Source organism: Streptomyces sp. NPDC048612 (genome assembly GCF_043199295.1).
In the GTDB taxonomy this organism is placed as follows: domain Bacteria; phylum Actinomycetota; class Actinomycetes; order Streptomycetales; family Streptomycetaceae; genus Streptomyces.
In genome coordinates this window covers 259,303-316,258 of record NZ_JBICVV010000005.1, presented here as the reverse complement: position 1 = coordinate 316,258, position 56,956 = coordinate 259,303, and the positions used below count along the sequence as shown (strand labels likewise).

The 56,956-nt window shown below is 72.9% G+C and carries 47 protein-coding genes (2 of these 47 running past the window's edge); 16 read left to right on the top strand and 31 right to left on the bottom strand.

Annotation, left to right across the window (positions count from 1 at the left end; translation table 11 throughout):
- Positions 1-220, bottom strand: partial view of a PPOX class F420-dependent oxidoreductase gene (locus ACGFN2_RS11555; protein ID WP_362612217.1) — the 5' portion only. The gene continues 173 nt to the left of window position 1, outside the view; the window shows 220 of its 393 coding nt (coding positions 1-220); its start codon is at positions 218-220; its stop codon lies beyond the left edge, outside the window.
- 246 nt (positions 221-466) lie between these two features.
- Between ACGFN2_RS11555 and ACGFN2_RS11550 the strand changes: the two genes are divergently transcribed.
- From ACGFN2_RS11550 to ACGFN2_RS11540, 3 genes are all read left to right on the top strand, one after another.
- A complete protein-coding gene (locus ACGFN2_RS11550; protein ID WP_393359401.1) occupies positions 467-1,018 on the top strand; it encodes a MarR family winged helix-turn-helix transcriptional regulator in 552 nt (183 codons plus the stop codon).
- On the top strand, positions 1,015-3,651 hold the full coding sequence (locus ACGFN2_RS11545) for an MFS transporter (RefSeq protein ID WP_393359399.1): 2,637 nt from the start codon (positions 1,015-1,017) through the stop codon (positions 3,649-3,651). Before ACGFN2_RS11550 ends, ACGFN2_RS11545 begins: the two co-directional genes overlap by 4 nt.
- A gap of 173 nt (positions 3,652-3,824) precedes the next feature.
- Positions 3,825-5,285 carry an SDR family NAD(P)-dependent oxidoreductase gene (locus tag ACGFN2_RS11540; protein WP_393359397.1) on the top strand — a complete coding sequence of 487 codons (1,461 nt, stop codon included), beginning with the start codon at positions 3,825-3,827 and terminating at the stop codon, positions 5,283-5,285.
- Between the two features lie 39 nt (positions 5,286-5,324).
- On the opposite strand, the gene ACGFN2_RS11535 is transcribed toward ACGFN2_RS11540, so the two are convergent.
- The gene (locus ACGFN2_RS11535) at positions 5,325-7,352 is read right to left on the bottom strand and encodes a M3 family metallopeptidase (RefSeq protein ID WP_393359395.1); all 2,028 of its coding nucleotides are present in this window, start codon (positions 7,350-7,352) and stop codon (positions 5,325-5,327) included.
- Positions 7,353-7,514: 162 nt separating this feature from the next.
- On the opposite strand from ACGFN2_RS11535, the gene ACGFN2_RS11530 reads away from it, so the two are divergent.
- A complete protein-coding gene (locus tag ACGFN2_RS11530; protein WP_362612207.1) occupies positions 7,515-7,949 on the top strand; it encodes a CBS domain-containing protein in 435 nt (144 codons plus the stop codon).
- A 328-nt stretch (positions 7,950-8,277) separates the two neighbouring features.
- Here ACGFN2_RS11530 and ACGFN2_RS11525 read toward each other — a convergent pair whose 3' ends face one another.
- Both ACGFN2_RS11525 and ACGFN2_RS11520 read right to left on the bottom strand, forming a co-directional pair.
- On the bottom strand, positions 8,278-8,967 hold the full coding sequence (locus ACGFN2_RS11525; RefSeq protein ID WP_393359392.1) for a transglycosylase family protein: 690 nt from the start codon (positions 8,965-8,967) through the stop codon (positions 8,278-8,280).
- Positions 8,968-9,512: 545 nt separating this feature from the next.
- Positions 9,513-10,058 carry a helix-turn-helix domain-containing protein gene (locus tag ACGFN2_RS11520; RefSeq protein WP_362614711.1) on the bottom strand — a complete coding sequence of 182 codons (546 nt, stop codon included), beginning with the start codon at positions 10,056-10,058 and terminating at the stop codon, positions 9,513-9,515.
- Positions 10,059-10,094: 36 nt separating this feature from the next.
- On the opposite strand from ACGFN2_RS11520, the gene ACGFN2_RS11515 reads away from it, so the two are divergent.
- Both ACGFN2_RS11515 and ACGFN2_RS11510 read left to right on the top strand, forming a co-directional pair.
- Complete coding sequence (locus tag ACGFN2_RS11515; RefSeq protein WP_393359390.1) at positions 10,095-11,357, top strand: alpha/beta hydrolase family protein; 1,263 nt, start codon at positions 10,095-10,097, stop codon at positions 11,355-11,357.
- Positions 11,358-11,788: 431 nt separating this feature from the next.
- Entirely contained in the window at positions 11,789-13,405 is a 1,617-nt protein-coding gene (locus tag ACGFN2_RS11510) for an FAD-dependent monooxygenase (protein ID WP_393359388.1), read from the top strand.
- Positions 13,406-13,423: 18 nt separating this feature from the next.
- Here ACGFN2_RS11510 and ACGFN2_RS11505 read toward each other — a convergent pair whose 3' ends face one another.
- A complete protein-coding gene (locus ACGFN2_RS11505; protein ID WP_393359386.1) occupies positions 13,424-13,912 on the bottom strand; it encodes an EF-hand domain-containing protein in 489 nt (162 codons plus the stop codon).
- A gap of 299 nt (positions 13,913-14,211) precedes the next feature.
- Here ACGFN2_RS11505 and ACGFN2_RS11500 point away from each other — a divergent pair, with 299 nt between their 5' ends.
- Entirely contained in the window at positions 14,212-14,640 is a 429-nt protein-coding gene (locus ACGFN2_RS11500) for a hypothetical protein (protein WP_393359384.1), read from the top strand.
- Positions 14,641-14,764: 124 nt separating this feature from the next.
- On the top strand, positions 14,765-15,496 hold the full coding sequence (locus ACGFN2_RS11495) for a L,D-transpeptidase family protein (protein ID WP_393359382.1): 732 nt from the start codon (positions 14,765-14,767) through the stop codon (positions 15,494-15,496).
- Between the two features lie 50 nt (positions 15,497-15,546).
- Here ACGFN2_RS11495 and ACGFN2_RS11490 read toward each other — a convergent pair whose 3' ends face one another.
- Together ACGFN2_RS11490 and ACGFN2_RS11485 are read right to left on the bottom strand one after the other, a co-directional pair.
- Positions 15,547-15,942, bottom strand: coding sequence for a thiol-disulfide oxidoreductase DCC family protein (locus tag ACGFN2_RS11490; RefSeq protein ID WP_393359380.1), 396 nt, complete (start codon positions 15,940-15,942; stop codon positions 15,547-15,549).
- A gap of 91 nt (positions 15,943-16,033) precedes the next feature.
- The gene (locus tag ACGFN2_RS11485) at positions 16,034-16,537 is read right to left on the bottom strand and encodes a hypothetical protein (RefSeq protein WP_362614728.1); all 504 of its coding nucleotides are present in this window, start codon (positions 16,535-16,537) and stop codon (positions 16,034-16,036) included.
- 123 nt (positions 16,538-16,660) lie between these two features.
- On the opposite strand from ACGFN2_RS11485, the gene ACGFN2_RS11480 reads away from it, so the two are divergent.
- Together ACGFN2_RS11480 and ACGFN2_RS11475 are read left to right on the top strand one after the other, a co-directional pair.
- On the top strand, positions 16,661-16,879 hold the full coding sequence (locus tag ACGFN2_RS11480) for a hypothetical protein (RefSeq protein ID WP_393359378.1): 219 nt from the start codon (positions 16,661-16,663) through the stop codon (positions 16,877-16,879).
- Between the two features lie 62 nt (positions 16,880-16,941).
- Positions 16,942-17,445 (top strand): metallophosphoesterase family protein, encoded by a 504-nt coding sequence (locus ACGFN2_RS11475; RefSeq protein WP_393359376.1) that lies wholly within the window; start codon positions 16,942-16,944, stop codon positions 17,443-17,445.
- A 53-nt stretch (positions 17,446-17,498) separates the two neighbouring features.
- Here the strand turns inward: ACGFN2_RS11475 and ACGFN2_RS11470 are convergent, their stop codons facing one another.
- On the bottom strand, positions 17,499-18,008 hold the full coding sequence (locus ACGFN2_RS11470) for a DUF664 domain-containing protein (protein ID WP_362609068.1): 510 nt from the start codon (positions 18,006-18,008) through the stop codon (positions 17,499-17,501).
- A 315-nt stretch (positions 18,009-18,323) separates the two neighbouring features.
- Between ACGFN2_RS11470 and ACGFN2_RS11465 the strand changes: the two genes are divergently transcribed.
- Entirely contained in the window at positions 18,324-18,896 is a 573-nt protein-coding gene (locus ACGFN2_RS11465; RefSeq protein WP_393359373.1) for a hypothetical protein, read from the top strand.
- An 82-nt stretch (positions 18,897-18,978) separates the two neighbouring features.
- Here the strand turns inward: ACGFN2_RS11465 and ACGFN2_RS11460 are convergent, their stop codons facing one another.
- The 7 genes from ACGFN2_RS11460 to ACGFN2_RS11430 all read right to left on the bottom strand — a co-directional run bounded on the left by ACGFN2_RS11460 (position 18,979) and on the right by ACGFN2_RS11430 (position 32,655).
- Positions 18,979-21,849, bottom strand: a complete 2,871-nt coding sequence (locus tag ACGFN2_RS11460) for a condensation domain-containing protein (RefSeq protein ID WP_393359371.1) — start codon at positions 21,847-21,849, stop codon at positions 18,979-18,981.
- Entirely contained in the window at positions 21,839-23,647 is a 1,809-nt protein-coding gene (locus tag ACGFN2_RS11455; RefSeq protein ID WP_393359369.1) for an amino acid adenylation domain-containing protein, read from the bottom strand. Before ACGFN2_RS11455 ends, ACGFN2_RS11460 begins: the two co-directional genes overlap by 11 nt.
- 58 nt (positions 23,648-23,705) lie before the next feature.
- Entirely contained in the window at positions 23,706-25,637 is a 1,932-nt protein-coding gene (locus ACGFN2_RS11450; RefSeq protein WP_393359368.1) for a non-ribosomal peptide synthetase, read from the bottom strand.
- Positions 25,637-28,819, bottom strand: coding sequence for an amino acid adenylation domain-containing protein (locus tag ACGFN2_RS11445; protein WP_393359366.1), 3,183 nt, complete (start codon positions 28,817-28,819; stop codon positions 25,637-25,639). The genes ACGFN2_RS11450 and ACGFN2_RS11445 overlap by 1 nt, the downstream gene beginning before the upstream one ends.
- Positions 28,820-28,965: 146 nt before the next feature.
- Positions 28,966-30,261, bottom strand: a complete 1,296-nt coding sequence (locus tag ACGFN2_RS11440; RefSeq protein ID WP_393359364.1) for a non-ribosomal peptide synthetase — start codon at positions 30,259-30,261, stop codon at positions 28,966-28,968.
- 105 nt (positions 30,262-30,366) lie between these two features.
- Positions 30,367-31,668, bottom strand: coding sequence for an MFS transporter (locus ACGFN2_RS11435; protein WP_393359362.1), 1,302 nt, complete (start codon positions 31,666-31,668; stop codon positions 30,367-30,369).
- Between the two features lie 411 nt (positions 31,669-32,079).
- Positions 32,080-32,655: a TetR/AcrR family transcriptional regulator gene (locus ACGFN2_RS11430; protein ID WP_393359360.1), complete on the bottom strand. Its 576-nt coding sequence runs from the start codon at positions 32,653-32,655 to the stop codon at positions 32,080-32,082.
- A gap of 93 nt (positions 32,656-32,748) precedes the next feature.
- Between ACGFN2_RS11430 and ACGFN2_RS11425 the strand changes: the two genes are divergently transcribed.
- Positions 32,749-33,903 (top strand): agmatine deiminase family protein, encoded by a 1,155-nt coding sequence (locus tag ACGFN2_RS11425; protein WP_393359358.1) that lies wholly within the window; start codon positions 32,749-32,751, stop codon positions 33,901-33,903.
- A gap of 30 nt (positions 33,904-33,933) precedes the next feature.
- Here ACGFN2_RS11425 and ACGFN2_RS11420 read toward each other — a convergent pair whose 3' ends face one another.
- The 4 genes from ACGFN2_RS11420 to ACGFN2_RS11405 are packed head-to-tail and all read right to left on the bottom strand — an operon-like array spanning position 33,934 to position 39,479.
- Complete coding sequence (locus ACGFN2_RS11420; protein WP_393359356.1) at positions 33,934-34,743, bottom strand: class I SAM-dependent methyltransferase; 810 nt, start codon at positions 34,741-34,743, stop codon at positions 33,934-33,936.
- Positions 34,744-34,765: 22 nt separating this feature from the next.
- The gene (locus ACGFN2_RS11415) at positions 34,766-36,097 is read right to left on the bottom strand and encodes an MFS transporter (protein WP_393359354.1); all 1,332 of its coding nucleotides are present in this window, start codon (positions 36,095-36,097) and stop codon (positions 34,766-34,768) included.
- Complete coding sequence (locus tag ACGFN2_RS11410) at positions 36,094-38,109, bottom strand: PEP/pyruvate-binding domain-containing protein (protein WP_393359352.1); 2,016 nt, start codon at positions 38,107-38,109, stop codon at positions 36,094-36,096. Before ACGFN2_RS11410 ends, ACGFN2_RS11415 begins: the two co-directional genes overlap by 4 nt.
- Positions 38,106-39,479 carry an ATP-grasp domain-containing protein gene (locus ACGFN2_RS11405; protein ID WP_362609046.1) on the bottom strand — a complete coding sequence of 458 codons (1,374 nt, stop codon included), beginning with the start codon at positions 39,477-39,479 and terminating at the stop codon, positions 38,106-38,108. The genes ACGFN2_RS11410 and ACGFN2_RS11405 overlap by 4 nt, the downstream gene beginning before the upstream one ends.
- A gap of 334 nt (positions 39,480-39,813) precedes the next feature.
- On the opposite strand from ACGFN2_RS11405, the gene ACGFN2_RS11400 reads away from it, so the two are divergent.
- Positions 39,814-41,097 (top strand): PAS domain-containing protein, encoded by a 1,284-nt coding sequence (locus ACGFN2_RS11400; RefSeq protein WP_362609044.1) that lies wholly within the window; start codon positions 39,814-39,816, stop codon positions 41,095-41,097.
- 160 nt (positions 41,098-41,257) lie between these two features.
- The gene (locus ACGFN2_RS11395; protein ID WP_362609076.1) at positions 41,258-41,662 is read left to right on the top strand and encodes a hypothetical protein; all 405 of its coding nucleotides are present in this window, start codon (positions 41,258-41,260) and stop codon (positions 41,660-41,662) included.
- Positions 41,663-41,750: 88 nt separating this feature from the next.
- On the opposite strand, the gene ACGFN2_RS11390 is transcribed toward ACGFN2_RS11395, so the two are convergent.
- From ACGFN2_RS11390 to ACGFN2_RS11375, 4 genes are all read right to left on the bottom strand, one after another.
- Positions 41,751-42,122 carry a hypothetical protein gene (locus ACGFN2_RS11390; protein ID WP_362609042.1) on the bottom strand — a complete coding sequence of 124 codons (372 nt, stop codon included), beginning with the start codon at positions 42,120-42,122 and terminating at the stop codon, positions 41,751-41,753.
- Between the two features lie 178 nt (positions 42,123-42,300).
- Positions 42,301-43,173, bottom strand: a complete 873-nt coding sequence (locus tag ACGFN2_RS11385; RefSeq protein WP_362609040.1) for a CoA ester lyase — start codon at positions 43,171-43,173, stop codon at positions 42,301-42,303.
- 5 nt (positions 43,174-43,178) lie between these two features.
- On the bottom strand, positions 43,179-44,240 hold the full coding sequence (locus ACGFN2_RS11380) for an HpcH/HpaI aldolase/citrate lyase family protein (RefSeq protein WP_393359349.1): 1,062 nt from the start codon (positions 44,238-44,240) through the stop codon (positions 43,179-43,181).
- A gap of 203 nt (positions 44,241-44,443) precedes the next feature.
- Complete coding sequence (locus tag ACGFN2_RS11375; protein WP_393359347.1) at positions 44,444-45,742, bottom strand: glycosyl hydrolase family 28-related protein; 1,299 nt, start codon at positions 45,740-45,742, stop codon at positions 44,444-44,446.
- 40 nt (positions 45,743-45,782) lie between these two features.
- On the opposite strand from ACGFN2_RS11375, the gene ACGFN2_RS11370 reads away from it, so the two are divergent.
- Positions 45,783-46,511 carry a CDP-alcohol phosphatidyltransferase family protein gene (locus ACGFN2_RS11370; protein WP_362609034.1) on the top strand — a complete coding sequence of 243 codons (729 nt, stop codon included), beginning with the start codon at positions 45,783-45,785 and terminating at the stop codon, positions 46,509-46,511.
- A gap of 70 nt (positions 46,512-46,581) precedes the next feature.
- Here the strand turns inward: ACGFN2_RS11370 and ACGFN2_RS11365 are convergent, their stop codons facing one another.
- The 5 genes from ACGFN2_RS11365 to ACGFN2_RS11345 form a co-directional block, all read right to left on the bottom strand.
- Positions 46,582-47,010 carry an adenylyltransferase/cytidyltransferase family protein gene (locus ACGFN2_RS11365; RefSeq protein WP_362609032.1) on the bottom strand — a complete coding sequence of 143 codons (429 nt, stop codon included), beginning with the start codon at positions 47,008-47,010 and terminating at the stop codon, positions 46,582-46,584.
- A gap of 22 nt (positions 47,011-47,032) precedes the next feature.
- Positions 47,033-48,544, bottom strand: a complete 1,512-nt coding sequence (locus ACGFN2_RS11360; protein WP_362609030.1) for a fibronectin type III domain-containing protein — start codon at positions 48,542-48,544, stop codon at positions 47,033-47,035.
- Positions 48,545-48,662: 118 nt separating this feature from the next.
- A complete protein-coding gene (locus ACGFN2_RS11355) occupies positions 48,663-50,234 on the bottom strand; it encodes an oligosaccharide flippase family protein (RefSeq protein ID WP_393359344.1) in 1,572 nt (523 codons plus the stop codon).
- On the bottom strand, positions 50,231-51,898 hold the full coding sequence (locus ACGFN2_RS11350; RefSeq protein WP_393359342.1) for a lipopolysaccharide biosynthesis protein: 1,668 nt from the start codon (positions 51,896-51,898) through the stop codon (positions 50,231-50,233). Before ACGFN2_RS11350 ends, ACGFN2_RS11355 begins: the two co-directional genes overlap by 4 nt.
- Positions 51,895-53,400, bottom strand: coding sequence for a hypothetical protein (locus ACGFN2_RS11345; RefSeq protein ID WP_362609024.1), 1,506 nt, complete (start codon positions 53,398-53,400; stop codon positions 51,895-51,897). Before ACGFN2_RS11345 ends, ACGFN2_RS11350 begins: the two co-directional genes overlap by 4 nt.
- Before the next feature lie 186 nt (positions 53,401-53,586).
- On the opposite strand from ACGFN2_RS11345, the gene ACGFN2_RS11340 reads away from it, so the two are divergent.
- Entirely contained in the window at positions 53,587-54,807 is a 1,221-nt protein-coding gene (locus tag ACGFN2_RS11340; protein WP_393359462.1) for a glycosyltransferase, read from the top strand.
- A gap of 38 nt (positions 54,808-54,845) precedes the next feature.
- Here ACGFN2_RS11340 and ACGFN2_RS11335 read toward each other — a convergent pair whose 3' ends face one another.
- The 3 genes in view from ACGFN2_RS11335 to gmd are tightly spaced (each overlapping or abutting the next) and all read right to left on the bottom strand, a layout consistent with a single transcriptional unit that may run on beyond the window.
- The gene (locus ACGFN2_RS11335; RefSeq protein ID WP_393359340.1) at positions 54,846-55,970 is read right to left on the bottom strand and encodes a glycosyltransferase; all 1,125 of its coding nucleotides are present in this window, start codon (positions 55,968-55,970) and stop codon (positions 54,846-54,848) included.
- The gene (locus tag ACGFN2_RS11330; RefSeq protein WP_362609020.1) at positions 55,967-56,503 is read right to left on the bottom strand and encodes a DapH/DapD/GlmU-related protein; all 537 of its coding nucleotides are present in this window, start codon (positions 56,501-56,503) and stop codon (positions 55,967-55,969) included. The genes ACGFN2_RS11335 and ACGFN2_RS11330 overlap by 4 nt, the downstream gene beginning before the upstream one ends.
- A protein-coding gene (gmd, locus tag ACGFN2_RS11325; RefSeq protein WP_362609018.1) for a GDP-mannose 4,6-dehydratase crosses the window boundary here: on the bottom strand, positions 56,500-56,956 show its end. Its footprint extends 557 nt past the window's final position; the window shows 457 of its 1,014 coding nt (coding positions 558-1,014); the start codon falls outside the window, past its right edge — the gene reads right to left on this strand; it ends in the stop codon at positions 56,500-56,502. Before gmd ends, ACGFN2_RS11330 begins: the two co-directional genes overlap by 4 nt.

Genomic DNA, 56,956 nt, shown 5'->3' with positions numbered 1-56,956 from the left:
GCGAGGGGTTGTCCGGGTCGGAGACGGCGACCGCCACGCGGGGGTCGCGCCCGATGTTCCGGGTCTTCACATGGCCCCGGACGCTGTTGATCAGCACATGTGTGCCGTCGGTGTCGACCCAGGTCTGGGTCAGCTGAGGGGAACCGTCGGGCATCGAGGTGGCCAGATAGCAGGTGCTCGGCCGGCGCAACAGCGCGAGTAGTTCAGAGGGAAGGTGCACGACGGTCTCCCGGCCGGTCGGAGGGGCGGGGTCTGTCCGGTTTTCTCCCGCCGCTGGGTGGAGGTGCGCCGCTGACGCGGTGCGCGGCGGAGCATATACGGGGCAAGTCCGCTTCCCCGCGCCCCATACCCTCTCCCGTGCGCCGGTGTTGGGTGGTGCGGAGCGGCGGATTTCAGCCGCTATGCTTGCTGGATACAAGCAAGGTGTTCAACGGGTCGACCACCATCACCGCGAAGGATCACGACGATGAGCAAGGGCACGGTCCATGCCTGCGACCGGGGTGCACCGCAGGTCACCGCCGCGTCGGGGCTGGACGAGGCGGCCGCCGGGCTGGGGACGGAGATCGTCCGCTTCTCGCGGCTGATCGCGGCCTGGAAGCAGCGCGCCAAGACCGACGGCGGCGCCGCCGACCGGGTGCTGCTGGCCCGGCTGGTGGTCGGCGGGGACCAGCGGGCGACCGATCTGGCCGCCGACGCGTTCCTGGATCTGTCGACCGTCAGCCGTCAGGTGCGCTCGCTGGTGGAGCGGGGCCTGGTGACCCGTCGTCCCGATCCGGAGGACCGCCGCGGGTCCTTGCTGGCCGCGACCGAGGCGGGGCGTGCCGCGTTCGCGCAGTACCGCCGTCAGCGCGACGCCGAACTCGCCGCGCTCCTCGAACCGTGGTCGCCGCAGGACCGGGCCGACCTGATCCGGCTGCTGGGCCGCCTCAACGAGGACATGGCAGAACGACAACACACACGGCTGGGTCCCGGGGGACACCAGGGTGCCGCCGTGGAGCAGGGAGACGTACGTACATGAGCACTGCCACCTCCCCGCCCGGGGCGGGAACCGGGGAGATACCCGGACCAGGAGTACTGACTCACCGTCAGATCCTCACCATCCTCAGCGGTCTGATGCTGGGGATGTTCCTTGCCGCGCTCGACCAGACCATCGTCAGTACCTCGATCCGGACCATCGCCGACGATCTGCACGGCCTCAGCGAGCAGGCCTGGGCGACCACCGCCTACCTGATCACCTCCACGATCGCCACTCCGCTGTACGGCAAGCTGTCCGACCTGCACGGCCGCAAGCCCTACTACCTGATCGCGATCACCGTCTTCGTCGTCGGCTCGGTGCTGTGCACCTTCTCCACCTCGATGACCGAACTCGCCGCGTTCCGCGCGGTGCAGGGGCTCGGCGCGGGCGGTCTGATGTCGCTGGCGCTGGCGATCATCGGTGACATCGTCCCGCCCCGGGAACGTGCCCGGTATCAGGGGTACATGCTCGGCACCTTCGCCACGTCCAGCGTCGCCGGTCCGCTGATCGGCGGCGCCCTGGCCGGCCAGGACCAGCTGCTCGGCATCACCGGCTGGCGCTGGGTCTTCCTGGTCAACGTGCCGGTCGGGATCATCGCGCTGTTCGTGGTCGCCAAGGTCCTCAACATCCCGCACACCCGGCGCGACCACCGCATCGACTGGTGGGGCGCGCTCACCATCACCGTCGGTGTCGTCCCGCTGCTGCTCGTCGCCGAGCAGGGCCGGGAGTGGGGCTGGGACTCGTCCCGGTCCGTCGCCTGTTATGTGACCGGTGTCGTCGGCATCATCGCCTGGATTCTCGTCGAGCGGCGGATCGGTGACGACGCGCTGATCCCGATGCGGCTGTTCCGCAACGGCACCTTCAGCAAGACCAGCGTGCTGTCCGTGCTGATCGGTATGGGCATGTTCGGCGGGATGCTGATGATCCCGCAGTACCTCCAGCTGGTGAAGGGCGCCAGCCCCACCAAGTCGGGTCTGGAGATGCTGCCGCTGATGGCGGGGATGTTCATCGCCTCCATCGCGTCGGGCCAGATCACCGCCAAGACCGGTCGCTACAAGATCTTCCCGCTCATCGGCACCGCGCTGATGATCGCGGCGATGCTGCTCTTCCACTTCCGGGTCCAGTGGGACACCCCGCTGTGGGAGACCATGATCTACATGCTGGTCTTCGGCCTCGGCCTGGGCGGCTGTATGCAGACGCTGGTGCTGGCCGTACAGAACGCGGTGCCGCCGCGGGACATGGGCGTGGCGACCGCCTCGTCCACCTTCTTCCGGCAGATGGGCGCCACCGCCGGTACCGCGATCTTCCTGTCGGTGCTGTTCAGCACGGTCGGCGAGAAGATCTCCGGGGCGTTCAAGGACGCGGCGTCCACCGAGCGCTTCCAGGCAGCGCTGCACGACCCCGCGGTGCTGCGCGACCCCGCCAACAAGCCCGTGCTGGACATGCTCAAGCACCCCGGCAGCGCGGACTCCTCGGGCGTGCTCAGCGACTCCTCGTTCATCCAGCACCTCGACCCGCGGCTGGCCGAGCCGTTCAAGCGCGGCTTCGCCGACTCGATGCACACCGTCTTCCTCATGGGTGCGGTCGTCGTCGCCCTGGCCTTCGTGCTGATGTGGTTCATCAAGGAGGTCCCGCTGCGGCAGATCTCCGGTCTCCAGGCCCGCGCCGAGGCCGACGCCGAGGCCGACGCGGCCGCGGCGGCCGGCACGGCGGTGACCGATGCCGACGGGGCTGAAGGGGCCACGACCGGTGCCGAAAGCGCGCCGGACGCGGCGGAGCCGGCCGGGCCCGACGGGGCCGCGGGCGCCGACCCGGTATCCGCCCTCGCCGCGGTGTCCGCGCCCCTCGCGGGCCGCGCCCCGGGGGCGACCGGCCCGGAGATCCGGGGCACCGTGCGGGACGGCGGCGGCCGGCCGGTTCCGCAGGCCGCGGTCACCCTGATCAGCGTCGACGGCCGGCAGCTCGGCCGTACCGCGACCGCGGCCGACGGCGGCTACGCGCTGCCCACGACGGGTGCCGGCACCTATGTGCTGATCGGCTCCGCCGGAGCCCGGCAGCCGCAGGCCGTGACCGTCGTCGTGGGCGGCGAGCCGGTGTCGTTCGATCTGAGCCTCGGCGGCGCGGCCGGTCTCTCCGGCGAGGTCCGTGCGGAGAAGGGCGACGCCCCGGTGCCCGGCGCCCTCGTCGTGGCGACCGATGTCACCGGCGAGGTCGTGGCGTCCGGAGTGGCCGGCCAGGACGGGAGCTTCGCGTTCGCCGAACTGACCCCCGGCAGCTACACCCTCGCCGTCAGCGCCGAGCACCACCGCCCGTCCGCCCTCCAGGTCGAGGTCACCACGGGCCACCGCAACTGGTACGAGGTCCGCCTGACACCCGGTGCCCGCATCCGCGGCACCGTGCGCACGGTGCACGGCACCCCGGTGGACGACGCCCGGGTGACCCTGCTGGACCCGGCGGGCCAGGTGGTCGGCACCGCCACCAGCGGCCAGGACGGTGCGTACGCCTTCACCGACCTCGACAGCGGCGAGTACACCGTGATCGCCAGCGGCTATCCGCCCGTGGCCGCCCCGCTGCACCTGGCGGCCGCCGGGCACGGCGAGTTCGACATCGAGCTGGGCCACGACCCGGTGCGCTGACGCCGGAGAAACCGGCATGAGGGGGCCCGGTGCGCGCGGAGCGCCGGGCCCCCTTCTCAGGCCCGTTCCCCGGGCCCGGGGCCGCCACCGGGTTTGGCGCGGCGGCCCCCCTCTACGTACAGTTCCGCCGAAGCGTGAATAGAACATACGATCCCAGGAAAGCGGCAGCGGCGATGACGGTGACCGAAACAGGCCGGGCCGATGGCACGGGTATCGACTCGGAGCGGATGGCGGTCTGCCTGAGCGTGCTCGAAGAGCTCGACGGGCTGCCGCTGGATCACCCGGACGCGATCGCCATACGGCGCGCCACCGCCGGCATCTACCGCAAGGTGAAGCAGCGGCGCCGGCAGGAACGCCGGGCGGCCAAGACCGCCAACGACCGGGCGGTGACCGCGGCCACGGCCACCGGCGCGCCCGACCGGATCGACGACGAGACCCAGGGCCTGACCCTCGCCAGCTCCGTCACCACGGAACTCGCCGGCATCCTGGAGCGGCCCCGCTCCTGCTACACCTGCAAGTCCCGCTACGTCGAGGTCGACGCCTTCTACCACCAGCTCTGTCCGCCGTGCGCCAAGGAGAACCGGGCCCGCCGGGACGCCCGTACGGATCTCACCGGCCGGCGCGCCCTGCTCACCGGCGGCCGCGCCAAGATCGGCATGTACATCGCGCTCCGGCTGCTGCGCGACGGCGCCCACACCACGATCACCACCCGCTTCCCGAGCGACGCCATCCGCCGTTTCACGGCGATGCCGGACAGCGCGGACTGGCTGCACCGGCTGAAGATCGTCGGGATCGACCTGCGGGACCCGGCCCAGGTCGTCGCGCTCGCCGACGAGGTGAGCGCCGAAGGCCCGCTCGACATCCTGATCAACAACGCCGCCCAGACCGTCCGCCGGTCGCCCGAGGCGTACGGACAGCTGCTCGCCGCCGAGTCCGCCCCGCTGCCCGCCGGGGAGCTGCCCGCCTCGCTCGTCCTCGGTCACTTCGGCAGTGGCGCCCCCGCCGCCCTCCCCGCAGCCTCGGGCACGCCCGGCGCGCTGACCGCGGCCGACCTCACCGCCCTCGCCCTGACCACCGGCTCGGCCACCCCCGCCCGGATCGAGGCGGGCACCGCCATCGACGCCGGCGGACTGGTACCGGATCTGCACGCCACCAACAGCTGGATTCAGAAGGTGGACGAGGTCGACCCGGTCGAGCTGCTGGAGGTCCAGCTCTGCAACATGACCGCCCCGTTCCTGCTGGTGAGCAAGCTGCGTCCGGCGATGGCCGCGGCCCCGGCGCGCCGTAAGTACGTGGTCAACGTCTCGGCGATGGAAGGCCAGTTCAGCCGCGGCTACAAGGGCGCCGGCCACCCGCACACCAACATGGCCAAGGCGGCGCTGAACATGCTCACCCGCACCAGCGCCCAGGAGATGCTGGAGACCGACGGCATCCTCATGACCGCCGTGGACACCGGCTGGATCACCGACGAGCGTCCGCACCCCGACAAGATGCGGCTGGCCGACGAGGGCTTCCACGCCCCGCTCGACCTGGTCGACGGAGCGGCCCGGGTGTACGACCCGATCGTCCGCGGCGAGCTGGGCGAGGACCTCTTCGGCTGCTTCCTGAAGGACTACGCGCCCGCCGCCTGGTGATCCGGCACGGCGCCCGCCGCCGGGCGGGCGCCCCGGGGATCAGCCCGTCAGCCCGTGGCGGTCCAGCAGCGGCCCGATCTCCGGGTCGCGCCCGACCACCGCGCGGAACGCCGCCAGCGGGTCGACGCTGCCGCCCCTGCTGAGCAGTTCCCGGCGGAAGATCTCACCGCTCTCCCGGACCGTGCGCCCGTTCTCCCGGAACCAGCGCACGGTGTCGGCGTCCAGTACCTCGGCCCAGCGGTAGCCGTAATACCCGGCCGCGTAGCCGCCGTTGAAGACATGGGCGAAGTAGCCGGTGCGGTAGCGCGGCGGGATCGCGGCCGGCGCCAGTCCGTAGCGCTCCAGCGCGGCCGCCTCGAACGCCTCCGCCGCGTCCGCGGCCGGTACCTCGCCCTCGGAAAGGGAGTGCCAGGCCCAGTCCAGCACCGCGGCCGCCTGGTGCTCCACCATCCGGAAGCCCGCGCCGAAGGTCTCCGCCTCCCGCAGCCGGGCCGGGAGTTCGTCCGGCAGCGGCTCACCCGTGAGGTGGTGCCGGGCGTAGTGGGCCAGCACCTCGGGCCGGTCCACCCACATCTCGTTCACCTGCGAGGGGAACTCCACGAAGTCGCGGGGCACCTGCGTCCCGGACAGCAGCGGGTAGCGGACATCGGAGAACAGCCCGTGCAGCGCGTGCCCGAACTCGTGGAACAGCGTGGTGACCTCACTCCACGTCAGCAGCACCGGCTCGCCCGCCGGCGGCTTGGCGACGTTCAGGTTGTTGACCACCACGGGACGCTGCCCGAGCAGACGCGACTGCGGGACGAGCGATTCCATCCAGGCGCCGCCCCGCTTGGACGCGCGGGCGTGGAAGTCGCCGATGTACAGGCCGAGCGGACCGCCGTCGGCGTCGTGCACCTCGTAGACCTGCGCGTCCGGGTGGTACGCCATCAGGTCGGGGCGCCGGGTGAAGGTGATGCCGTAGACCAGCTCGGCGGCGTGGAAGACGCCGTCCTGCAGCACGGCCGTCAGCTCCAGATAGGGCCGCAGCGCATCCGCGTCGAGGTCGAACCGCTCCTTGCGCACCCGCTCCGCGTAGTACGGCCAGTCCGCCGCGCTGACCTCCGCCACCCCGGCCGCCTCGGCCAGCGCCGTGCCCTCCCGCTCGGCGTTGGCGACGGCGGGCGCGACCAGCCGGCGCAGGAGTTCCTCGACGGCGTCCGTGGTGCCCGCGGTCCCGTCCGCGACCTCCCAGGCGGCGTGGCTGGGGTAGCCGAGCAGCGCGGCACGCTCGGCGCGCAGCCGGGCCAGACCGACGGCGACCGGGCCGTTGCTGTCGATGCCGCGCCCCAGGGACGCGGTGAGCAGCCGCTCGCGCAGCGCGGCGTCCTCCAGCGCGGCGAGTTCGGTCTGGCAGGTGAAGTTCTTGAGGCTGAGCACGAACTTGCCGGGGTGGCCGAGCGCCTGGGCGTGCTCCGCGGCGGCCGCGATCCGGTCGGCGGGCAGACCGGCGAGCTGCTCGGCACGGTCCAGCACCAGCGCGGCGTCCGCCGTGGCCGCCCGCAGGTTCTGCCCGAACTCCGTGCACCGCGCGGCGATTTCGGCATTCAGTTCACGCAGCCGCCGCTGCTGCTCCGGACCGAGCCGGGCACCGGCCCGTACCCGCACGGTGTGGTGGCGCTCCAGCAGCCGCAGCTGCTCGCCGTCCAGCCCGAGCCGCTCGCGCCGGGCGTGGAGCGCGTCCAGGCGGCCGAACAGGGCGGCGTCGAGCAGCAGCCGGTCGTCATGGGCGGCCAGCTGGGGAGTGATCTCGACCTCCAGCGCCTGGATCTCGTCGTCGGTGTCGGCGGCCACCTTGTTGAAGAACACCCGGCGCACCCGGTCCAGCACCGCACCGCTGCGTTCCAGCGCCTCCACGGTGTTCTCGAAGGTCGCCGGGTCGGGGCAGCCGCCGATCGCCGCCACCTCGGCCAGTTGGTCGGCCATGCCACGGGTGAACGCGGGCCGGAAGTGCTCATTCCGGATCAGCGTGAACGGCGGCAGCGCGTACGGCAGATCACTCGGCTCGAAGAAGGGGTTCGACGTCGTCACGGACCGACACTACGCCCGGAGACGGCGCCGGGTCCGGCGGTCGTACCGGAAGGCGGCCCGGAGCGGCACCGCGCTTCGGTCCGTCCCGGTGAGCGTCGCCGGTCCATCCGTGGTGAGATCGAAGACGAGGCATGCAAACACACTCCTGAGACAGGAGGAATCATGGCCACCAAGTTGCGAGCCCGAGACATCATGTCCGGTGGAGCGCACTGTGTGGGTGCACACGAATCGTTGCGGGACGCGGCGAAGATGATGCGGGACCTGGACGTCGGCTGCCTTCCCATCTGCGGTGACAACAACAGGCTCACGGGACTCATCACCGATCGTGACATCGTCGTCGCCTGTTGTGCCGAGGGCATCGACCCGGCGACGGTGCAGGCCGGTTCCATGGGCGGGACGCTGCACTGGATCGACGCGGACGCGGACGCCAACGAGGTCCTGCAGACCATGGAGCAGCACCACATCAAGCGGCTGCCGGTCATCGACGTCAGGGGCGGCCACCGCCTGGTGGGAATGATCACCGAGGCCAACCTCGCCAAGAACCTCAGCGACGCGCAGATCGCGGAGTTCGCCAGCAAGGTGTACGCGCCCGCCTGACGCGGCCGACAGGGCCGGGCCCCGGCGCCACCTGCGGCCCCGGCGAGACGCGGTACTCCGCCACCCCGCGCATCACCTCAGGCACCACCCGCACCCACTCCGGCGTCGCAGGCAGCGCGGGGTGGCCCGTCCGCGGTTCCGTGGACGGGCCACCCGCTACCCGGCAGGCGACTCACGCCTCCCTGCCGTCACCACCCTTCCGCGCGGTGGTCCGTCCCCTCCGGCGGGCCACCGCGCGGTGCGGATGCGGAGTTTCAGCGGAATTCCGGGATCGCCGTGCTATCCGGGATCGCCGTGCTGTGCGCCTGCCGGGAATTCCGGAAGGCGCTCAGCGGGTGCCGGAGTGCGGCACGGCCAGTCGCGTACCGGGGAAAATCAGATCCGGATTCGCCCCGATCACGCGCTGGTTGAGCCGGTAGAATTCCTGCCAGCCCCAGCCGTGCGCGTAGGCGATTCCGCTCACCGTGTCCCCGGCATTGACGACGACCGTGCCGCCGGTACTCCTATGGCGCGCCAGTTTGTGGCGCTTCTCATGGGACTGCGGATGCCGGACCCGGCCGCGGGACGAGGGGGCGGCCTGCCGCTGCGGCGCGGGGCGGGCCTCGGCGCTCCGCGGAGTGCGGTGCGCGGTGGCCGAGTTGAGGCCCAGCGAGGCCGAGCAGGCCGGCCAGGCGCCCCAGCCCTGACGGGCCAGCACCCGCTCCGCCACCCTGATCTGCTGGGCCCGGGTCGCCCGCGCGGCCCGTGAGGCATAGGCGCCGCCGCCGAACGAGTGCCAGGTGGAGTGCGCGAACTGCAGTCCGCCGGAGAACCCGTTGCCCGTGTCGGTACGCCAGTTCCCGCCGCTCTCGCAGCCGGCCAGGCGGTCCCACGTCCCGCTCCGGGCCTCGGCGGACTGCCCGGTGGCCAGGTTCAGCGCACCGGCCGCCAGCAGGACCGCTGCCGCCGTGACACCCCGCGTCCCATAGCCCCGGAATTCACTCCGGGCCGTCGATTTCGCTACCTGAGGAAATTGCATGCCTTTACTCCCGTCGCTCGCCGCGCAGTTGCCTGGCAGTCATTCAGGAAACCTGGCGCCGTGCGGCGTATCGCGTTCGAATGGAGCTCGAACTGCGTTTTCCGCACGGCGCCATGAATTCGACGGGGAAGAGACAACCACGGCCCGAGTTGTTATCGGCAGAGCGCGCGGTAGCGCCGCCGCGATACGGCCTGCCCCCTTGCCGTCGGCGCCCGGCCGTGCCTGCGCACGGCGCACCTGTTCAGACGGGCCGGGGCGCACCGCTCAGGCCGTAGGCGCATGACCATCAGCGGCCCGGCGATCACCTGGTCGGCCGGGGGGTGTCCGCCGAGCGCAACCGGCGCACGTGATGCACGCGCTGCGCAGGTACGCATGCACCGCGCACGGGTCCCGGCGGTGTCACCGCGCGGCCAAGGGCGAGGGGCAGCAGGGCACCCGGCCGCACGGGTGGGGAGCGGTCTCCGCCAGGGGAGTTGTAGCGGCCCGGCCCACAGGTCGTACGGCGTCCCCGAACCGTCGCAGAGCGCGTCGGCCCCTGGCGTCCCCTACTCCGCTTCCTGCTGCGGGGGTTCCACCGGGAAGTGGATCGGACTCAGCAGGTACTGCGCACGCTCGGGGCTCGGCCGGTTGGACAGTCTCGGCGCGATGGCCGCGCGCAGCTCAGCGATCAGGCCGTCGAGTTCGGCCGGGCTGAGCCAGAGCGCATGCTGCCGGTAGCCCACCTGGTCGGCCACCGGGTCGGCCTCATCGCGGTCGAGATACGCGTTGAACTCGGCCAGGAGAGCGGTCATCGCGGTGGCGAAAGCCTGCCGATGGTCCTCGGGGGTGAGTGTGCGGAGAGTATCGGAGCCGATCACCGACCGGTCCCGGCGCAGCCGGTAGTGCCGCTGCACCCCGCCTCGCACCCTTCGCTCCTCAGCCACTTCCAGGACTCCGCCGGCCGCCAGCAGCTCGATGTGGCGGTAGACGGTGGCCTTGGAGGCCTCGGGAATGCGGGCGCAGAGCTGAGCGGTGGTCAGCAGCCGGTCACCGCCCATCGCATGAACGATCCGCAGCCGGATGGGGTGGGCGAGCAGCTCCAGAGAATCCATGCCCGAACTTTCTCACGACTGCTACCTTTCTCAAATATGAGAACGAATGAGTTGAAGGCGCTGGAGGCGGCGCAGGGCCTGGCCGCGCTGCTGCGGGCGGAGCGTTTCGCCGAGCTGGTGGAGTTGTTCGCGCCGCCGCTGCGCGCTGCGGTCTCCGCGGACGCGTTGCGGCTCGCGTGGGCGGCGGAGTCGGCCGGACGGGGCCACGTCACAGAGATCGGGGAGCCGGTGAGTGCGGCCGGTGAGACCGGACCGGTGCGGGTGCACATCCCCGTGACGTGCGCCGACGGCAACTTCACCGTGGTCACGTCGGTGGGCGGTGACGGCCTGCTGCACGGCCTGCGACTCGATCCGGACGCCGGCGCCGAGTGGCAGCCGCCGCATGACGCGGACCCGGACCGGTTCCTTGAGCGGGACGTCCTGCTCGGCACCGGGCCGCTCGCCGTGCCCGGAACGCTGAGCCTGCCCGAGGGCCCCGGGCCGTGGCCCGCTGTGGTGCTGCTCAGCGGCGGCGGCGCGTTCGACCGGGACGGGAGCTGTGGCCCGAACAAGCCGCTCAAGGACCTCGCTTGGGGGCTCGCCTCCCGGCAGGTGGCCGTGGTGCGTTTCGACAAGATCACCTTCACACGGCCGGACCGTCTGCCCTCGGACTTCACCATGGCCGACGAGTACCTGCCACATGCGCTGGCCGCCGTCCGGCTGCTCCGGCAGCAGCCCGCGGTGGACCCGGACCGCATCCACCTCCTCGGCCACAGCATGGGCGGCAAGGTGGCACCCAGGATCGCCGCCGCCGACCCCTCGATCGCCGGCCTGGTCCTGCTCGCGGCGGACGCGCAGCCGATGCATGAGGCGGCCGTCCGGGTGGCCCGTTATCTCTCCGCGCTCGCCCCCCACCCCGGCGCGGACGAGGCGGTGGCGGCGCTCGCCCGGCAGGCCGCGCTGGTAGCGGGCCCCGAACTCACGCCTGACACCCCGTCGGAGCTGCTGCCGCTCGGGCTCTCCGCCGCCTACTGGCTCGACCTGCGTGGCTACGATCCGGTGGCCACGGCAGCCGGACTGGCCTGCCCGATGCTGATTCTGCAGGGCGGGCGGGACTACCAGGTGACCGTCACCGACGATCTGACGCGCTGGCGGGACGCCCTTGCGGACCGCCCCGAGGTGGCGATCAGCATCCACCCGGACGCCAACCACCTCTTCTTTTCCGGCCGGGGCCGGCCCACCCCGGCTGAGTACGCGTTGCCGGGGCATGTCGACACCGCGGTAGTGGACGAGATCGCCACCTGGCTGGCGCGACGGTAGGCGAAGCATGACCCCTGTGGGGCGGCAGCGAGGTGGCGATCTCACGGATGCCGCGTGGGAAGGACTGAGGCCGCTCCTGCCGGTGCGCGACGGAGACGCGGGCGTTGTCGGGAAAGGGCCTGGCGCGTGGAGGCGGGCGGCCCCCACCCTCGTGCGCGCCCACCGGCACGCGGCCGCCGCCCGTACCGGACGCCACCCCGCCGCCGAGGCACGCCGGACCACAGGAGGACGAGGCGACGGCCAAGCAGGTCGAGAGGCCGTGCCACGGTCTGGCGGTGGTGGCGAACGAGATGAGCGCGTGGCGGTGGTGGCGAACGGGATGAGCGCTTGGGCCCGGCCGGACAGCTCCCCGGCGCAGAGCCACCGACATGACAGCCCGACCCCGCTGTGGTCCCTTGGGAAGGAGGGGGGTTCCGGCCCGGGAGGCTGCCATGGCCGAGGTGGATGTGCTGGTCGTCGGGGCGGGGCCGGTCGGGTTGACGGCGGCGTGTGAGCTGCGGCGGCGTGGGGTGCGGTGCCGTGTCGTCGACCGGCTGTCCGCGCCGCAGCCGTTCGCCAAGGCGGTGGGGGTGCAGCCCCGGACGCTGGAGATCTGGGACCGGATGGGGGTGGCGCGGGAGGCCCTGGCCGCCGCGGCTCCGCTCCGGGGACAGCTGATCTATGTCAACGGTACGGAGCAGGCGCGGATCGAGCTGTCCCTGCCGCCGGATGTGCCCTACCGCTTCGCCGCCCTTCCGCAGTACGCCACCGAACGCATCCTCGCGGAACTGCTCGCGCGCTGGGGCTCCCATGTCGAACGCGGCACGGAGCTGGTGAGCTTCGAGCAGGACGCCGACGAGGTCCGGGTCTGTCTCGCGCTGCCGTCCGGCGCCCAGGAGTGGGTGAGCGCGGGCTTCCTCCTCGGGTGCGACGGCGCCCACAGCGCCGTCCGCAAGGGGCTCGGGCTGCGCTTCGAGGGCGGTTCCTTCCCCGAGGAGTACATGCTGGGCGACGTCGAGGTCGACTGGGAGCTGCCGCCCGGCTACGCGGTCCGGGCCATGCATCAGAGTGACGGACGCACCGACGACCTGCTGGTCTGCATCCCGCTGCCCGGCCGCAACCGCTACCGGATGTCCATGCTCGTCCCGCCCGAACTCTCCCTGTCACCACAGCCGGGAGGGGACGAGGTGGCGCACGGTCTGGAGTCCGGCCCCACCCCCGGCCTCCCGCACATCCAGGCTGTCCTGGACCGGCTCGCACCGCAGCCGACCCAGGCCTCCGCGCTCCGCTGGTCCTCGGTCTTCCGTATCAGCCACCGTTTGGTGGACCGCTACGGGGAGGGCCGGGTGTTCGTCGCGGGAGACGCCGCCCACATCCACCCGCCCACCGGGGCCCAGGGCATGAACACCGGCATCCAGGACGCCTACAACCTGGCGTGGAAGGTGGCCCTGGCGGTGCGGTCGACCGCGAGAGCGGGGCTGCTGAGCAGCTACGACGTCGAGCGCCGTCCCGTGGGTGAGGAAGTGGTGCAGCGGACGGTCCGGCACGCCGGCGGTGGCGTCCAGGCGGACCCCGACGATCCGTCGACGGTGATCCGTCGCGAGGCCCAGCTGCTCGTCGGCTACCGCGGCAGCCCGATCGTCGGGCCGGACGGGCCGCCGCGCCAGGGCCCCGCCGCCGGTGACCGCGCACCGGACTGCGACGGCCTCCGGCACGACCTCACCACCTTCCCGTTCCGCCTTTTCGACCTGCTGCGCGGACAGGAGCACACCCTGCTGCTCTACGCGGACGACGAGGCCCAACTGGCGCCGTACGACGAGGTGGTGGCGTCGGCGCGGCGCGCGGCGCAGGGGCAGCTGGGCGTCTGGCTGATCGCCGCTTGGCGGCTCGGGACGGACGGTCTGCCGCTGCCCGTCGTCCGCGACAGCCTCGGCACGTTCCGGCGGAACTACGGCGCACGCGGCGGCGAGGGGTTCCTCATTCGTCCCGACGGCTATCTGGGGCTGCGTGACGCCCCGGTGAGCGGCCCGCGGCTGGCGGAGCACCTCGCCCTGACCTTCGGCGGATGAGGCCGCGCGGCGCGGGCCCTACGCGCCGCCGGCCACCGGCCAGGCCTCGACCAGCAGCCGCCCGTCTCCGTCCTGGTCCAGGGCGCGGAAGGCCTCCGCCGCCTGGGCGTCCGAGTGCCCCGCCGCGCGGTGGACCACGGTGAAGTCCTCCTGGCTGACCACACCGTCCCCGTCGGAGTCGGCGAGGGCGATGGTCGCGGCGACCGACGGCCCGACGACGTTGCCGAGCGCCCCGGACGCGCTCGCGTGCGCGAACGCCTCGACGAACTGCTTCCGGTCCAGCCGCCCCATGGCGTCGATCCGCGCCAGCGCGGCGAGCTGCTCGAAGGTGTGCCGCATCCCCGCATCCAGCGCCCGCGCCTTGGGAGAGTCCGCCGGCTCGCCCACCGCCTCCGTCAGCAGCCGTGCGCGGTCGGTGAAGTCCTGTGCGGTCAGATAGCCGTCGCCGTCGGTGTCGTACAGGGTGAAGCGGTGCTCGTACTCCGCGCGCAGCGCATCGGTGATCATGCGTCATCCCTTCTGAGCGGGGGTGACTCCTGACGGAGCCCGGGAGACGGACGGCCACGGGCGCCGCGACCGTCCGACACGAGCACATTAAGTGGTGGTGCGACAGCGGAGGGTCATCGGCAGGGGCGTGTTCGTCGCCTCGGTCCGTCGTCCCGTCGTGGCGGAAAAGCTGCGGTGCCGCACGGGGAGATCACCTATGATCGCCGTCAAATTGAACATCTGTCGCAGTCGCCCGCACAGGCGGATATTTCTCCGCCCCCTCCGACCAGGGCGACAGCGCGGGGGGAAGGAAATCTCGCATGAAGTCATCCCGTTCACGGCGTCGTCTCGCCGGCGCCGCGGCCGCCGCGGTCCTGGCCGGTGCCGGAGTCCTGGTCGCCGCCCCGTCGGCGGTCGCCAAGGCCAACCTCCTGGCCATCGACAAGGTCTCGCTGCACGAGCCCGGCCTGCAGGTGAAGGTCACCTACTCCTGCGACGCCGGCCTCACCCACCAGCTGGTCGCCAACGCCTTCAAGGTCAGCGGGCCCCGCCACGACACGTCGAACGCCGCCGGCACCGTCAAGGCGGACAAGCTCGTCTGCGACTACGACGACCACACGGCGCTGGTGAACCTGCGCCCGTCCGCCGTCTCGCACTTCGCCAAGGGCGACAAGATCAAGGTCACCGTCTTCTACTTCGACGACGACGGCTTCAGCTACGCCTACCAGAAGAAGGTCGTGGTGCTGTAGGCGGCCGTCCCGCTTCCCCGGCGGACCGGACGCCGTGCCGTCCGCCGGGGAGCGGATCACGTATCAGATATTTCGGGTCGGTCACGCCTGCAACCGGCGGGTCGGGCAAACAGTCCTACGGGGCATGAAAAGACGACTGAACCTGCGTGTCCTGCGGTCCGGCGCCGGTCGTCGGGCGGGCGCGGCGCTCGCCGTGACGGCGCTGACCGTTCCGCTGACGGTGGCCTTCGGCTCCACGGCCCAGGCCGCCACCGCTTCTTCGTGCACCGCGGCCCGCGGCCCGTACCAGAAGCAGGCCGAGAAGTTCCTCGGGCTGCCGGTGGACGGCCGGCAGTCCACCGCCGACTGCCGGGCGATCCGGGCCTTCCAGACCAGCCACGGCATCACCCCGAACATCGGCTACGCCGGGCCCGTCACCTGGGGCGTGATGCGCGTCGTGGCCCAGCAGCAGGCCGCGGGGCACAACCCCAACAAGGCCGGTAACTGCCCCACGAACAAGGGGCGGATAGCCTGCGTCGACCTGACCCGCCAGCTCAGCTGGATTCAGGACGGCACGAAGCTGGTCTTCGGGCCGGTCCCGGTCCGTACGGGCCGCGACGGATACGAGACCCGTACCGGCGCCAAGAAGGTCTACTGGCGCCATCTGCACCATGTGTCGACGATCTACCACGTGCCCATGCCGTACAGCCAGTTCTTCGACGGCGGGCAGGCGTTCCACTCCATCAGCGGCAGCGTCTGGTCGGCGCCCGGCTCGCACGGCTGCGTCAACATGCGCAGCAACGACGCCAAGAAGTACTGGTCCCTGCTCAAGAACGGCGATGACGTCTACGTCTACGGCCGTAAGCCCGGCACCTGACGCGGCATCGGTCCGGCCGGACACCGCCACGGACCGCCGGCGCGAGCCCGCTACGCCGGCTTCTGGGTGGCGGGCGCGGACGGCAGCGCACAGGCCGCCGTCCCGCCCGGCATCCGGTGCCGGTTGCGCGCGATCAGCCGGTAGACCCCATGGGCGATCCAGCGCACCGGCGGGAGCGTGAGCAACGCGCCCACGACCGGCCACCCGCACGGTGCGCTCAGCAGCAGCTTGGCGACCGCCTGCGCGCCACCGTGCACCGCCCCGGCCGGTGTCACCCACAGCACCTCGTGCTCGGCACGCCGGCGGCTGACGCCCAGCTCCGCGAGGTCGGCGAACTGCCAGGGCGTGGCCGCGCAGCGCGGACGCAGCCACCGCTGCGCGAACCGCACCGAGGACGTGCAGAAGGCGCAGTCGCCGTCATAGACGAGTACGGGTTGCCGCCGCATGGTCCGGTCCCCCTCGCGCCGGTGGAATGCCCTGACATGCGCCAGGTTACCGGGCGGGAAATCCGGGTGCCGTTGGGCTCATCTGTGGGTGTCAGTCGGCCAGCAGGTTGTACAGGGCCATCGGTGTCACATAGCCCGGCCAGCGGCCGTCGGCGAACAGATGGACACCGGCGTCCTGATAGACCTGATCGACGAGTTGGGAGCAGATCATGTGCCGGGTGCTGGCCACATAGCGGCGCAGCCCCGGGAGGGGCAGGTGGAAGCGGTGTGCGGCGATCGCCAGGTAGTCGAGGAAGCTGTAGGGCACCCCGACGTAGGCGGAGGCCGCCGTGCAGAGGGCGGTGCGCTGCCGCTCGGTGAGCCCTTCCGGGCAGACGTACAGCACATCGGTGCCGTCGTACGTGGTGAGCGGCGCGATCCGGGAACCGCCCGGCTGGGCCTCCAGCAGCCGGTCGCCGGGCAGTACGAGAAAGGCGTGCTGGTAGTCGGCGAAGCCGTCTCCGTTGAGCCATTGTCCGAAGCGGATCAGCCGGCCGGTGAGGCCGGATATCCGGGTGAGTCCGATGTCGCCGGGCAGGGGATGCGTGTGCCTCATGAGCAGCTCCCGGGAGCACAAGGGGGGTTCCTGGATTCCTACCCGGTGTCCGGCCCCGCGCACCGCGTCCGGGGGCATGCCGCACCGCGGATTCCGGGCCAACCCGCCTTCTCCGTGGGGCAGATGGTGAGGACGGACAGCAGTGGGGAAGGGGCCTGCGGAAGGGGGGCGGGGTACGGGGCCCGTGCCGGACGGCGGCCCGCGCCCGTCCCGGAGGCAAGGCCCCTCGACGGCCGGCTGCGGGCCGAGGACGTCGCCCGCGCGGTCGTCTTCATGGTCACCCAGCCGCCTCATGTGGCGGTCAACGAGATCGCGGTGCGGCCCACCGCCCAGGAACGCTGACCACCCGGCACCCGGCACCCGGCACCCGGCCGCGTCCGCCGGTACGGCCCGAGGAGAGACCCGTGCGACTCCTGCTCCTGTCCGACACCCATCTGCCCCGGCGCGCCAAGGTGCTGCCGCCCCGGCTGCTCTACGAGGTGCCGCGCGCCGACGTCGTGGTGCACGCCGGCGACTGGGTCGACACCGCCACCCTGGACCTGCTGACGGCCCGCGCCCGGCGGCTGATCGGGGTGTACGGCAACAACGACGGCCCGGAACTGCGGGCGCGGCTGCCCGAGGTGGCGTACGCGGAACTGGCGGGCGTACGGCTCGGCGTGGTGCACGAGACCGGCGGCGCGCGAGGGCGGGAGCGCCGGTGCGCCGAACGGTTCCCCGGCCTCGATGTGCTGGTGTTCGGGCACAGTCACATCCCCTGGGACTCCACGGCCGGCGACCGGCTGCGGCTGCTCAACCCGGGCTCGCCGACCGACCGCCGGCGGCAGCCCTACTGCACCTACATGACGGCGGAGATCACGGCGGGCCGGCTCACGGCGGTGGAACTGCACCGCCTGCCCCGCGGACGGTGAGCGCGCGGCGGCCGGCCGCCCCGCCCGGCCGGCCGCCCCGCCCGGCCGGGTGCTCAACGACCGAGCAGGCCACGCACATAGGCCGCCTGCCCGGCGTGCTGGAGGTCGTCGGCGACGACGCTGACGAGCCGGACGCCCAGGGTGACCGGCGGCGTCCAGGCGCGGTCGACGACGCGCTTCATGTCCTTGTCGTCGACCCCGGCGAGGTACTGCACGGTGTTGTCGTGCACCGCGCCGTGATAGTCCGTCAGCAGCTCGGCGGTCAGCTCCCGTACCGCCGCGACCTGCTTGCCCGTGTGGCCGTATCCGGTGTCGTCGGGGTCGAAGGGGAGCCCGAAGCGGTCGTACCAGCCGTCCGCGGTCCAGATCTGCTCGGTGCCGGCCACCCCGGCGACATGGTCGTCCTGGATGCGGGTGAGGTGCCAGACCAGCCAGCCGACCGAGTTGGCGCCGTCCTCGGGACGGGTGGCGAGCTCCTCCGGGTCGAGCCCGGTGACCGCGTCCTCGACGCTCTCCCGGATACGTCCGAAGGCGTCGACGAGCAGGTCCGTGCTGGCGTTCATGGCGGGCTCCTTTGCGGCGGCGGAGGGCTGCACGCGGAGACTCCGCGGACAACCGGTACCGGTGGACCGATGTGCCGCGCTCCCGCGGCGGTCGGGCACCCCGGAGGGCATCAGCCCCGGCAGCCCGCCCATGGTCGCAAGCGGAACGCGGGAAACGGCGAGGGGCAGGCCGAAAGGCGGCATTTCGGCCTTGTTACGGTGATCCGGCTCAGGAAAGTGAGCCCGTTCGCGTGATCCGGTGTCACCCCCGGTGACAGGGCGGTGCGTTGTCCTGCGTACGTTCTCCCGGATCTCCCCGAACACGAAGGTTCCCGTATGAGCCGCGCCCCGGCCGCCCGCGCCGTCACCGACATACTCCAGCCCCGCAACGTCCTCCTCACCGGAATGCTCGGTATCGGATGGGCGGCCGCGGGGGACTGGACCGGCATCCTGTGGGGTCTGCTGGGGGCGCTGTGCGCCGGGCTCGTCCCGGCCGGCTACATCGAATGGGAACGCCGGCGCGGGACATGGGGCGACCGGCACGTCGTGGACCGCAGGAAGCGGGCGCCGATCTTCCTCGTCATCCTGGCGTCCATCGGCGCCGGGACGCTCGTCATGCTCCTCGGGCGGGCGCCGGCCGGCATCCTGGTCGCGATGCTCGCCCTGTGGGCGATGACGGTCATTCTCCTGACGGTCAACACGGTCTGGAAGATCTCGGTGGACTCCGCGGTCGCCGCCGCGGTCGTCGCGCTGCTGGCGGTGGTGCACTCCCCGTGGTGGCTGGCGGCCGGTGCGCTGACGACCGCGGTGTGCTGGTCGCGGGTCGCGCTGGGGTACCACTCCGTCGCCCAGACCGTGGCCGGCGCCGCCCTCGGTGCCGCGACCGCGGCCGCGTTCCTGGCCGTCTGACCCGCGGGCGGGGGGCGGCGACGGCAGGAGCGCGCCCGGTGGCCGGGAAGCCACCGGGCGCTTCGGTGTCATACCGGGCGGCTCACCGCTCGGACGGTCCCGCCATCGCGGCCAGGACGGAGCGCCAGTCCTCGCCCGGCTGCAGGCGCAGGGAGCGGGACAGCCGGTCGGAGTGGTAGTGCCAGCGGTGGTCCAGGTCCGGATGGACCTCGTCCGTCTCGCGGATCTCGCTGTCGCTGCCGAGCAGTTCGGCCAGCGTGGCGGCGAGGTCCCGCCAGGTGACATGGCCGCTGACGGCGTTGGCGACGCCGTGCACGGGGGAGTCCAGGCAGGACACCACGGACCGGGCCAGGGCCGCGGCATGCACCCAGGCCGCACCGAACCAGGCATGACCGCCGGTGCCCGGCCGGGGCAGCTCGACCGGCCGGCCCTCCCGCGCGGCCTGGTAGAGCAGGCCGGTCGCGCCCCAGCGCAGCTGGTCCCGCAGCCGCTGGTGCGGGCCCCAGACGAGAGGGGAGCGGACGGCGCTCGCCCCGCCCCGGCCCTGGGAACCTGCGGCCCCCAGCAGCAGCGCCTCACAGTCCAGCTTCGCCTGTCCGTACGGGCTCAGCGGCTGGGCCGAGGCGGACTCCTCCGCCACCCACTCACCGGCCGGGTGCCCGTAGGCGTCCACGCTGCTGACGAAGACGAACGGGCCGCGCGACCAGGCACCGACCATCGCCGCCATCGCGGTCACATCGACCTCGGGACGCGTGAAGGTACAGGCCGCGTGGATCACCGCGTCGGCGCCGTCGACGGCCTTGCGCAGCCCGTCCAGGTCGGTGAGGTCGCCCTCGATGACGTCCACCCCGTCTCCGGCGACCAGATGCGCGGACTCGGGGCGGGCCAGGGCCAGCACCGGGCGTCCCTGGGCGGCCAGTTCGCGCAGCACGAACGCGCCGACGCCGCCGGTGCCGCCGGTGACCAGCACCGTGCCCTCACGCGAGCGCCGTGGACCGGACGAGGTGACCGCGGGCGCGGCGGCCCGCTCCGCGGCGCGGGTGTCCAGCAGCGCGGTGACCGCGCGCGGGGTGCGGGCCTGCATGATGTCCAGCCCGGTCAGCGGCAGCTTCAGCGACCCGCGCAGCCGTTCGGCGAGCTGGACGGCGACCAGCGAGTGCCCGCCGAGGAGGAAGAAGTCCTCGTCCGGCCCCGCCGGTCGGCCCAGCAGCGCGCGGAAGCCCTCGGCCACCGCCTCGGCGCAGGCGCCTTCCGGCGCGGGCGCGGACGGCATTCCGGGCAGCCGGGACACGTCGGGCGCGCCGTCGGCCGTCCGCGGCAGCGTGTCCAGCAGGGTCACCACGGCGGGCACCCGTTCCGGTGCCAGCGCGGCCCGCAGCCGGGAGCGGAGTTCGGCCGGTGCGGGGCCGCCGATCTCGCGCAGCACGGCGTACGCCAGCAGGGGCCCGCCGGCCGGCTCCAGCACCGCGGCGTCGGCCACCCCGGGGTGTGACCGCAGCAGCGCCTCGGCCGGATGCAGGTCGGCGGGATGCGCGTCGGCACCGTCCCGCGGCGCCGGCACCGCACCGGGCAACCGGGAGAGCCGCAGGTCCGGTTCGTCCGCGACCGCGGTGAGCAGCGCGGCGTAGTGCGCACCGAGACCGGCCGCCGCCTCCTCGTCCAGCGCGGTCCGGCCGTACTGGACGAGCCCGGCGGGGGCGTCGGTGTCCACCAGACCGAAGGAGAGGTCGAACTTGGCCTCGGCGGGGCCGACCTCGACGTACTCGCCCACCGTGCCCGGCAGCCGCAGCGTGGTGGGTTCCCCCAGCACGTCCGCGGTCACCCGGATCAGGGCCGTGCCGTCCGTGCCGCGGGCACCGGCGCCGAGCCGCTCCAGGATGAGGTCGAAGGGCACCTCGCGGCCCTCCTGGGCGTCGAGCAGCGCCTCCCGCACCCGCTCCACGAGCGTGGTGAACGACGGGTCGCCGCCCGTGTGCACCCGTACCGGGAGGGTGTTGACACACAGTCCGACCAGCCCGCGCATCTCCGCGCCCTGCCGGTGGCTGCCCGCCACCCCGATCACCAGGTCGTCCTGGCCGGTGAAGCGGTGCAGGGCGGCGAAGGCCGCGGCGAGGGCCACGGTGAACAGGGTGGCCCGGCGGCCGCGGCCCAGCGCGCGCAGCGCCGCCGGGACCCGCGGGTCGAGCGGGACGGTGTGCGTACCGGCGGGCCGGGCGCCGCTGTCGGCCGGCGGGTGCGCCGGGCGGGGCAGCCGCAGCGGGGCGACTCCCGCGAGGCGGTCCTCCCAGTGGCGCAGGCCCTGTTCGAGGCGGTCGGCGGCGGCCTGCTCCCGCCGGGCGAAGTCCGCGTACTGCGGCGGAGCCGGCTGCGGACCGGCCGTGGTGCCCTCCGTGGCGGCCGCGTAGAGCGCGGCGAGTTCACCGGCCACGGTCTCCAGCGAGGCGCCGTCCAGGGCGATGTGATGGAACGTCAGCAGCACGGTGTGGTCCTGCGGCCCGTGCCGCAGCACCAGCGCGCGCGGTACGGGACCGGCGGCGAGGTCGAACGGCCGGTGCGCCTCCTCGGCCAGCAGGGCGGCGGCACCGTCGGCGTCCGCCTCGACGACCCGCGGCGTGATCGCTTCCGGGGCCGGCAGCACCTCCTGGTAGGGCTCACCGTCCCGCTGCCCGTACCGGGTGCGCAGGATCTCGTGGCGGCGCACCAGCGAGGTCAGCGCGGCGGCCAGCGCGTCGAGGTCGAGCGGACCGCGCAGCCGGGTGGCGAACGGCACGCTGTACGAGGCGCCGCCCCCGCCCAGCCGGTCCATCAGCCACATCCGGCGCTGGGCGTGGGAGAGCGGCGCGGGACCCTGGTGGACCGCCTCGGGGACGGGTGCGGGGCGGGCGGCGCGGGAGCGCGCCCGGCGCAGCAGCTCCTCCTGGAGTGCCGCGGCGGCGGGGGTGTCAGTGGCCATCGGTGTCCTCCGGGGCGCCGGGGCGCAGATCGCTGTGCAGGGCGAGCAGCGCACGCTCGACCAGCGCGGCATGACCCGCCACGGTGGGGGCGGCGAAGAAGTCGGCGAGGGTCAGCTCGACGCCGAGCTCCTCGCGCAGGTCGTCGGTGACGGCGAGGGCCAGCAGCGAGTGGCCGCCCAGCGCGAGGAAGTCGGCGTCCGCGCGGGTGACCTCGCGGCCCAGCGAACGGCTCCAGATCTCGGCGACCGCCTGCTCCAGCGGACCGAGCGGACCGGCCGGGACGTCGGACCCGTCCGCCGTGATCAGGTCCGTCAGGGCGCGGCGGTCGACCTTGCCGGAGGCGGTCAGCGGCAGCGCGTCCACGCACCGCACCTCGTCGGGCACCAGATGGGCGGGCAGCACGGCGGTGAGATGGTCGCGCAGGGCGTCGGGGCGGGGCACCGGACCGGGCGCGGCCACGACGAACGCGGCGAGCCGGGCGTCCTCGGGGGAGGGGCGGTGCACGGTCACGGCCGCGTCCGCCACCTCGGGCCGCTCCCGCAGGGCGTGCTCGATCTCGGCCGGTTCGATCCGGAAACCGCGGACCTTCACCTGGTCGTCCGTGCGGCCGTGGAACTCCAGGAGCCCGTCCGGGCGCCGGGAGACGAGGTCGCCGGTGCGGTAGAGGCGCCCCAGCTCCGGTTGGTGGACGAAGCGCTCGGCGGTCAGCTCCGGCCGCCCGGTGTAGCCGTGCGCCAGCCGGCTGCCGCCGATCCACAGTTCGCCCGGCACCCCGTCCCGGGCCGGCCGGCCGTCGTCGTCGAGGAGGTGCACGGTCGCACCGGCCACCGGCCGGCCGATGGGCACCTGGCCGTCACAGTCGGCGTCGGTGACACGGTGGGTGGTGGTGAAGGTCGTCGCCTCCGTCGGCCCGTAGCCGTTGACCAGCTCCAGCCAGGGGAAGGCGCGCAGCACCGCGCGGGCGTGGTGCGCGGACAGCGCCTCGCCGCCCACGACCACCGTGCGCAGCGCCGAGAAGATCCGGGAGCGGCGGCCCGCCAGCTGGTGGAAGAGCGCGGTGGTGAAGAAGGCGACGGTGACGCCGTGGCGCTCCACGTGCCGGGCCAGGTCCTCGAACGACGGCCGTTCCGCGGTGCACACCACCACCGCGGCGCCGTTGGCCAGCGCGCCCCACACCTCGAAGGTCGAGGCGTCGAAGGTCATCGGAGAGTGGAAGAGCACCCGGTCGCGGGCGGTGAGGGTGAGGTACGCCGGCGCGGAGACCAGCTCGGCGATCGCGTGGTGCGGTATGGCCACACCCTTGGGACGGCCGGTGGAACCCGAGGTGAACATGATGAACGCGGCGGAGTCCGGGCCCGGTTCGGCCGCCGGGAGCCGGTCGTCGTCCACCAGCGGCTCCGCCGGCAGCGCCAGGGTGGCGCCGCCCAGCTCCGCGGATTCCAGGAGCTTGCTGTCGCCGACGGTCAGCGTCGCACCCGCCTCGGCCGCCAGCGCCTCGGAACGGGCCCGCGGATGGGCCGGATCGAGCGGCACACACACGGCACCCGCCCACCACAGCGCGAGCTGCGCGACGACCGTCCGGGCGCTGCGGGGCATCAGCAGGGCGACGGAGTCACCCGCGCCGACACCGTGCGCCCGCAGATGCGCGGCCAGCGCCCGGGCGGACGAGACGAGCTGCGCATAGGTGAGCGTGCTGTCGCCGTCCGCCACGGCCAGGGCGTGCGGGGTCCGCGCGGCGTGCCGGGCCACGAGGGCCGGCAGACCGGCGGCGGGAGACGGAGTGCCTTCGGTGGGCACGGGGCCTTCCTTCCGGGTGTCGGGGGAGAACGGGGTCGCGGGGGTGCGGGCGGCCATCTCAGGCCCCCGCCGGCTGCCGGGCGGCGCGCTGGTCGACGAGCAGGGCCACGGCGCGCAGATCGGGCTGGCGGAGCAGCTCGGGGGCGCGCAGCCGGACGCCGCTCTCCTTCTCGATGACGGTCAGCAGCCGGGCGGCGAGCACGGATGTGCCGCCGGCCCCGGTGAAGTTGTCGGCCAGGGACATGCCGGGCCGGCCGAGCAGATCGCGGACGGCGCTCAGCACCAGCCGCTCACCGGGCGTGGCACCGTCGGCCGCTCCGCCGTCCGGTGCGGTACCGCCGGCGTCGGACGGGCCGCTGTCGGCCGCCCGCCGGGTCAGCTCGGCGCGGTCCACCTTGCCGTTGGCGTCCAGCGGGAAGGAGTCCACGAACCGCACGTCCGAGGGGACGGCCTGCTCGGGCAGCCAGGTCCGCAGCGCGGGCAGCAGCGCGTCCGCGGTGAGCCCGGAGCCGGCGGCCGTCCGGACGTACGCCACCAGGCGGGCCCGGCCGTCGGCGGTGCGCGGCGCGGTGACGACGGCGCTCAGCACCGCCGGGTCCTGCTCGAACGCGGCCTCCACCTCGGCCGGTTCGATCCGGACCCCGCTGATCTTGACCTGGTCGTCGAGGCGGCCGAGGAACTCCAGCTGCCCGTCGGCCGCCATCCGCACCCGGTCCCCGGTGCGGTAGACCCGCTCGACGCCCGGCAGTCCGAGGCCCTCGGGCGCGGCCGTGAAGCGGCGCGCGGTCAGCTCGGGGTCCAGGTAGCCGAGCGCCAGCCCGCTGCCGCCGATGAGGAGTTCGCCCTCCGTGCCGCGCTCGACGAGGCGGCCGTCCGCGTCGGCGACGAGTACGGTCACGCCCGGTACGGGCCCGCCGATCGGGGGCGCGGAGTCCGTACCGGCCGCCTCGTCCGTGCCGTACATGGCGTAGGCGGTGGCGATCACGGTGGCCTCGGCCGGGCCGTAGGCGTTGTGGACGGTCGCGGTCACCTCCGCGCCGGGGCGGCGGCGCATCCGGTCACCGCCGACCATCAGGTGACGCAGGCTCAGATCCTTCGGCCAGGGACGGTCCAGCAGCGGCTCGACCATCGGGGTCGCGGCCACCGACACCGACACGGCGGCCGTGCGCCACCAGTCGGCGAGCACCACGGAGTCCCAGCGGACCTCGTCCGGCGCGGGCACCAGGGCCGCCCCGGAGGTCAGCCCGGCCCACAGCTCCAGCAGATGGGGGTCGAAGGCGACACCGATCAGCAGCGACTGCCGGTCACCGGGGCCGAGTCCGGTCGTGGTGCGGTACCAGTCGAGCAGCCCGCCGAGCGCGGGCTCACCGACGGCCACCGCCTTGGGACGGCCGGTGGAGCCCGAGGTCAGCACGGCGTAGAACGCCCCCTCGGGCGCGGAGTGCGCGGCGGCAGCCGGCGTGGCGAACGCCGCCACGACCGTGGCGGTGCCATTGGCCCCCTCGGCGGGCAGCGCCAGGTCCGTCCGGTCGGCCGTCCGGTGCCGGGGCGGCAGCAGCGCCGGATCGCCGATCAGACAGCGGACGTGCAGATCCTCGGTGACGGCCTCGGTGCGGCGCTCACCGGGGCGCGGCCCCAGCGGCAGATACACGGCGCCGATCCTGGCCAGCGCGACGGCCGTCACCACGAGGGCGGCCGACCGGTCCAGGCAGACCCCGACCAGGTCCCCGGGCCCCACCCGGTCGCGCAGCGCCCGCGCGGTCTCCGCCGCGGCGGCGTCGATCTGCCCGTACGTCCAGCGGTGCTCCCCGTCGACCACCGCGGGCGCCTCCGGGGCGCGGCGGACCCACTCCTCGAAACGGGCGAGGACTCCGGTCACGTCCTCGGCGGCGGGACGGGCGCCCTGGGCGATGCTGAGCGTGCCGGGCTGCGGGGTGTGCTGTCCGGCGGTCGCCGGGGCCGCCGTCGGGGCGGTCATCTGCTGGGTCATCAGGACTCCGTCACGGTGGTCGAGGCGGCGGGAACGGGCGCGGCGGTGCCGACGGTGGCGAGCGCGGCGGCCTGGTCGGTCAGCACCGGGTTCTGGAACAGCAGCCGCAGCGGCGGACGCTTCCCCAGCCGCGGTTCCAGCCAGGAGGCCAGCTGCGCGGCGAGCAGCGAGTGACCACCGGACCGGAAGAAGTCCGAGGACAGCTCGAAGCGGTCGTGGCCCAGGGCCGCACGCCAGCCCTCGACGAGCAGCGCCGTCATCGGATCGGCCGGCTCCTCCGGTACCCCGGCACCGGGCTCCCCGGCGGGCGCGGCCGGCTCCAGCGCGGTGGCGCTGCGGGTCAGCGCGGTCCGGTCCGGCTTGCCGCCGGCCAGCCGCGGCATGACGTCGAGCCGGGCCCAGCGCCCCGGTACGAGGGCGCTCGGCAGCCGTCGGCTCAGCTCCGTGTGCAGCGCCTGCTCGTCCCACGGCCCGTTCTCGTCCGCGCTCTCCAGGAAGCCGACCAGCCGGGGCCCGCCGGGGGCCTCGCGGTCCAGGACGACGGCGCAGGACCGGCCGCCGAGCGCGGCGGAGGCGGCCGCCTCGACCTCTTCCAGTTCGATCCGGTAGCCCCGCAGCTTGATCTGGTGGTCCAGGCGTCCCAGGAAGTACAGCAGCCCGTCGCGGCCGCGGTAGCCGCGGTCGCCGGTGAGGTAGACCCGCTCACCGCCGAGCGCCTCGATACGGCGGAACCGCGCTTCGGTGACCTCAGGGTTGCCGACGTAGCCCTCGGCCAGCCCCGCCCCGGCGATGGCCAGTTCGCCGACCGCGCCGTCCGGCAGCGGCCGGTGGTGGGCGTCCAGGACGTGCACCCGTTCGCCGGGCAGCTCGGTGCCGAGCGGAATCTCCGCCCCGTCGACGAGACCGTCCCGGGTGATCTCGTGGACGGTGGAGCTGATGGCGGCCTCGGTGACGCCGTAGACGTTGAGCACGGTGCTGTCGGTGTCGGCGAGGAACGCGCGCAGCGCGTCCGCCGGGAGCCGTTCACCGCCGAGCACCAGCAGCCGCGGCGCCCAGTGGCCGTCGCGGAGCGCGGGGCGCATCTCCTGACGGGTGGCCAGGAAGTAGCTGGTGGGCAGGTTGGCCACGGTGACCCGGGCGGCGGCCAGCAGTTCGGCCAGCTCGGTGCCGGTCGGGACCTCCCGCTCGGGGGCGACCAGGCACGCCCCGGCATGCAGCGACGGCAGCACCTCTTCGAGGGACACGTCGAACGACGGCTGGGCGAACAGCAGCACCCGGTCACCCGGACGCAGGCCGAACCGCTCGGCCGCGCCGGTCAGATGGTTCTCCAGCGCCGCGCGGCCGACGGCGACCGGCTTGGGGATGCCCGTCGAGCCGGAGGTGTGGATGAGGTACGCGGCATCGGGCACGGTAGCGGCGTCCCGGGCCGGCGGCAGGACCGCGGCGTCGACGGTGGCCGAGGGCAGGCCGTCGGGAACGGCAACCGGGGCGTCCGCCGAGGTCAGCACCAGCGCCGGACTCAGCCGCTCCAGCAGCAGCGTCAGCCGGGCCGGCGGATCGGACGGCGAGAGCGGGCAGTACACCGCGCGGGTCCGCAGACAGGCCAGCAGCGTCACGACCGAGTCGGCACCGCGGGGCAGCACCGCGGCCACCGGCTGACCGGCCGTCACCCCCGCCGCCCGCATCCGCTCGGCGAGCGAGGCGACCCGGCCGGCCAGGTCCCCGTAGGTGAGCCGGCGGGCGCCGATGAGCAGCGCGGGCAGCGAGGGGTCGTGGGCGGTGGCGGGGTCGAGCGGATCGTGCCGCGGCGCCTGCGGAGCGGCGGCCGGCAGGGCCGGCGGCACCGGCGGCGGCGCCAGGTCGGCGAGCGCGGTGCCCGGCGCGTCGAGGTACCCCCGCAGCAGGTCGAGGAACCGCCCGGCCAGCAGCTTCGCCACGTCCTCGCCGAACATGTCGGCGTCGTAGTCCCAGACCAGCGTCATCCCCGCGGCGCCGTGCCGGAGGCTGACCCCGCGCCGGTCGTCCGGCAGCAGCACCACGTCGAGGTCGAAGCGGGTGGTGCCGGTGTTGAAGCCCTCGAACAGGGTGATGTCCAGACCGGGGACGTCGATCTCGGGCAGCTCCGCGTCGTGGGCGCTGAACATGACGCCGAACAGCGGGTTGTCCGCCCCCGAGGTGTGCAGACCGAGCGCGCGGGTCAGCTCCTGGATCGGCACCTCCTGGTGCGGCAGGGCCCGGATGAGGGTGTCGGTCACCTCGTCCATGGACTCCTCGGCCGGGGCGGCCGGGTCCAGCCGGAGCGGGAGCGGGATGGTGTTGACGAACATGCCCACGGCGTCCTCGAAACCGCGCGGGCGGTTGCCGACCGCGGTGCCGATCACCATCTGGGAGCGCCCGCTGTGCCGGCGCAGCAGCTCGGCGAAGAGCCCGAGGAGCGTGGCGAACGGCGTCAGACCGCGTTCTCTGGCGTGGGCGCGCAGGCGCTCCGCCAGATCCGCGCCGATCGACTGGCGCAACTGGCCGCCGTGGTGCCGGCGCCGGGCACCGGGCTTGGCCAGACCGGGCAGCGGCATGTCGTAGGACTTGTCCCGCAGCGCGTCGGCCCAGAACTCCAGACCGTCCCGCCGCTCCGCACTCGCCTCGTCCCCGGACCGGGCACGGATGTGGTCGGCGTACGAGGACGCGGCCGGCAGCTCCACCGGCTCGCCCAGGACGCGGCCCCGGTAGACGGTGAACACGTCCCGCAGCAGGATCGCGAACGAGTGGCCGTCGTGGATCAGATGGTGCTCGACGTGGATGAGCCGGTGCCGGTCGTCCGCCAGCCGGACCAGCGTCCAGCGCAGCAGCGGCGCCTCGTAGGTGTCCAGCGGCGTCTCCGCCTCGGTGCGCAGCAGCTCCTGGAACGCGCTCTCCGGGTCCGCCACCCCGCTCAGGTCCACGGTGCGCAGCCGCGGCGCACAGGCGTCGGCGACCCGCTGTCCCGGCATCGCCCCGGCGACGGCGACGAGTTCCAGCCGCAGTCCGGCGTGCCGGTCGAGGGTGGCGGCGAGCCCGTCGCGCAGCGCGTCGGTGTCGAGCGTGCCCCACAGGTCGAGGGCGGCGGTGAAGTTGTAGGCGCGGCTGCCCGGTTGCACCTGCTCGTGCAGCCAGACGATCTCCTGCGAGGAGGAGAGCGGAAGCATGGGCGTTCCCTGAGGTCGTCGGGGTGGATGTGCTCCGGCCGGGCATGGTCGGGCCGGCCGGTGGGCGCGCAGACGGCGCCGCGGATCGCGCGGCGCGTCTGGCGGTGTCGGTGGGTGGGTGCGGGGGCGGACCCCCGTGGCATGGGTCAGCCGGCCGTCGGCGCGGGTGTCCGCACCGCGTCGGCAAGGGCGGAGAAGGCGCTCTCGGCGGTGCCGTCGGGGAGGACCGCGCGGTCCCACACCATGCGCAGCCGCAGTTCGGGCCCCTGGGTGACGGACACCGCGAAGGGGCCGCGGACCGCCCGGCCGTCGACATGGATCTCCCGGCCGTCCACCCCGCCCAGGCGCAGCGGCGGCTGACGGCGGGCGTCGTCGACGGTCAGCATCCCGTCGAGCCCGCCGCGCCAGCCGGAGCCGGCCGCACGGGCGGCGTGCACCACGGCGTCGAACGGCGTGCCCGCGTGGTCCAGGTCGTCCCACCAGGCCGCGGCCGTCGCGGACGCGGTGGGCCGGTCACCGGTGTCGGCCGGGAAGACCACGGTGTTGAGGAAGCAGCCGAGCACCGGTGCGGCACCGGCCGGGCGGCCGCCCCACGGGTAGCCGAGCGGCACCACATGGCCCGCTCCGTACAGCACCGCGGCGGCCGCGCGGCAGGCGTTCAGCAGCTCGGGGAAGGGCACTCCGTCGGGGGCAGCGGGCAGCCGCAGCGTGGCCGAGCCGCTCGGCGGCGCACCGGGGGAGAGCGGCTCCGGACGGACCGCGGGGGCCCGTTCGCCCACCGTGCGCAGCCGTGCGCCCCAGTACGCCATGGCCTCCGGCGCGCCCGCGCGCTCCTCCGCGTCGAGCTGCCGCAGCACGGCGTCCCGGTAGGCGTCCAGCTCGGCGGCGACCTCGGCGGGCGAGGGGCCGTCGGCACCGGTTCCCTCCTCGTAGGCGTCGCCGAGTTCCGCGACGAGCCTGGCCAGCGACTGGCCGTCGCAGGCGCTGTGGTCCAGGACGACGGCGAGCACCTCCTCCGTCCCCTCCGGACCGTCCGGCACCAGGAACAGCCGCAGCGGCGCCCCCTCCGGCGTCCAGCGGGTCAGGGCACGGCGCAGCACGGCCGCCGCGTCCTCACCGGGCGCGCACACCTCCCGGACCACCGGGACCTGCGGCTGCTCCAGACGGAGAGCCGGGGTGCCGCGCAGCACGGTGGGCCGGGCCCGCAGCACGGGGTGCCGGGCGGCGAGCCGGTTCGCGGCGGCCGCGAGGCGCACGGGGTCCACCGTGCCGCGCGGGAAGGCGAAGAACATCGGCACGAGATCCGGCCGCCCGGCCGGGTCCATGGCACGCACCAGGGCGAAGCGACGCTGGGCGCCCGTGACGGGCAGCAGAACCGGGGTGCCGGCACCGGCGTCGAGCTGCCGGAAGCGGGCCAGGTACTGGCTCGTGATGCTGAGCACGTGATCCTCTTTGTCGGGACTGACGCGCATCACCGGAGGGGATGCGGGTGGGAAAGCCGTGCAAGGGGGGAGGGGAGGGGCGGCGCCGGACGCGGCGGCCGGCCGTCAGCCGAGGGGCGCGGGCTCGGCCCGGTCCGTGGCTGCCGGGTCCTCGGGCGCCTCGGCGGCCGGCAGCTCGCGCATCCGGCGCAGCGGGGAGAGCAGCAGCGGCAGCGGCACGACCAGGAATCCGGCCGCACACCACGCCAGCGCCGTACGGGCGCCGAACGCGTCGGCCAGCGCACCGCCGGCCAGGGCACCGAGCGGCAGGGTGCCCCACATCAGGAAGCGCAGGGTGGCGTTCATCCGGCCGAGCAGCCGGGGCGGGCAGAGCGCCTGACGGAAGCTCACCTGCGCGACGTTGTAGACGACGGCACCGAAGAAGACCACACCGGAACCGAGGGCGAACAGCGCGGCACCCGCGCCGCGCCCGGAGAGCGGCCACAGCAGCGCGAACGGGCCGGTGACCAGGGCGGACAGCCAGATGAGCCGGGCCTGCCCGAGCCGGGCGGCGAGCCGGCCGGCACACACGGCACCGGCGAGCCCGCCCACCGCCGAGGCGGCCAGCACGAGGCCCACCACTCCCGGCGCCAGCCCGAGCACCCGGACCAGGAAGACGGTCTGGGTGGCCATCAGCGTCGCGGTGAAGAAGTTCGCCAGTCCGGTCGTCACCGCGATCACCCGCAGCAGACGGTGCCCGAACACGAACCGCAGGCCCTCACCGATGTCCTGGCGCAGCGACGTACCCGGTACGCGCTCGGGGCGGCTCTCGGACTGCCTGATGCCCCGCAGGAACAGCGCCGAGAGCGCGTATCCGACGGCGTCGGCGACGATGGCCAGGGAGGCGCCGAGCAGCTGGACGAGACCGCCGCCGAGCCCGGGACCGGCCACCTGCGCCGTGGAACGGATCGTCTCCAGCGCCCCGTTGCCCGCGACCAGCTGATCCTTGGGCAGCAGGTGCGGCACGAAGCTCTGGTGGGCCACGTCGAAGAAGACCGTCGCCACCCCGGTGACCAGGGCGACGAGGTAGAGCTGTGCCATCGTCAGCGCTCCGGCGACGGCGGCCAGGGGGATGCTCGCCATCGCCAGGGCCCGTACGACATCGGCCCGGATCATCAGCGGCAGCTTGCGCATCCGGTCGACCCAGGCCCCGGCGGGCAGTCCGACCAGCAGGAACGCGGCGGTCTCCGCGGCCGTGAGCAACCCCACCTGGAAGGCGGGGGCGTTGAGCTCCAGCACCGCGACGAGGGGCAGGGCGACCAGGGTGACCTGGGAGCCGAGCTGCGCGGTCGCGGCACCGGCGAGCAGGAGACGGAAGTCGCGCAGGCGCAGCGGGCCGCCGGCAGCGGGTCGGGGTATGGCGGGCATGCGAATGACCATCGCGGACCGACCGGTCAGGGTCAAAACCAGATGCACACTTTCGGTCGGCTTTCTTCACCATTTCCCCCTCAAGGCAGAAAATTCTCCGCCAGATCCGGGCAACTGCCGGATGGTTGCCACCTGACGCCTTGCCTGGTGGGAGGGGTGGGCCAGGGGGGAAGCCGGTGGAGAACGGGTGATCACGTGCAGAGCGTCACGTGACGGACTCCGACTGAAAACAGCCGTCGATGTCCGCTTATTGACCGAAGCGCTGAGTTCATCCGCTATGCCATCCGGGAAGGAGCCCGCTTCCGGCGCCCTCGGTGGACGGCTCCCGTGAGTGGTTCCCGGGTTCCTGACCCACGACAGACGGGCGCCCCCGCCGTAGTGGCAGGGGCGCCCGTGCGCCTGCAAAACCCGTCAGCCGGGCCGGAGTTCGGTGTCGACGGCGCCGCGGAGCAGTTCGTGGGCCCGCTCCAGCGTGGTGGTGCCGCTCAGCCAGCGTTCGCTCAGGCCCTCGACCAGCGCGGTGAGCCGCTCGGCCGCCGCGTACGGGTCGGTCCCGGCCTCGCCCGGAACGGCCTCCTGGGCCTGGCGCAGAAGACCGGCGAGATCCTCCACCCACTCCCGGGTCGCGTCGGACAGCAGCTCCCGCAGGTCCGGGTCGAAGACGGCGGTGGCGCGCAACTCGCCCCAGGCCGCGCTGTTCTCCTTGACCTGGGGGGAGTCCTGGATCTCCAGCAGCAGCATCTCGGTGAGCTGGACCCGGGGATCGTCGGAGGCGTCCAGCGCGGCGTCGGTGTAGCGGACCGCGCGCCGGCTGATGAACTCCAGCGTGCGGCGCAGCAGTCCGGCGCGGTCCTTGAAGTGGTAGTAGATCAGCGCGGTCGAGACGGCGGCCTCCGCGGAAACCTCCTCGACGCGCAGCCCGCGGACGCCCCGCCGGGCGATCAGCCGGGCGGCGGCTTCGAGGATCTGGGTGGGCCTGTCCGGCATCGCGTGCTCCCGCTGTCCGAGGAAATCAAGGTGGCTCGACCCTGATCATGCCCTAACATCGTCCTGACCGAATTTTCAGTCAGGGAGCTGATCATGGATATATCCCGACGTCAGACACTGCGGACGGCCGCCGTCGCCGCCCTCGGGGGAGCCCTGAGCGCCTGCGGCACCCCGGACGGCGACCGGACGTCACAAGGGGCCGGCGCTGTCCCCGCGGCGGCCCGGCCCGCCGGCGGATGGCGGCTGCCCGACGAGGCACATCCGCACGAGGCGACCTACCTGTCCTGGCCCGGCCGGCGGATCTGGGGGCCGGACACCGCCGGAGTACGGGCCGACATCGCCCGGCTCGCCCGGACCGTCGCGGAGTTCGAACCGGTCCTGCTGCTGGCCGGGGAACGGGACGCGAAGGCGGCGCAGCGGGCGTGCGGTTCCGGGGTGGAGGTCGTGCCGGTCCCGGTGGACGACCTGTGGATGCGGGACACCGGGCCGGTCTTCGTGCACGGCCCCGACGGCGTCGCCGGAGTGGACCTCAACTTCAACGGCTGGGGCGGCAAACAGGAACACGGCCGCGACCGCCTGGTCGCCCGCGCGGTCCTGTCCGACGCCCGTCTCCCCAGGATCAAGGCCCCGTTCGTCAGCGAGGGCGGTGCGCTGGAGGGCGACGGCCGGGGAACGCTGATGGTGGCCGAGAGCTCCCTGGTCAACGACAACCGCAACCCCGGCAGCTCCCGCGAGGACCTGGAGCGGGCGCTCCAGGACACCTTCGGCGCCACGAAGGTGATCTGGGTCAAGGGCGTCAAGGGCAAGGACATCACGGACTATCACATCGACGCGCTGGCACGGTTCTCCGCACCCGGCGTCGTGGTCCTCAGCACCCCCGCGGCGCACGCGCCCCGCACCCCCTTCACCGCCGCCTACGAACAGGCGCGTGAGGTCCTGGAGCGGGCCGTCGACGCCCGCGGGAAGCGGCTGGAGATCGTCGACCTGCCCGAGCCCGCCGACCTCGGACGCCGCGGGAAGGACTTCCTGGCCTGCTACGTCAACTACTACGTGGCCAACGGCGCGGTCATCATGCCCCGCTTCGGCGACCGGAAGGCCGACAGCAGGGCGGCGGCCGTCCTGCGGGAGCAGTACCCGGGGCGGAAGATCGTGCCGGTGCCGGTCGACAACATCGGCGAGGGCGGCGGCGGAATCCACTGCTCCACCCAGCAACTCCCCAAGGCCGCCCGGCCGCACGCCACCGGCTGACCGGGCGGGCCGTCCGGCGGTGGCACACCGTCACGGACGGCCCTCCTCGGTCCGCCAGCCCCACGCGGTGAGCATCCCGGGGGAGAGACCGGCGCACTCGTCCGACGCCAGCGCCCGCCGGGCCCGTTCGATCCGCGCCTCGTCCACCTGCCCCGTCGCCAGCATGGCGCCCCGGGCCCGGTCCCAGGTCTCGTCCCAGAAGCGGCTGAGCGGACCGCCGGGCACCAACGGGGGGACATGGATCTCGGCAGCCACCCGGTGCAGGCCCTCCTCCCGCAGCAGATACGGGTAGTCCGGCACCCAGGAGATGTCCGTACCGATCGAATCCCGGAGGCCCTGCCACATCGCCCGCATGACCGTGGTGTACGGGGTGGCGGGCGCCCCGGCGCTCGTCAGGTCCACGGCGTCGCTGAGCACCAGCACCCCGCCGGGCGCCACCAGCGAGGCCAGCTTCGCGATCATGCGGCGCCACGCGCGCAGATGCATCAGTACGAACCGCGCGTGCACCAGCTGGAACCGGCCGGGATCGAAGTCCGGCGCGGTGACGTCGGCGGTCAGCGTCGACAGCCCCGGCGTCCGGGCGGTGTCCAGGGACCGGGTGTCACGGTCGACCGCGAGGACCGCCGTGACACCGGCCGACTCCAGCAGCCACCGCGCGAGGGTGCCGGTGCCCGCGCCCACGTCCAGGCAGTGCCACCCGGGCCCGGCACCCAGCGCCGACAGCCGGGCCGCGCTCACCTCGTCATAGGCGAGCGCGCCCAGATCGATACGGCCGGCCTCGCCGGTCTCCTCCGGGCGGAACAGGCCTTCGCCGTAGCGCCCGGCTTCGGTATCCCGCACGCCCCCAGTATGACGGTGGCGCTCAGGGGTTTCCTGCTGTGGTGACCAGCTCCGTGGCCGGCTCCGCCGCGGGCGGCTTCCGGCGCCGGCCCGGCGTACGCCGCAGGACCAGCTGCAGGACCACCATCACGACACCGGTGGCCAGCGCGCTGTGCCACAGCAGCGCGTCCAGCCGGCCCGCCGAGAGATAGGCACCCGCCGCCACCGCCGCCAGCGCGCACACCCCCCGGTCCACGATGCTCTCGACGGACAGCAGGGTGGCCCGCGGCGCCCCCGCCGGGATGGCGTCGTTGACCAGCTTGCGCTGGAGCGGATAGGCGAAACCGGTGACCGCGGCGAACAGGCACAGCAGGGCGATCACGGTCCACGGCCCGCCCAGCGTGCTGCCCGCCAGGGTGCCCGCCATCGCCAGACTGAGCAGCGACACCCAGGCCACCGGCGACAGCCGCGACCCGAGCCACTGCGGACGGGCCGACGCCACCGCCTCCGCGACGGTCATCGCGGCCAGCACCCCGCCGTGCGAGCCTTCCGGGATGCCGTGGTCCAGCAGCACCGGCTGGAAGAGGTTGACCTGGCAGATACGGGACAGCGTGAACACCGCGACGCCCTGCACCATGAGCAGTGCGAGCCACGGCGTGGCCCACACCCAGCGCAGCGCCGAGACGGCGTCGCGCAGGAACACCGGCCCACCGCGCGACCCCTTCCCGGCGCCCCCGGGGCCGCTGTTCCGGGCCGTGGCCTGCCGCGGCAGCACCACGGCACAGACCAGCGAGCCCGCCGCGCTCGCCGCACTCAGCACATACGGCGTGGCATGCGCGAGCGCCATCAGCGGACCGACCAGCGGCCAGCACAGCACCTTCGCGGCCAGCCCCAGCGCCCGCGCCTGCCCCTCGGCCTTCAGGTAGTGCTCGCCCGCGCCCTCGGCCTCCAGGCCGTCGTAGAGATAGGCGCTGGCGGCGCCGGAGGTCAGCGAGCGGCCGGCGGCGATGGCCAGGAAGTGCACCAGAAACCCGGTGTAGCTGGGCGCGACGACCGGTGCCAGGTTCGCCGCTGTCATCACGACGGCTCCGGCCCGCAGACAGTTGCGGGCACCGATCCGGTCGGCCACCATCCCGGTCGGGATCTCGAAGAGGCAGAACGCGACGTAGTAGATGCTCTGGATGCCGAAGATCTCCCCGTCGGAGAGCCCCGCCTCCCGCTGGTAGGCGTAGAAGACCGGCATCCACCACAGCAGGTTGAACAGCAGCTGGAAGCTGTTGTTCAGCCGGATGATCCGGCGGGCCCGTGGGGGCAGGGGCGCGCCCGCGGTCCGGAGCCGGCGGGCGCGCAGCGGGCCGGTGATCCGGCGGATCACAGCGCGTAGGGGCGGATCTGGACCAGACGGAAGTCCCCCTGATCGGTCATCAGCCATTCGATGTCGAGCGGATGGTCCAGATCGTCCTCGCTGAAGTGGGACTGCAGCAGCCGCCCGGTCAGCGCCAGCCGGGCCAGCTTGTCCCGGGTGCCGACCGGCAGGTCCTGGCCGGACGAGCCGAGCGCGACCGTACGGCCGCCGCCCTCCACGGTGTTGTACAGGTACTGCAGCGGCAGCGTCGTGCCGTCGACGACCGTCTCGGGCGAGCCGGGGGAGCAGTTGAGGTAGACGTTGCGGAAGTCCTCGCGCCGGGTCGGGTTGCAGGTCACCAGGACACCGCCGAGGTCGGCGGGCACGTACTCCTGGATGATCACGCCCATGTAGGTGTCGTCGAGGGAGATGCCCGCCTGGTGCCGCAGCCGGACACTGCGCGGCGACAGCAGCGAGGCCCACACCTGGCGCACCGCGTCGAGGAGTTCGTCCGCGCCGTGGACCGTGGTGATCGAGTCGTAGACCCCGGCCGCGGAGAACCCTGGCAGGTCCTCGGCGTTGGAGGAGGAGCGCACCACGAGCCGGTTGCGGGTGTCCGGGCCGCCGGGCAGCGCCGAGGTGATCTGGCGGGAGACGTCCTCGGGCATCGGGGTGTTGCGGATCAGCTGCTGAAGATGCAGACAGACCGCGTCCAGCGCGTCGACGGCGTCGAGTTCGAGCGCCATCTTGAGCTTGCCGAGACCCTGTTGCACGGCCGGCGAGGACGTCAGGAAGCGGTGCTGCAGGGCGAACGGAAGGGCGATCCCGCTGGGGGCCGCGATCACCCCGGCCACGAAGTCGGCCGCCAGGGACCGCAGTTCCGCGCCCGTCGCGTCCTTGGTGCCGAGCCGGGCCGCGAGGTGGCCGTAGAGGTCGGCGCGGGGCGGACGCGGCTGCCCGTAGAAGGCGGTGAGGTCGGCGGAGCGGCTGTCCAGGACGTGATGGAGCTCGCCGAGGTTGGCGGCCTTGGTCCCGTACCGGTCCCGGTCGGAGCGGCGCAGCCGGTGCAGCCACAGCGCGGGCACGTCCTCCAGCAGCGGCGGCTCCATCCGGATGCGCTGCTGGTGCCAGGCCGGGGCGTCCAGCGCCGGGGCATGGGGCAGCGGCACCAGCGTGATCTCGTCGTCCTCGACCCGGTAGCGGACCCAGGCGCCGTCGAGGACGTCCACGTCGACCATGCGCTCCAGATCGCGGACGATCGCGTTGGGGATGCCCCACCCGGAGGCCAGCACATTGGTGTGCGAGAGCGGCGTGCCCGGCGAGGTGTTGAGGAAGCCGGCCACCCGCGGCACGTCGTCCGGCAGACACGGCATGGCCACGATGTCGGACCAGCCGAGCCCGTCGGCCGCGGCCGCGTACTCCTCCAGGGTCCGGAAGTAGCGGAGCCGGCCGACGGCCTCCCCCGGGTTGAGCGGGGTGCGGGTGCGGTTGCCGAAGAGCTGATGGCCGAGGATGCGCGGCACCCGTACGTCGCTGATCGCGGCGAGTTCGTGCTCCTGCCCGTGGTTCGCGGGCTTCAGCAGCAGCGGCAGGCGGCCGTCGACCCGGTGCCGGACGAAGGTGTAGAACTCCTCCAGCAGCGGCCCGTGCATGGTGTCGGCCTCAGTGGTCTCCATCACGAGGAACGGCCGGTCCCGGCCCTCGGCGTCCTCATCGGTGTGCAGGGAGAGCACACCCAGCAGGAAGCGGCGCTCCGGGTCCATGTAGACCGAGGAGTTGAAGGCGTCCAGCCCGGAGTCCAGCTCCTCCAGGTCCATCCCCAGGACGCGGGTGGCGATGTAGTTGACGTGGAAGGGGTGGACGGCGGTGTCGAGCAGGTGCCAGGTGTCCTCGGCCCGGTCCACCACGACCTTGAGGTACGGGTGACCGGCCAGGACACCGGAGAGGGTGCGGAAGAGCGGCAGGGAGAGGTTCTCCCCGATCACGGTGCGGTCGACGACGGGCCCCGGGGCACCGGAGGGCAGAACGGCGGTGGTGGTCATGAGCGCACCTCCGTGGTGCCTGCCGTGGGAAGGACACCGGGCAGGGCCTCCACCAGCGTCCGGAAGTCGCGGATCACGGTCTCCGGGTCGATCGCGGACAGCAGGCACAGCGCCGCCATGGTGTTGGCGCCCGCGGCCGGGTCGTACACCGGTACCGGCGTCCCGTCCGGGAGCGAGTTCTCGGCGACCACGGACAGATGGCTGCCGGCGCTGAGCGGCACCGCGTTCCGCACCGTCGGGAAGTCCCAGAGCCGCTGGTCCGGCCAGGCCTCACCGGCACCGTCGACGGCCAGCACGACCAGCGAACCGGCCGCGCCGTGCGCTTCCTGCGGGGTGCGCACCGCGTCGGGCCAGGTGACCTGACGCCCCAGCAGATGGTCGGTGAGCATACCGATCAGATCCAGTCCGAAGACCTCCTCGATCTGCGGGACGGTCATCGCCCCGCCGAACCGGGCGGCGGTCTCGATCACCCACATCTGCCCGTCGGCACCCAGCTTGATCTCGGTGTGGGTACCGCAGTTCTGCAGCCCCAGCGCATCGACGGCCTCGTGTGCGAGGGCCACGATGCGCCGCTCGGCCTCGGGCGGCAGCGCCGCCGGGGTGATGCCCGCGCGTTCGGTGAACGGCTCGACCGTCGGCATCCGCCCGCTGAGGCAGACCGGACGGAAGCCGCCGTTCACGACGACGCCCTCGACGCTGACGTAGTCGCCCCAGCCCTCCTGGGCGAACCAGTCCGTGGCGGTGCCCGGCACGATCTCCTCGACGAGGAAGTCCGCCCCGGCGTCGGCCACATGCAGCTCGGCGTACCCCAGCTGCGCGGACTCCGCCATCACCTCCCGCGCCCGTTCCCAGGCCGCCGGCACGTCCTCGGCGGAGCGCAGGGTGCGGTGCGCGGTGGAGCCGGCGCTCCAGGCGGCCTTCAGCAGCAGGGGGAAGCGGAGCGCGGCGGCCGCGTCGTGCAGATCCCGCTCGGTGGCGACCGGGCGGAACCGGGGCTGGGATATGCCCTGTTCCTGCCAGGTGCGGCGCATCATCCGTTTGTCGCGGGCCAGGGCGCAGTTGCCGCCCGCCCCGGCGAGGCCCAGCTTCTCGCAGGCCTCCGCGACCGCGACGACCGCGTACTCGGAGAAGGTGACGACCGCGTCCGCGCCCACCGCCTGGGCCCGGGAGACGATTAGGGACACCAGGTCGCGGCGTTCGGACTCGGCGGGACTCAGCACCGAGGCGCACAGCCGGTCCACGGACGTGGCCACGGTGGGAGGGAGCGCGCTGAGGGCCAGCAGGTGCACTGCCGACCGTGCGGCGACCCGTGACAGGGCATACCCCAAGGGCGGACCACCCTTGGCATACACGAACAGCACCTTGCTCACTGGAAACCGACTCCTTTTCATATGGGAACCCTCGGAACGGCTGACAACGCCCGGCCCCCCGGGGATCGATCCGAACGCCGTCCCTCAAGCGAAGCAGCCGTGCCGCCCACCGTTCCCCTCATCGGGCCGCATCCGCTCAGGCAAATGCCAGAGTTGTGGATACGGTCATTCCGCTGTGAAGGTTCTGTGATGCCGTATGGCGAATCTGTGCCAGGGTGCACGGATGTCGCCAGATCGGCCGAGAACCGGGCATGCCGGCCGCCCCCGGGGGATACGCATGGCGAGGGCGCGCCGTCCGAAACCCGTTGAACTCCTCACCACTAAGGGGCCCGTCGTGGACGAGACCAGTCTGAAGTCGCTGCTCGAACACCTTCCGGTGTCCTGGTGGGAGGCCGACCGTGAGCTACGCGTGATCGACAGCGGCGGTGGTGCCTTCGACGACACGGTGACGGCCCAGCGGTTCCTCGACACCGTGCGCCAGGAACTCGCCGGACCGGCCGCGGCACCCGAAACCAGCCATTGGCAGGCGCAGTTCGACGGTCGTGTCTTCGATGTGAACTGGCCCCTCGGGGTCCCCCGGCAGGGCCGCTCCCGTGGACTGGCGGTGGAGGTCGGCCCCCGTACGGCCGCGCCCCGCCGCTACGACGCCTTCGCCGACCTCGCCCCCGCCGCGGCGTTCATCCGGGACGCGGCCGGACGCTACCTCTGGGCGAATCACGCCTACGCCCACCTGTACGGCACCACACCGGAGCACATCATCGGCAAGGACGTCACCGACATCGACGGCCCGGTCGACGCGACGCAGGTGCTGGGCCTGGACCGGGAGGTGCTCGACCGCGGCAAACCGGTCCGGCACACCCTCACCTACCACCGCCTCGACGGCACCGGCGGGCAGGCGGTCGGCCATCGCTTCCCCGTCCGGGAGGCCGGCCAGACCTGTGTGGCGGGCATCTACATCGACATCAGCGACTACACCCGCGCGCTGCGCCAGCGCCGTGAGGCCGAGGAGAGCCTGCACGCGCTGCGCGACCACAGCGGACTGCCGTGCGCCCTGATCTCCGCGGGCGGGCGCATTCAGCAGGCCAGCGCCGCGGCCGCCGAACTCCTGCAGACCCGGCTCTCCGACCTCGTCGGCCGCCGCGCCCACACCCTGCTCGGCCCGGCCCCGGAATTACCGGGACTGCACCGTAGCTGGCTCGATCTGATAGCCCGCCGCAGCCGGCGCATCCAGACCACCGTCCTGCTCATGGACGCCCGCGGCCGGCAGCGCCGTGCCCGGCTGCATCTGACGACGGTGGGCCGCAGCGCGGACCGCGCCACCAGCGTCTGGGCGGTCGTCACCCACCAGAGCCTCGCCCACGAACCCCATCCGCCGCTGACGGCGACCCAGGTCCGCATCCTGTCCCTGCTGGCCGCCGGGCGCAGCAACGCGGAGATCGCCACCTCCCTGCACCTCTCCCGGCAGACCGTCGACTACCACCTCAGCCGTCTGCGCGACCTCCTGGACGCCCCGACTCGCCCCGCCCTGGTCGCGCGCGCCTACGTGCTGGGCATCCTCGCCCCCCAGGCCTGGCCGCCGCGCTCGGCCACCGCCTGCCATCCGCACAGCGTCACCTGACGGGCCGCCGCGGTCCTGCTCCGGCTGTGGGCCACCCGGCTGATTGTGGCCGCCGGGGGTTTGCTCACCGCGGGTTGAACGCCGGTGCGGGCCGACCGCGGCAGCACGATACGTCTGGCATCAGAAGGATGAAGAGGCGAGGAGCGTCGTGAGAAGATTCATGCAGGCGGGAACGGTCATCGGGACGTGCGGGCTGGTGCTCCTCGGCGGCGGTACCGCCCAGGCGGTGACCATCCCGGACTCTCTGCTCTCCACGGTGGCGAACGCCGACGTGGGCACCGTGACCGGCATGGTCAACGGGGTGGTCTGCAACAACCGGCTGGGCCAAGTCCACTACAGGTCACCGGTGTTGGCCTCCCCCCACGCCTGTGTGAACGGGCCGGTGAACAGCGGCAACAGCCTGCACAGCGGAAACTTCATCAACCACGGAAACCCGAACAACAGCGGGAACCTGTCCAACACCAACGGCACCACCAACGGCGCCAACGCGGTCACCGGTGCGTCGACGGGCAGCGGCAACAACATCCAGCGCGTCCTCGGACTCGGCGGCCTCTTCCGCCACTGATCCGCGCCGCGGCCACGGCCCGCTCCGGCCCCGGAACACCCGGGACCGGAGCGGGCCGCCGCACGCACCGTCCGACGCACACACCGGCTCAGTCGCGGTGGTGATGGATGTGCTGCTCGTTGTTGCCGGACTTCGTCGCCGTGCCGGTCGTGCCACCGGTGTCGTCGTTGGTGTTGGCGTTGGTGTTGGTCGGGCTACCGCTGTTGCTGATGGTGCCGCCGGAGACATGAACGTTCTGCGATCTCCTGGGGTTTCCGCTGAGCACCGGCCCGTTGATGCAGAACCGGGCCCGGTGCGCGCAGCGGAACCGGGCGTCGAAGCGGGCGACGGTATCGCTGTTGGAGACCCCGTCGCCGCCGGACGGCGCCGCCCACGCCACGGTGGGCGAGACCGTACCGGCGGCCAGGAGCAGACCGCAGGCTCCTGCCATCACGACATTGACGCGTGCCGATTTCTTCACAGTGTGCTCCCGCGCTCAAGGTTGGTACCCGGGGATCTTGCTATCCCGGATGCCCGGCATCACCAAGCTTGAGCAACGGCCGGTCCCGCGTATTCACCCTGTCCGATTATGGGAATCACCGTGACGGCCCTGGCGCCGCGCCGCCATGACGGCCGTCCGCGGGAGCGGGTGACCCCTCTCAGCGTCCGGCGATCGCCTCGGCGACGGCGAGGATGCGGCGGGCGTCCTCGACATGCAGGTTCTCGATCATCCGGCCGTCGACGGTGACCACGCCGCGCCCCTCGCGGGTGGCCTCGTCGAACGCGTCGATGACCTTCCGCGCGTGGGCGACCTGGTCGGCGGACGGGGCGAAGGCCCGGTTGCACGGTTCGACCTGCGACGGGTGGATGAGCGTCTTCCCGTCGAACCCGAACTGCCGGCCCTGCACACACTCGGCCTCGAAGCCCTCGGCGTTCTTCACGTCGTTGTAGACGCCGTCCAGAATCACCTTGCCGCTCTCCCGGGCCGCCAGCAGCGCCAGCGACAGCCCGGTCAACAGCGGGGCCCGGCCCGGCACATGCTCGGCGTGCAGCTCCTTGGCCAGGTCGTTGGTGCCCATCACCAGCACGGTGAGGCGCTCGCTGGCGGCGGCGACCGCACGGGCGTCCAGCATCGCGCGCGGGGTCTCGACCATGGCCCAGATGGCCGTACGGTCCGGGGCGCCGGCGGCCTCCAGTGCGCGCTCGACCTCCCGCACGGTGTCGGCGGAGTCCACCTTGGGGACCACCACCGCGTCCGGACCGGCCTCGGCGGCGGCCCGGAGGTCGTCGGCGTGCCAGGCGGTGCCCGGGCCGTTGACCCGGATCGTCACCTCCCGGTAGCCGTACTCCCCGGAGGCCGCGGCGGCCGCGACCCGCTTGCGGGCGTCGGCCTTCGCGTCGGGGGCGACGGCGTCCTCCAGGTCGAGGATCAGCGCGTCGGCGGGCAGGGACTTGGCCTTTTCCAGGGCGCGTTCGTTGGCACCGGGCATGTAGAGCACGGAGCGGCGCGGTCGCAGGATCGCGTCGGACACGGGTGTTACTCCTTCTCGGCCGCGGCGTAGGCGTCGCGCAGCTCGGGGTCGCGGGCGGCGAGGGCGTCGGCGAGTTCGGCGACCACCTGGCACTGCTTGTACGTGGCGTCGTCCTGCATCTTGCCGTCGATCATCACCGCGCCGGTGCCGTCGCCCATCGCCTCGATGACCCGGCGGGCCCAGGCGACGTCGGAGGGAGCGGGCGAGAAGACCTTCTTGGCGATGCCGATCTGCACCGGGTGCAGGCTCCAGGCACCGACACAGCCCAGCAGGAAGGCGTTGCGGAACTGGTCCTCGCAGGCGGTGGTGTCCTTGATGTCACCGAACGGCCCGTAGTACGGCAGGATGCCGTGCGCCGCGCAGGCGTCGACCATGCGCGCCAGGGTGTAGTGCCACAGGTCCTGCTGGAAGGTGGCCCGCGGGGCGGTGCCGTCCGCGCCGTGCGGGTCCTCCCGGACCAGGTATCCGGGGTGGCCGCCGCCGACCCGGGTGGTCTTCATCCGGCGGCTGGCGGCCAGGTCGGCGGGGCCGAGCGAGAGGCCCTGCATCCGGGGGCTGGCCCCGGCGATCTCCTCGACATTGGCGACACCGGTCGCGGTCTCCAGGATCGCGTGCACCAGGATCGGCCGCCGTACCTGCGCCTTCGCCTCCAGCTGGGCGAGCAGCCGGTCGACGTAGTGGATGTCCTCGGCGCCCTCGACCTTCGGCACCATGATCACGTCCAGCTTGTCGCCGATCTCGGCGACCAGCGTCAGCAGATCGTCCAGCGCCCACGGCGAGTCCAGGCTGTTGATCCGGGTCCACAGCTGGGTGTCCCCGAAGTCCGTGGACTTGGCGATCTTCACCAGGCCCGACCTGGCGGCTTCCTTGCGGTCGGCGGCGACCGCGTCCTCCAGGTTGCCCAGCAGCACGTCCACGGTGGGGGCGATGGACGGCACCTTGGCGGCCATCTTCTCGTTGCCCGGGTCGAAGAAGTGGATCATGCGGGACGGCCGGAACGGTACCTCGCGTACCGGTGTGGGCGCCCCGACTGCCAGCGGGCGGAAGAAGTCCTTCGGAGAACGCATGCAGTCTCCCTGGTCGGCTCGGAGGGGCGGGCAGCCGCCGGTGCCCGGCGGCGCCCTTGCGGGCCTCACTCTAGGCCCGACCAGGGCAACATTACTGACCAGTATGTGTGCCGTTGGTCACCGTCGGCGAAGAGGCGGACGCCGGACGCACGGGCCGTCAGCGGTGTTCCCGGACCGCCGGGTTCCCGCCCGCCGCGACCCGTTCAGGACCCCACGCAGTCGACGAACTTCACCCGGTCGCCCGCGCCCTTGACGAAGTCCTCCGGGGAGTGGTTGCGCAGACGGCACATGTCGTAGCGCGCCCGGGGGCCGGCTCCGCCGCCGTCCTGCTCGTAGGAGTGCTGCCCGGACAGCTGGCAGGAGTCGTACCGCACGAGCGGGCCCTGCGACCCGATGCGGTAGCGATGGGGGCTGCTCTCCTCGGCGAAGGACTTGAAGGCGTTCGCGGTGTCGTCGCAGTCGTTGAAGTGCACCGTGCCGCTGTCCCAGGCGCAGTCGATGACGACGGTGTCCGGGTCGCGCACCTCGAAGCGGATGTCCTCGGCGTGGAAGCGCTGCACCGAGTCGTGGTGCGGGCCGCGCGGGAAGCGGAAGAAGGTGCTGGTGCGCCCGTACTCGCCGGCGTCCTCGGGGCGGCGGCCGGTGACGATGTAGGAGCCGCCGCGGCAGGTGATGGAACCGCCGTAGGGGAACTCCAGGAAGTTGCCCCAGGCGTACTCGACCTTCATGTCGTTGAACCAGTAGTTGAGGAACTGGTCCTGCTGCCGGTGGCTCAGCGACTTCTTCGACAGCCCGGAGTACAGGAACGCCTTGCGGTAGGCACCGCCCACCCGGCAGGCGTCCCAGCGCATCTCCGAGTTGGTGTTGCTGCCGTCGAGGGCCAGGCCGTAGGTCCACTCGCCGGTCCACTCGCACTCGGTGAAGCGGTAGTCCTGTGCCTGGCCGGTCGAGTAGGAGTAGAAGAACGACGCGCCCGGGGTGGCCGCGACAAAGCCCAGCTGCTCGAACATCACGTTCGCCCAGCTGTCCTCATTGCGGCACAGGTAGGCGTTCTCGCCGTCGGACGGCGCGAACAGCAGCTGCGTCATACGCTTGCCGGCCCCGCGGAACCGTAAGCCGTTGGCCTTGAGCTTCCCGCCGGGGGCGTCGAGCAGGGCGTAGGGCTTGCGGATGAGGTAGGTGCCGGCGGGTATGTCGATCACGGTCCGGCCGATGTGGTCCCAGACCCGGCCCGCCGCGTAGGCGTACGCACGGGCGAACGCCCGGCTGTCGTCGGTGCGTCCGTCGCCCTTGGCACCGAAGTCCGCCACCACGTCGATGACGTCCTCGCCCTTGGGCTTGTGGCCGGTGACCACGGGCGTCAGGGCGTCGTCGGACGACTGCCGGGAGGCAGGGGACGCCGGCTCGCACCCGGTGAGGGCGGCCGCGAGCGCCGCGGCCGTACCCGCCAGAACCGTCCGGCGATCGGCGCCACCGGTTGACGGAGAGGTCCTGCCTGCCATGATGTTGCTCCTTCGGGGGTCCATTCATCAGGTGGGGGACATGAGCCAGTTCGGTTATGCGATCAGACAGCTGTCTGCGGCCCAGAAATCCGCGAAGGGAGTGTCCCTGTACTCGCGCTATGTGAACCGGCCGGCCGGCCGGGTGTTAGCCGCCGCGGGCTACGGTCTCAGACTGACACCCAATCAAGTCACCCTCATCAGCGGGGTTTTCACCTTCGCCGGTGTGGTCATGATTGCGGTGCTCCGCCCCTCGCCCGCCGCGGCGGCGGGCATTTTCGCGGCGTTGTTCCTCGGTTTCGCCCTGGACTCCGCCGACGGACAGCTCGCCCGGCTGACCGGAACCGGCAGTGCCGCGGGGGAGTGGCTGGACCATGTGGTCGACTGCGCGAAGATGCTCGCCCTCCACATGGCCGTACTCGTCTCCTTCTACCGCCACTTCGGCTTCTCCGACCCTCGGTATCTGTTCCTTCCCGTCGCCTTCCAGTTCGCCGCGGTGATGGTGTTCTTCGGCGGCATCCTCACCGAACAGCTCAAGCGCGCCGACCGGCTGCGGAACGGCACCGGCCCGGCGCCCGCTGCACCCGCCTCCACCCTGCGCTCCGTCGCCCTGCTTCCGGTCGACTACGGGGTGTTCTGCGCACTGTTCCTGCTGTTCGGCAGCCGTGACGCGTTCCTGGTGGCGTACTGCTGCCTGCTCGCCGCCCATCTCCTGTTCATGGTGGCGTTCCTGGTGAAGTGGTACCGGGAGCTGTCCGTCCCCGGCCGCTGACGGGCCGGGGACGGACAGCTCTCACCAGGGCGGGCGACCCGGTCCGGACACACCGGACCGGGCCATCCGGTCACGCGGAATTCGCGAGCCCGTCGAGCACCGTACGCAGCAGGGTGCTCGAGGTGTGCACGGTGTAGGGGAAATAGACCACCTCGACCCCGACCGTGGCGAAGTCCTTTTCGAGCTTGTCGCCCTTGGGTGTACCCCGCCAGTCGTCGCCCTTGAAAATGACGTCGAACCGCACCTGCTGCCAGGTCTCCAATTTGTCGGGCACCGTCTCGACGAACGCCGCGTCCACGAAACGGACGCTGCGTACGATCTCCAGCCGCTCGGTCAGCGGAATGACCGGTGCCTGCCCTTTCGCCTGCACCGCCATTTCGTCCGAGACGACACCGGCCACCAGATAGTCGCACTGGCTTTTGGCGTGCCGGAGAATGTTCAGGTGCCCGACATGGAACAGGTCATATACCCCGGGCGCATAACCTACTCGGTGCGTCATCTACCCCCCACTCGGCGTTCGGTCAGTTTCTGGCGGTCACATAGACCGGGCCGTTGCGCCCGGACACGTTCGTGCCGTCGGTGACCTCGATCGAGTACCGGTGCTGCGCCCCGGGCTCCACGGTGTCCGTGTAGCTCATGTTGGGGCGGTTCCAGTAGCGCGAATCCTGGTTGACCGAGGTCAGGTACTCGCCGTCCCGGTAGATCTTGTAGGTCAGGACACCGTCGTCCCGGTCCCACGAGGCCTTCCAGTTCAGCGTGATCTTGCCCCGGGACCCGCTCGCACCGCTGAGCAGCGGCACCTGCGGCGCCCCGGTGTCCGGCGCGGCCGCGAACCGGGTCAGACCCTGCTGCGGCGCGTCGTTGACGGTGGTGAACTCGCCGCCCGCCCACAGGATGCCGTCCCCGACGGTCAGCGCCCGCGGGCCGATCTGCTCGCCGATCCCGTCGTTGGTGTCCGGGAACCACGGCAGGATCGTCTTGTCCGAGATCGACTGCGCCAGGAAGTGCTGACGGTTGCTGATGTCGGTGAACCCGCCGGGGGTGTTGGAGCAGTCGTGCGCGTGGGAGCCGCTGTAGAGGACGCCCTTGTACGGCAGCACGGCCTGGGTGGCGCCCAGGCAGGTGTCCTTCCAGAGCTGCCCGCCGTCCGACAGCCGGCCCGCGGCGCGGCCGTCGAAGACCCCGCCGCCGGTGCCCTCGGCGCCCAGATAGAAGTTGGTCCCGTCGTTGACGAGCGACTTGACCGCCGACCGCTGGGGAATCCAGCCGCTGAAGGAGTTGACGACCCGGCCGGTCGTCGCGTCCAGCCCGGCCAGCGCGTGCACGGTCAGCCAGCTGCCGTTCACCGAGGTGAACCGGCCACCGATGATGACCTTGTTGAGCTGGGGGGCGACCGTGATGGCGTTGACCGCCGGTGTCGGGTCGTTGCCGACCGAGGAACCACGGATCGTGGCCTTGAACGGGAGCAGCTCGCCGTCGGGCCGCAGTGCGGCGATCCGTTCGCGGGTCTGCCCCTGGACGGTGTCGAAGCCGCCGCCGACGTAGACCGTGTCGGCAGTGACGTCCAGGGCCCGGACGGTCGAGCTGACCGTCGGCTGCCAGTCCGCGCCGATGGTGCAGTCGGAGGTGTTGAGGGCGGCCGTGTTGGACCGGCCCACCGGGCCGGCCTTCCCGAACGAGCCACCGATGTAGATCTTCGAGCCGTCGGGCGAGGCCTTCATGGCACGGATGGTGCCCGTGCCGCCGGTGAACGCCGGGGCGCACGACAGCGGTTCGCCGGTCTTGGCGTCGAAGGCCGCGAAGTTCTTGCGGGCGAGCTCTCCGGACGAGCCGGGGGCTGCGCCCGGCGGCCGGATGTGGCTGAAGGTGCCTCCTACGTAAACGATGCCCTTGGCATAGGCCATGGCCCACACGATGCCATCGGTCTGCCAGGTGCTCAGCGGATCGGCGGTGACGGTGGATTCACCGGTGGCCTGCGCGGGACCGGCGGAAAGGGCCGTTGCCGCGGTGCCCAGCACAGCGGCGGCGAGCAAGAGATGGACAGGTCTGCTTCTTTGGCGCACAGGTCCCCCCTGGAAGCATGGCGCGATCGGAATTGTCAGGGTAGGACGTGGTGACACGAAGAGTTCTGTGCGGAAATGGGCCCACTGTTCACTGTGAGTTTCCCGAACCACGCTTGCGCAGCGCCCCGAAGAACTCCCCTACCCCCAGCGGCAAACGATAGCGCCAGACGGCGGCGCAGAAAGCCCCAATGGCTAAAACAATTCCCAAAAGGGCGCCCGGAAGGCTGTCGCCGAAAAGCAACCGCAGGGCGGACACCGGGAGCGCCACCGTCACGAGGCCGATCGCCGCGGCGTACAGATAACCCCGGTCGACGGTGCGGAAGCCCAGGCGGTAGCGGGCCAGCAGCGCCGAGGCACCGTTGTCCACCACGATCGCCAGAGCCCAGGAGACCGCCGCCCCCAGCACCCCGTACCGGGGCACCAGCCATACGCCGGTGCCCAGTTGGAGCACGAACGCAGTGCCCGCGACCACCAGGTTCCAGACGCTCCGCCCGGCCATGAGGATGACCGTCTGCGCGTTGCCGACACCGACATTGACCAGGCAGGCGGCCGCCAGGACCACCAGCCCCGGCGCGCCGTCACCGAAGCCGGGGCCGAAGAGCGACAGCACGGTCCGGGGGAAGGCGGCGAGGACCAGGAAGACGGGCCAGGAGAACAGCGCGATCCAGCGCGTCGACACCCCGTGCAGATGACGGGCCCCGGCCGCCTCGCCGCCCGCCGTCAGACGGCTGATCTGCGGTGCCACCGCCAGCCGGATCGCCAGCTGGAGCAGCGTCCCCGCGGTGACCAGCCGCCCGATCGCGGTGTAGATACCGGCGTCGGTGCCGGTGCCCAGCACCGACAGCAGGATCACCCCGATCCACACCGCGGTGATGTCGAAGACGGAGGAGACCGCCCGCGGCCCGGCGAACGCCCAGAACTCCCGTGCCTGCGACGGAGGTTGCCCCGTACCCGGATGCGCACGGAGAGACCGGCGCAGCGACACACCGGCGGCCACCGCCCCCAGCACCCCGGGCACCAGCCACGCCGCGGAGAGCCCGGCCACGCTCGGGGCGAGCAGCACCAGCGGCACCGCGAGCAGGACCCGCAGGGCCGGCTTCCCGATCTGCTCCACGCCCACGAAGGGCACCACCGAGCCGTACCCCCGGGTGGCCCCGAGCAGCACCAGCGCCACCGTCGTCACCGGCAGGAAGACCGCGAACAGCCGTACCAGCGCGACGGCCTGGCCCGGATCGAGTTCGGGCAGCAGCAGACCGGCGAGCCCGGGGGAGCACAGCAGCACCACCGCGCCCGCGGTGCTCGCCAGCAGCGTCGGTAGCACCGAGATCCGCAGCAGCCCCGGCACGCCGGCGCCACCGCTGAGTTCCAGGTCCCGGGAGACGAAGCGGACCAGCGCGGTGTCGGCGCCCAGTTTCAGCGCGTTGCTCAGGATGGTGAAGGCCGCGACACCCGTGAAGACCGCACCGGCCCCGCCGGCCCCGAGGCCATGGGTGACGACGGCGACGAGGACGAACCCGAACAGCGCGTTGGCGGCCGAGCCGGCCAGGCCGAACATGCTGCCCCGGGCGGTCCTGCCGACCCCGCCCCCGCCGGGCGCGGTCCCGTCCGTGGCCGCCGGTGCGGACGGGCCGGCCGGTCCCGCCGGACGGATGCCCGTCACCTGCGCAGCGAGGTGGTGTCGGCGTCGAGGCGCGGGCCCTCCTGCGGCGGCGGGCCGACGCGCGGCGGCGGGCCCGGCCGCGGGGCCACCGCCGAGGACCGCGGACGGCCCCGGCCGCGCTTGCGGTGCGTCGGTCCGCCGTCCGACAGCCGGCGCAGCGAGGTCCCGCGGCCGCCCTTGTCCAGGACGGCCCCCAGGATGTGCCCGCCGGCGCCGGTGATCAGCTCCCACACCCGGTCCAGATCGTCGCGCCGGACCTCGTTGAGGTCACACACCACCACGACACCGGCCGCCTGCTTGGCGACGGCCAGCCCGTCCGCGTGCGACAGCAGGGGCCCGGTGACCACCACCACGTTCTCGTTCGGGCCCGACGCCGTGTTCAGCAGCCGCGCGAACTGCGGCGAGGACAGGGCACGGGCCGGATTGGGCACCTCCCTGCCGGGCAGCAGATCGAACCGCCCGTCCGCCCCCGCGTCCACGGCGAGCCGCTCACCCTCCGCCCAGCCGCCCGGCACCGGACGGCCGTGACCGGGGTGCACCGGCAGCCGCTGGGCGAGCTGAGGGGTGCGCAGATCGGCCTCGACCAGCAGGATGTCGTTGCCGATCTCGGCGAACGCACCGGCCAGGTTCACCGCGACCGAGACGGCCTCCGCGTGCTCCCGGGGGGAGACGACCAGCAGGCTTCCGCGGCCCGCGAAGCGCTGGTCGTGGACCAGCCGGAAGGCGATCGTCCGGTAGGCCTCCGCCCGGTTGCCGCGGCCGCTGCGCCCGACCTCCAGCAGCTCCGCACCGCCCTGCCGGCGCGGCAGGATGCCCAGCACCGGGGCTCGCAGATTGTCCTGCACATCCGCCACCGACCGGACCCGCGGCTCCAGCACCGAGCGGACCCAGGCCGCCAGGATGCCCAGCACCAGACCGACCACGGCCCCGGCCAGCAGCAGCACCACCAGGCCGGGACTGGACGGGAAGGCCGGCGGATCGCCCTTGCGGACGATGTCGCCGGGCGTGGTGTCGAGGGACTTCAGACTGGAGATCCGGCCCTGCAGATCCGCTATCTCCGACACCAGGTTGCTGCGCTCGGACTCATCGGTGGCCCGCCCGCCGCTGCCGGCCGCGATCCGCCGGTCCAGCACCTTGCGCTGCTCCTGCAAGGGCTTGAGCTCGTCGCTCAGCTTGCTGACCGTCTTGTCTATCCGCTGGGTCGCGGCGTCCTGCCGGTAGTCGAGATACGCATGCACAAAGGCGTTGACCAGCGCGGATGCCCGGTCCGGGGAGTCCGCGCTGTACTCGAACATCAGGGTCTGGGTCTCGGGCGGATTGCTCACCCGCAGATCGCGCTGGAGCGCGGCCCGCTCCGTGTCCAGCTTCAGGGCCTTGGCCGCGCCGGCCGCGACCGACGCGCTCTGGGCGATCTGCCGCTCGGTGCCCATGCTGATCTGCTTGTCCACCGAGACCCCGCCGGCCTCGAACGGCGCCGTACTGATCGCGTGCACCACGACCTCGCCGGTCGCCGTGTAGGTGGAGCCGCCGAGCAGGGACACGGCGCCACCGCCGAGCATGCCCAGCACCAGCCCCAGGACGACCAGGGCGCGATACCGGAAGAGCTGGCGCAGCTGGTCCCGGATCTGGTCCGGCTCCTCCGCGGGCTCGTCGAAGACGCTCACGTACGTGCTCCTCCTGTGGGTTGCGGCAAGGCGGCGCGGTGCGCCGGGGACGTCGAGGGGTGCCCGGGGTCCTCCGCGGACGGCGGAGAGATCCGCCGTCCCGGTTTACGGGTGATCAGCAGCGGGATGCAGACCAGCAGCGCGAGCGGGCCCACGATGGCCATCAGACTGCCGCGCAGCAGGACCAGTTGGTAGAAGCCGAAGGCCGGCACCAGCAGCGCGGCGAGGGTCCCCGAGCGGTGCCGCAGCCGGTGCCGCAGATCGTCGATGCGGCGTCCCACCGCGCCGATGAGGCCGAAGACCGCGATCACCGACGGGAAGCCGGCCCACATGTACGACTCGATCCACAACGGTGCGGAGAGGTTCTCGAAGGTGTAGCCGGCGTGCCGGGCGAGCAGGATGCCCGCGTCATCGGGCTTGCCGGGCCAGACGGCACGCGGCACGAAGAAGAGCGGGGGGCCCAGCGCGGCCGTCGGGGTGAAGCCGTGCGTATCGACATAGTCCACCCCCGTCTCGATCTGCTGGAACGCGTCATAGTCACCGTTGGACGTGAACTGCTCGGCGAGCGAGACGACTTGGACCGCCTCACGCTTGTCGTAGCGGAAGTAGTCGCTGTACGGGAAGACCACCAGCACCACGGCCGCCACGGCCGCCGCGCCGAACCGGAAGGCCCGCGGCCCGCGCAGCCAGGACGCGCCGAAGAGCAGCGCCAGCAGGACCGTGCCGGCCCAGAACCGCGGCTGGCTGATGGGGTTGTTGACCACCACGTTCACCGCCACCAGTAACGGCAGCAGCAGCCACCGTAACCCGCGCAGGGTCCGGTCGCCGGCGGTGAAGCGCGGTACGTGCACCAGCCCCACCAGCGCCCAGAAGGCCGGCACCGACAGCGCCCAGGCGGCCATCGCCCGGTCGGCGGACGCGGCCGGCGCCGCCTGCGCCGCCGCCTCGTTGGCAGCCTGCCGGCTGAGGAAGAACGCCGACAGCCCGCCCTGCCCCGGGATCAGCGCGACCGTCAGCAGCAGCGCCGCACCGCACAGCAGCAGCACCCGCCCCGGCGACAGCCGCCGGGCCAGCACCGGTTCCAGCACCGTGGAGGTGCGCGCGGACCGCCAGGACGCCACCGCCGATCCCGCGCTGTAGGCGAGAAGTCCCGTCTCCACCACGGCGGTTGTCACGAAGGCGGTGTTCGCGTCGACGACGAAACCCCGGGGGTACGCGTCCGTCGCGAGCATCGCCAGCGGCGCGAGCCCGAGCCACACGTAGGAAAAGAGCCAGAAACCGAAGGCGATCAGCCGAGCCCGGACATCGGTCAGCACCCGGGCCAGCGCCGCTCCCGTGTGCACCACCACCACGCACTGCACGGCGAGCGCGGCACCGAAACGGGCGTCCAGCGACTGCAGGATCAGCACCGGCAGCAGCACCACCAGCAGCAGCGCCCAGCAGCACAGCGCGGCGACACCGCGTACCGGCACCGCGGCGCCCGGACGGTTCCCGTGCGGCATCGGCCCACCTCCCCCCAACTCCCCACCAGCGACCACAATCTAAGGGACATCAGGAAAACAAGGTCGCCTTCGGGACACAATCGCAACCCAATTCACAGCACGCGGGCCGCGGCGGGCTCCTACGATGACCGCACATCCTGAGGGGGGCCATTCGTGGAAGACTCGTTCGCGGGCCGGTGTGTGCTCGTGGTCTCGACCAACTACGCACCCGAACACACCGGCATAGGGCCGTACTCGACCCAGATCGCCGAGCATCTGGCCGCATCCGGCGCCGACACCCATGTCCTCGCCGGCATGCCGCACTACCCCGCCTGGCGGGTGGCCGACGGCTACCGCGGCCGGTGGCGGGTCCGGGAGCGCCGCGGCGGCGTGACCGTGCACCGCAGGCGGCACACCGTACCGCCGCACCAGACCGCCCTGCGCCGGGCGCTGTTCGAGGCGAGCATCCTCGCCCACGGCGCCCTGACACCTCCGCGCATCCGCCCCGACGTGGTGCTCTCCCAGATGCCCAGTCTGGCCGGGGGAGTGCTGGGCGGGCGCCTGGCACGGCAGGCCGGCGTCCCGCATGTCGTGGTCGTCCAGGACCTGATGGGGGCCGCCGCCGAGCAGAGCGGCATCCAGGGCGGGGGCCGGGCCGCCGCGCTGGCCGGGGCGGTGGAGGCCCGGGTACTGCGCCACGCGGCCGTCGTCGGGGTGGTGCACGAGTCGTTCGTGGACCGGGTCACCGCGATGGGCGTGCCGCGCGCACGGGTGCATGTGGTGCCCAACTGGACGCATGTACAGGGCCCGAGCGGCGACCGGGACCGCACCCGGGAGCGCCTGGGCTGGTCCGCCGCGGAGACCGTGGTGCTGCACGCCGGCAACATGGGTCTCAAGCAGGGGCTGGAGGTGCTGGTCGAGGCCGCGCGGCTGGCGGACCAGGAGGCCGCGCCGGTGCGGTTCGTGCTCATGGGGGACGGCAACCAGCGCGCGCATCTGGAACGGCTCGCCGCGGACGTCTCCGCGCTGACCTTCCTGCCGCCCGCCGGCGCCGAGGACTTCCCCGAGGTGCTCGCCGCCGCCGATGTGCTCGCGGTGACGCAGAAGGCCTCGGTGCTCGACATGAGCCTGCCGTCCAAGCTGACCTCGTACTTCATGACGGGCCGTCCGGTGATCGCGTCGGTGGCCGCCGAAGGGGGCACCGCCCAGGAGGTGTTGCGCTCGGGTGCCGGGACGGTGCTCGCGCCGGAGGACCCGAAGGCGCTGCTGGCGGAGGTCCGCGCGCTCGCCGACGACCCCGGGCGGGCGGCCCGGCTGGGCGCCCAGGGGCCGCGGTACGTCGAGCAGCGGCTGAGCAGCCGGGCCGGGCTGGAGCGGATCACCGAACTGCTGCGGGTCGCCCGGTGCGGGCAGGCCACCGTGCGGTGAACGGGGGCGGCGGGGGCGGTCTGCCCCCGCCGCCCCGGTCAGCCGGTGCCGGGCCGGGCGAGGGACCCGTACCACTCCTCCAGGCGGTCGGCCACGGCCGCGAGGGAGAACTCCGCCTCGACGGCCGCGTGCCCGCCGCGGGTCATGCGCTCCCGCAGCGGCCGGTCCTCCAGGAGCCGCAGCACTGCGTCCGCCAGCTCCTCCGGTGACCCGTCGGTCACCATCGCCGCCTCGCGTTTCCGGAGCGCGCCGGCGATCCCGCAGCTGCCGGTGCAGACCACCGGGGTGCCCACCGCCAGCGACTCCAGCACGCTCATCGGGAAGGGCTCGTCGACGCTGGGCAGGACGTACACGGTGGCCTGCGCCGTCCGCCGCACCGCGGCGTCGTGGTCGAGGGCCCCGCCGTACGTCACCACCTCGCCCAGCCCCTCCTCGGCGATCAGCCGCCGGACCTCCGCCAGCCGGCCCTCGTCCGAACCGTGCAGGGTGAAGGTCACCTCGGGCCGCTTGTCGTGCACCAGCGCCGCCATCCGCACGAACGCCTCGGGGCGCTTGCGGCTCTGCAGACGGGCGAGGAAGAGCACATCCGTCTCGCCGCGCGCCGTGTCGGCCGGGCGGGAGCGGACCCCGTTGGGGAGCCGGACCAGCCGTGGCCCGCGCGGGCCCAGCACCTTCCGCAGCCCGGTCTCCTCCTCGTCGGTGAGCACCAGCGCCGCGCTCGCCCGCCGCAGCAGCGGGACATAGACCCGGTCGAAGAGCCGGGCCACGGCGGAGCCGCGCGGCTGGACCATGCCATGGGTCTGTACGAGGAACGGGCGGCGGCGTGCCACGGCCACCGCCAGCGCGGCCAGCGACACCAGGTCCCGCCCGGCGTGCAGATGCAGGGCGTCGGCCTTGCCCACCCGCCGCCAGAGCGTGGGCAGCAGCGCCGGGTGGAAGAGACCGAGGAAGCCCTGCCCCGGCACCAGTGTGCGGGCGGTCCGGGCCCGGAGCGGCACCCCGTCCACGGACCGCGGGGGCGCGCTCCGGCCCCGCCACAGCGAGACCAGCTCCACCTCGTGCCCCCGCGAGGCAAGTTCGCCCAGCTGCCCGGTCGCCACGCTCACCGGACCGCCGTACGCCCCGTCATCGCTGACCAGCGTCACGACATGAGTGATCCTCATACGGCACCCCCGGTGGTGTGCACGGCCCCCGGCGGCACATCGCGGTGGGCGACCGCGCCGGCTCCGACGACCGCGTCCGCCCCGACGGTGACCCCGCGCAGCACCATCGCACGGGCGGCCACCCAGGAGCCGGGCTCCAGACGGATCGGCGCGTTGTCGAACTCGAAGGTGGGGGAGCGGCGTTGGTGGCTCCCGGTGCACAGCAGGGCACCCTGGGACACACAGACATCATGGCCGATAGTGATCGGTTCCAGGTTGATCAGCCAGGACTCCTCACCCACCCAGACGTCGTCGCCGATCGTCAGCTTCCACGGCCACTGCACCCGCACCCGGTGCCGGATGAGTACCCGCTCGCCGACCCGGGCGCCGAAGAGCCGCAGCAGCGGGGGCCGCAGCCGCGGCGGGCACCACCACTTCGTGAACACGACGTTGAGCACGACGAACCAGGCGGCCTGTATCAGCAGCCCCCGGCCCTTGTCGTAGCCGGCGCCGGTGAAGCCGCTCAGCCGGCGGTCGGTGGCGGTGACCGTCATCGGTCCACCCGCACCCGGTGGCCGGAGAGTTCGTCCTCCAGCTGCCGTACGTCCGACTCCACCATGATCCGGGCGAGTTCGTCGTACTGCACCTTCGCCGACCAGTCCAGCAGGTTCTTCGCCTTGGACGCGTCGCCGATGAGCGCGTCCACCTCGGAGGGCCGCTCGTACTTCGCGTCGAAGCGCACATGGCGCTCCCAGTCCAGCCCCACCGAGTCGAAGGCGGCCTGGAGGAAGTCCCGCACGGTGGCGGCCACTCCGGTCGCCACCACGTAGTCGTCGGGCTCGTCCTGCTGGAGCATCCGCCACATGGCCTCGACGTACTCGGGGGCGTAACCCCAGTCGCGGACGGCGTCGAGGTTGCCGAGGTAGAGGTGTTCCTGGAGGCCCGCCTGGATGCGCGCCACCGCCCGGGTGATCTTGCGGGTCACGAAGGTCTCGCCGCGCCGCGGG

Coding starts and splice junctions, on each gene's coding strand:
- ACGFN2_RS11425 (WP_393359358.1), top strand. CDS start 32,749: ATGGATATATCCCGACGTCAGACACTGCGGACGGCCGCCGTCGCCGCC.
- ACGFN2_RS11330 (WP_362609020.1), bottom strand. CDS start 56,503: ATGACGGTCACCGCCACCGACCGCCGGCTGAGCGGCTTCACCGGCGCC.
- ACGFN2_RS11485 (WP_362614728.1), bottom strand. CDS start 16,537: ATGAGGCACACGCATCCCCTGCCCGGCGACATCGGACTCACCCGGATA.
- ACGFN2_RS11410 (WP_393359352.1), bottom strand. CDS start 38,109: ATGACCACCACCGCCGTTCTGCCCTCCGGTGCCCCGGGGCCCGTCGTC.
- ACGFN2_RS11480 (WP_393359378.1), top strand. CDS start 16,661: ATGGTGAGGACGGACAGCAGTGGGGAAGGGGCCTGCGGAAGGGGGGCG.
- ACGFN2_RS11335 (WP_393359340.1), bottom strand. CDS start 55,970: ATGAGGATCACTCATGTCGTGACGCTGGTCAGCGATGACGGGGCGTAC.
- ACGFN2_RS11515 (WP_393359390.1), top strand. CDS start 10,095: ATGAGAACGAATGAGTTGAAGGCGCTGGAGGCGGCGCAGGGCCTGGCC.
- ACGFN2_RS11375 (WP_393359347.1), bottom strand. CDS start 45,742: ATGGCAGGCAGGACCTCTCCGTCAACCGGTGGCGCCGATCGCCGGACG.
- ACGFN2_RS11525 (WP_393359392.1), bottom strand. CDS start 8,967: ATGCAATTTCCTCAGGTAGCGAAATCGACGGCCCGGAGTGAATTCCGG.
- ACGFN2_RS11540 (WP_393359397.1), top strand. CDS start 3,825: ATGACGGTGACCGAAACAGGCCGGGCCGATGGCACGGGTATCGACTCG.
- ACGFN2_RS11495 (WP_393359382.1), top strand. CDS start 14,765: ATGAAAAGACGACTGAACCTGCGTGTCCTGCGGTCCGGCGCCGGTCGT.
- ACGFN2_RS11510 (WP_393359388.1), top strand. CDS start 11,789: ATGGCCGAGGTGGATGTGCTGGTCGTCGGGGCGGGGCCGGTCGGGTTG.
- ACGFN2_RS11470 (WP_362609068.1), bottom strand. CDS start 18,008: ATGAACGCCAGCACGGACCTGCTCGTCGACGCCTTCGGACGTATCCGG.
- ACGFN2_RS11445 (WP_393359366.1), bottom strand. CDS start 28,819: ATGCTTCCGCTCTCCTCCTCGCAGGAGATCGTCTGGCTGCACGAGCAG.
- ACGFN2_RS11530 (WP_362612207.1), top strand. CDS start 7,515: ATGGCCACCAAGTTGCGAGCCCGAGACATCATGTCCGGTGGAGCGCAC.
- ACGFN2_RS11395 (WP_362609076.1), top strand. CDS start 41,258: ATGCAGGCGGGAACGGTCATCGGGACGTGCGGGCTGGTGCTCCTCGGC.
- ACGFN2_RS11545 (WP_393359399.1), top strand. CDS start 1,015: ATGAGCACTGCCACCTCCCCGCCCGGGGCGGGAACCGGGGAGATACCC.
- ACGFN2_RS11365 (WP_362609032.1), bottom strand. CDS start 47,010: ATGACGCACCGAGTAGGTTATGCGCCCGGGGTATATGACCTGTTCCAT.
- ACGFN2_RS11500 (WP_393359384.1), top strand. CDS start 14,212: ATGAAGTCATCCCGTTCACGGCGTCGTCTCGCCGGCGCCGCGGCCGCC.
- ACGFN2_RS11490 (WP_393359380.1), bottom strand. CDS start 15,942: ATGCGGCGGCAACCCGTACTCGTCTATGACGGCGACTGCGCCTTCTGC.
- ACGFN2_RS11345 (WP_362609024.1), bottom strand. CDS start 53,400: ATGCCGCACGGGAACCGTCCGGGCGCCGCGGTGCCGGTACGCGGTGTC.
- ACGFN2_RS11430 (WP_393359360.1), bottom strand. CDS start 32,655: ATGCCGGACAGGCCCACCCAGATCCTCGAAGCCGCCGCCCGGCTGATC.
- ACGFN2_RS11460 (WP_393359371.1), bottom strand. CDS start 21,849: ATGGCCACTGACACCCCCGCCGCCGCGGCACTCCAGGAGGAGCTGCTG.
- ACGFN2_RS11370 (WP_362609034.1), top strand. CDS start 45,783: ATGAGCCAGTTCGGTTATGCGATCAGACAGCTGTCTGCGGCCCAGAAA.
- ACGFN2_RS11465 (WP_393359373.1), top strand. CDS start 18,324: ATGAGCCGCGCCCCGGCCGCCCGCGCCGTCACCGACATACTCCAGCCC.
- ACGFN2_RS11435 (WP_393359362.1), bottom strand. CDS start 31,668: ATGCCCGCCATACCCCGACCCGCTGCCGGCGGCCCGCTGCGCCTGCGC.
- ACGFN2_RS11450 (WP_393359368.1), bottom strand. CDS start 25,637: ATGACCCAGCAGATGACCGCCCCGACGGCGGCCCCGGCGACCGCCGGA.
- ACGFN2_RS11520 (WP_362614711.1), bottom strand. CDS start 10,058: ATGGATTCTCTGGAGCTGCTCGCCCACCCCATCCGGCTGCGGATCGTT.
- ACGFN2_RS11380 (WP_393359349.1), bottom strand. CDS start 44,240: ATGCGTTCTCCGAAGGACTTCTTCCGCCCGCTGGCAGTCGGGGCGCCC.
- ACGFN2_RS11505 (WP_393359386.1), bottom strand. CDS start 13,912: ATGATCACCGATGCGCTGCGCGCGGAGTACGAGCACCGCTTCACCCTG.
- ACGFN2_RS11550 (WP_393359401.1), top strand. CDS start 467: ATGAGCAAGGGCACGGTCCATGCCTGCGACCGGGGTGCACCGCAGGTC.